This is a genomic window from Pararobbsia alpina, assembly GCF_965118125.1.
GTDB classification, from domain to species: domain Bacteria; phylum Pseudomonadota; class Gammaproteobacteria; order Burkholderiales; family Burkholderiaceae; genus Pararobbsia; species Pararobbsia alpina_A.
Genome location: NZ_OZ221288.1, coordinates 173,014 through 230,390, shown reverse-complemented (window position 1 = coordinate 230,390; position 57,377 = coordinate 173,014). Strand labels below are relative to the sequence as shown.

Annotated in this window: 53 protein-coding genes (2 of these 53 only partly in view); 28 read left to right on the top strand and 25 right to left on the bottom strand. The window is 62.2% G+C overall.

The annotated features are described in order from the left end of the window. On the bottom strand, positions 1-1,424 hold the 5' portion of the coding sequence (locus ACMFWR_RS19515; protein ID WP_413196344.1) for an ATP-binding cassette domain-containing protein. 703 nt of this gene lie to the left of the window's left edge; the window shows 1,424 of its 2,127 coding nt (coding positions 1-1,424); its start codon is at positions 1,422-1,424; the stop codon falls past the left edge of the window. Positions 1,425-1,432: 8 nt separating this feature from the next. Continuing rightward, positions 1,433-2,320 (bottom strand): extracellular solute-binding protein, encoded by an 888-nt coding sequence (locus ACMFWR_RS19510; protein WP_413196343.1) that lies wholly within the window; start codon positions 2,318-2,320, stop codon positions 1,433-1,435. Positions 2,321-2,733: 413 nt separating this feature from the next. Between ACMFWR_RS19510 and ACMFWR_RS19505 the strand changes: the two genes are divergently transcribed. After that, entirely contained in the window at positions 2,734-3,654 is a 921-nt protein-coding gene (locus ACMFWR_RS19505; RefSeq protein ID WP_413196342.1) for a winged helix-turn-helix domain-containing protein, read from the top strand. Positions 3,655-3,858: 204 nt separating this feature from the next. On the opposite strand, the gene ACMFWR_RS19500 is transcribed toward ACMFWR_RS19505, so the two are convergent. From ACMFWR_RS19500 to ACMFWR_RS19490, 3 genes are all read right to left on the bottom strand, one after another. Beyond that, positions 3,859-5,001: a porin gene (locus ACMFWR_RS19500; protein ID WP_413196341.1), complete on the bottom strand. Its 1,143-nt coding sequence runs from the start codon at positions 4,999-5,001 to the stop codon at positions 3,859-3,861. 419 nt (positions 5,002-5,420) lie between these two features. Beyond that, positions 5,421-5,939 carry a hypothetical protein gene (locus tag ACMFWR_RS19495; RefSeq protein WP_413196340.1) on the bottom strand — a complete coding sequence of 173 codons (519 nt, stop codon included), beginning with the start codon at positions 5,937-5,939 and terminating at the stop codon, positions 5,421-5,423. Positions 5,940-5,998: 59 nt separating this feature from the next. Beyond that, positions 5,999-6,625 carry a DUF3331 domain-containing protein gene (locus ACMFWR_RS19490; protein WP_413196339.1) on the bottom strand — a complete coding sequence of 209 codons (627 nt, stop codon included), beginning with the start codon at positions 6,623-6,625 and terminating at the stop codon, positions 5,999-6,001. Between the two features lie 361 nt (positions 6,626-6,986). Between ACMFWR_RS19490 and ACMFWR_RS19485 the strand changes: the two genes are divergently transcribed. From ACMFWR_RS19485 to ACMFWR_RS19475, 3 genes are all read left to right on the top strand, one after another. Next, on the top strand, positions 6,987-8,012 hold the full coding sequence (locus tag ACMFWR_RS19485) for an aldo/keto reductase (RefSeq protein WP_413196338.1): 1,026 nt from the start codon (positions 6,987-6,989) through the stop codon (positions 8,010-8,012). Between the two features lie 165 nt (positions 8,013-8,177). Then, a complete protein-coding gene (locus tag ACMFWR_RS19480; RefSeq protein WP_413196337.1) occupies positions 8,178-8,384 on the top strand; it encodes a hypothetical protein in 207 nt (68 codons plus the stop codon). Between the two features lie 306 nt (positions 8,385-8,690). Beyond that, positions 8,691-9,002, top strand: coding sequence for a hypothetical protein (locus tag ACMFWR_RS19475; RefSeq protein WP_413196336.1), 312 nt, complete (start codon positions 8,691-8,693; stop codon positions 9,000-9,002). A gap of 167 nt (positions 9,003-9,169) precedes the next feature. On the opposite strand, the gene ACMFWR_RS19470 is transcribed toward ACMFWR_RS19475, so the two are convergent. The 4 genes from ACMFWR_RS19470 to ACMFWR_RS19455 form a co-directional block, all read right to left on the bottom strand. Then, a complete protein-coding gene (locus ACMFWR_RS19470; RefSeq protein ID WP_413196335.1) occupies positions 9,170-10,702 on the bottom strand; it encodes an efflux transporter outer membrane subunit in 1,533 nt (510 codons plus the stop codon). 14 nt (positions 10,703-10,716) lie between these two features. After that, positions 10,717-13,920, bottom strand: coding sequence for an efflux RND transporter permease subunit (locus ACMFWR_RS19465; protein ID WP_413196334.1), 3,204 nt, complete (start codon positions 13,918-13,920; stop codon positions 10,717-10,719). Between the two features lie 297 nt (positions 13,921-14,217). Beyond that, the gene (locus ACMFWR_RS19460; protein WP_413196333.1) at positions 14,218-15,393 is read right to left on the bottom strand and encodes an efflux RND transporter periplasmic adaptor subunit; all 1,176 of its coding nucleotides are present in this window, start codon (positions 15,391-15,393) and stop codon (positions 14,218-14,220) included. 48 nt (positions 15,394-15,441) lie between these two features. Next, positions 15,442-16,272 carry an alpha/beta hydrolase gene (locus ACMFWR_RS19455; RefSeq protein ID WP_413196332.1) on the bottom strand — a complete coding sequence of 277 codons (831 nt, stop codon included), beginning with the start codon at positions 16,270-16,272 and terminating at the stop codon, positions 15,442-15,444. A 198-nt stretch (positions 16,273-16,470) separates the two neighbouring features. Between ACMFWR_RS19455 and ACMFWR_RS19450 the strand changes: the two genes are divergently transcribed. After that, a complete protein-coding gene (locus tag ACMFWR_RS19450) occupies positions 16,471-17,484 on the top strand; it encodes a LysR family transcriptional regulator (protein WP_413196331.1) in 1,014 nt (337 codons plus the stop codon). On the opposite strand, the gene ACMFWR_RS19445 is transcribed toward ACMFWR_RS19450, so the two are convergent. Together ACMFWR_RS19445 and ACMFWR_RS19440 are read right to left on the bottom strand one after the other, a co-directional pair. Next, complete coding sequence (locus ACMFWR_RS19445) at positions 17,456-18,370, bottom strand: oxygenase MpaB family protein (RefSeq protein ID WP_413196330.1); 915 nt, start codon at positions 18,368-18,370, stop codon at positions 17,456-17,458. The two genes, ACMFWR_RS19450 and ACMFWR_RS19445, sit on opposite strands and share 29 nt — an antisense overlap. Positions 18,371-18,537: 167 nt before the next feature. Next, a complete protein-coding gene (locus ACMFWR_RS19440) occupies positions 18,538-19,077 on the bottom strand; it encodes a hypothetical protein (RefSeq protein WP_413196329.1) in 540 nt (179 codons plus the stop codon). A 784-nt stretch (positions 19,078-19,861) separates the two neighbouring features. Between ACMFWR_RS19440 and ACMFWR_RS19435 the strand changes: the two genes are divergently transcribed. Next, positions 19,862-21,805: a diguanylate cyclase gene (locus tag ACMFWR_RS19435; protein WP_413196328.1), complete on the top strand. Its 1,944-nt coding sequence runs from the start codon at positions 19,862-19,864 to the stop codon at positions 21,803-21,805. Positions 21,806-21,995: 190 nt separating this feature from the next. On the opposite strand, the gene dbpA is transcribed toward ACMFWR_RS19435, so the two are convergent. Together dbpA and ACMFWR_RS19425 are read right to left on the bottom strand one after the other, a co-directional pair. After that, on the bottom strand, positions 21,996-23,474 hold the full coding sequence (gene dbpA, locus ACMFWR_RS19430; protein WP_413196327.1) for an ATP-dependent RNA helicase DbpA: 1,479 nt from the start codon (positions 23,472-23,474) through the stop codon (positions 21,996-21,998). 12 nt (positions 23,475-23,486) lie between these two features. Beyond that, positions 23,487-23,660: a hypothetical protein gene (locus ACMFWR_RS19425; RefSeq protein ID WP_413196326.1), complete on the bottom strand. Its 174-nt coding sequence runs from the start codon at positions 23,658-23,660 to the stop codon at positions 23,487-23,489. Positions 23,661-23,919: 259 nt separating this feature from the next. On the opposite strand from ACMFWR_RS19425, the gene ACMFWR_RS19420 reads away from it, so the two are divergent. The 7 genes from ACMFWR_RS19420 (at position 23,920) to ACMFWR_RS19390 (ending at position 30,815) form a co-directional block, all read left to right on the top strand. Then, complete coding sequence (locus ACMFWR_RS19420; RefSeq protein ID WP_413196325.1) at positions 23,920-24,510, top strand: hypothetical protein; 591 nt, start codon at positions 23,920-23,922, stop codon at positions 24,508-24,510. A 245-nt stretch (positions 24,511-24,755) separates the two neighbouring features. After that, complete coding sequence (locus ACMFWR_RS19415; RefSeq protein ID WP_413196324.1) at positions 24,756-25,082, top strand: hypothetical protein; 327 nt, start codon at positions 24,756-24,758, stop codon at positions 25,080-25,082. Positions 25,083-25,382: 300 nt separating this feature from the next. Continuing rightward, the gene (locus ACMFWR_RS19410) at positions 25,383-26,531 is read left to right on the top strand and encodes a GNAT family N-acetyltransferase (protein ID WP_413196323.1); all 1,149 of its coding nucleotides are present in this window, start codon (positions 25,383-25,385) and stop codon (positions 26,529-26,531) included. Positions 26,532-26,658: 127 nt separating this feature from the next. Continuing rightward, positions 26,659-27,033, top strand: coding sequence for a hypothetical protein (locus ACMFWR_RS19405; RefSeq protein WP_413196322.1), 375 nt, complete (start codon positions 26,659-26,661; stop codon positions 27,031-27,033). Between the two features lie 128 nt (positions 27,034-27,161). Beyond that, positions 27,162-29,078 (top strand): PQQ-dependent sugar dehydrogenase, encoded by a 1,917-nt coding sequence (locus tag ACMFWR_RS19400; RefSeq protein WP_413196321.1) that lies wholly within the window; start codon positions 27,162-27,164, stop codon positions 29,076-29,078. 133 nt (positions 29,079-29,211) lie between these two features. Next, positions 29,212-29,937 (top strand): carbonic anhydrase, encoded by a 726-nt coding sequence (locus tag ACMFWR_RS19395; RefSeq protein ID WP_413196320.1) that lies wholly within the window; start codon positions 29,212-29,214, stop codon positions 29,935-29,937. After that, positions 29,934-30,815, top strand: coding sequence for a bestrophin family protein (locus tag ACMFWR_RS19390; RefSeq protein ID WP_413196319.1), 882 nt, complete (start codon positions 29,934-29,936; stop codon positions 30,813-30,815). The genes ACMFWR_RS19395 and ACMFWR_RS19390 overlap by 4 nt, the downstream gene beginning before the upstream one ends. Positions 30,816-30,943: 128 nt before the next feature. Here ACMFWR_RS19390 and hemB read toward each other — a convergent pair whose 3' ends face one another. After that, the gene (hemB, locus tag ACMFWR_RS19385) at positions 30,944-31,918 is read right to left on the bottom strand and encodes a porphobilinogen synthase (protein ID WP_413196318.1); all 975 of its coding nucleotides are present in this window, start codon (positions 31,916-31,918) and stop codon (positions 30,944-30,946) included. A gap of 201 nt (positions 31,919-32,119) precedes the next feature. On the opposite strand from hemB, the gene ACMFWR_RS19380 reads away from it, so the two are divergent. Then, on the top strand, positions 32,120-32,383 hold the full coding sequence (locus ACMFWR_RS19380; protein ID WP_413196317.1) for a hypothetical protein: 264 nt from the start codon (positions 32,120-32,122) through the stop codon (positions 32,381-32,383). Positions 32,384-32,465: 82 nt separating this feature from the next. On the opposite strand, the gene ACMFWR_RS19375 is transcribed toward ACMFWR_RS19380, so the two are convergent. After that, on the bottom strand, positions 32,466-33,671 hold the full coding sequence (locus ACMFWR_RS19375; protein ID WP_413196316.1) for a multidrug effflux MFS transporter: 1,206 nt from the start codon (positions 33,669-33,671) through the stop codon (positions 32,466-32,468). Positions 33,672-34,358: 687 nt separating this feature from the next. Here ACMFWR_RS19375 and ACMFWR_RS19370 point away from each other — a divergent pair. From ACMFWR_RS19370 to ppk2, 6 genes are all read left to right on the top strand, one after another. Next, the gene (locus ACMFWR_RS19370; RefSeq protein WP_413196315.1) at positions 34,359-34,700 is read left to right on the top strand and encodes a PadR family transcriptional regulator; all 342 of its coding nucleotides are present in this window, start codon (positions 34,359-34,361) and stop codon (positions 34,698-34,700) included. Continuing rightward, the gene (locus tag ACMFWR_RS19365; RefSeq protein WP_413196314.1) at positions 34,697-36,112 is read left to right on the top strand and encodes a DUF1700 domain-containing protein; all 1,416 of its coding nucleotides are present in this window, start codon (positions 34,697-34,699) and stop codon (positions 36,110-36,112) included. The genes ACMFWR_RS19370 and ACMFWR_RS19365 overlap by 4 nt, the downstream gene beginning before the upstream one ends. 125 nt (positions 36,113-36,237) lie before the next feature. Next, positions 36,238-37,020 carry a BPSS1780 family membrane protein gene (locus ACMFWR_RS19360; RefSeq protein WP_413196313.1) on the top strand — a complete coding sequence of 261 codons (783 nt, stop codon included), beginning with the start codon at positions 36,238-36,240 and terminating at the stop codon, positions 37,018-37,020. Between the two features lie 67 nt (positions 37,021-37,087). Then, positions 37,088-38,032, top strand: coding sequence for a LysR family transcriptional regulator (locus ACMFWR_RS19355; RefSeq protein WP_413196312.1), 945 nt, complete (start codon positions 37,088-37,090; stop codon positions 38,030-38,032). A 287-nt stretch (positions 38,033-38,319) separates the two neighbouring features. Next, positions 38,320-39,300 carry an aldo/keto reductase gene (locus tag ACMFWR_RS19350; RefSeq protein ID WP_413196311.1) on the top strand — a complete coding sequence of 327 codons (981 nt, stop codon included), beginning with the start codon at positions 38,320-38,322 and terminating at the stop codon, positions 39,298-39,300. A gap of 305 nt (positions 39,301-39,605) precedes the next feature. Further along, entirely contained in the window at positions 39,606-40,529 is a 924-nt protein-coding gene (gene ppk2, locus ACMFWR_RS19345) for a polyphosphate kinase 2 (RefSeq protein ID WP_413196310.1), read from the top strand. A 250-nt stretch (positions 40,530-40,779) separates the two neighbouring features. Here ppk2 and ACMFWR_RS19340 read toward each other — a convergent pair whose 3' ends face one another. The 6 genes from ACMFWR_RS19340 to ACMFWR_RS19315 form a co-directional block, all read right to left on the bottom strand. Continuing rightward, positions 40,780-43,023 carry a molybdopterin cofactor-binding domain-containing protein gene (locus ACMFWR_RS19340; protein WP_413197288.1) on the bottom strand — a complete coding sequence of 748 codons (2,244 nt, stop codon included), beginning with the start codon at positions 43,021-43,023 and terminating at the stop codon, positions 40,780-40,782. 128 nt (positions 43,024-43,151) lie between these two features. Next, positions 43,152-43,607: a (2Fe-2S)-binding protein gene (locus tag ACMFWR_RS19335; RefSeq protein WP_413196309.1), complete on the bottom strand. Its 456-nt coding sequence runs from the start codon at positions 43,605-43,607 to the stop codon at positions 43,152-43,154. A gap of 172 nt (positions 43,608-43,779) precedes the next feature. After that, positions 43,780-45,072: an MFS transporter gene (locus tag ACMFWR_RS19330; protein WP_413196308.1), complete on the bottom strand. Its 1,293-nt coding sequence runs from the start codon at positions 45,070-45,072 to the stop codon at positions 43,780-43,782. Further along, on the bottom strand, positions 45,069-45,287 hold the full coding sequence (locus ACMFWR_RS19325) for an RNA-binding S4 domain-containing protein (RefSeq protein ID WP_413196307.1): 219 nt from the start codon (positions 45,285-45,287) through the stop codon (positions 45,069-45,071). The genes ACMFWR_RS19330 and ACMFWR_RS19325 overlap by 4 nt, the downstream gene beginning before the upstream one ends. Positions 45,288-45,436: 149 nt before the next feature. Further along, positions 45,437-46,942 carry a cobyric acid synthase gene (locus ACMFWR_RS19320; RefSeq protein ID WP_413196306.1) on the bottom strand — a complete coding sequence of 502 codons (1,506 nt, stop codon included), beginning with the start codon at positions 46,940-46,942 and terminating at the stop codon, positions 45,437-45,439. 82 nt (positions 46,943-47,024) lie between these two features. After that, the gene (locus tag ACMFWR_RS19315; protein ID WP_413196305.1) at positions 47,025-47,390 is read right to left on the bottom strand and encodes a hypothetical protein; all 366 of its coding nucleotides are present in this window, start codon (positions 47,388-47,390) and stop codon (positions 47,025-47,027) included. A 439-nt stretch (positions 47,391-47,829) separates the two neighbouring features. On the opposite strand from ACMFWR_RS19315, the gene ACMFWR_RS19310 reads away from it, so the two are divergent. The 4 genes from ACMFWR_RS19310 to ACMFWR_RS19295 all read left to right on the top strand — a co-directional run bounded on the left by ACMFWR_RS19310 (position 47,830) and on the right by ACMFWR_RS19295 (position 51,857). Further along, a complete protein-coding gene (locus ACMFWR_RS19310; RefSeq protein ID WP_413196304.1) occupies positions 47,830-48,810 on the top strand; it encodes a CobD/CbiB family cobalamin biosynthesis protein in 981 nt (326 codons plus the stop codon). A 12-nt stretch (positions 48,811-48,822) separates the two neighbouring features. Next, entirely contained in the window at positions 48,823-49,866 is a 1,044-nt protein-coding gene (gene cobD / locus ACMFWR_RS19305; protein ID WP_413196303.1) for a threonine-phosphate decarboxylase CobD, read from the top strand. A gap of 229 nt (positions 49,867-50,095) precedes the next feature. Continuing rightward, positions 50,096-51,484: a TIGR00366 family protein gene (locus tag ACMFWR_RS19300; protein WP_413196302.1), complete on the top strand. Its 1,389-nt coding sequence runs from the start codon at positions 50,096-50,098 to the stop codon at positions 51,482-51,484. A gap of 37 nt (positions 51,485-51,521) precedes the next feature. After that, positions 51,522-51,857, top strand: coding sequence for a nucleotide pyrophosphohydrolase (locus ACMFWR_RS19295; protein WP_413196301.1), 336 nt, complete (start codon positions 51,522-51,524; stop codon positions 51,855-51,857). A 59-nt stretch (positions 51,858-51,916) separates the two neighbouring features. Here the strand turns inward: ACMFWR_RS19295 and ACMFWR_RS19290 are convergent, their stop codons facing one another. After that, complete coding sequence (locus tag ACMFWR_RS19290) at positions 51,917-52,477, bottom strand: cytochrome b (protein ID WP_413196300.1); 561 nt, start codon at positions 52,475-52,477, stop codon at positions 51,917-51,919. A 274-nt stretch (positions 52,478-52,751) separates the two neighbouring features. On the opposite strand from ACMFWR_RS19290, the gene ACMFWR_RS19285 reads away from it, so the two are divergent. Continuing rightward, the gene (locus ACMFWR_RS19285) at positions 52,752-53,396 is read left to right on the top strand and encodes a hypothetical protein (protein ID WP_413196299.1); all 645 of its coding nucleotides are present in this window, start codon (positions 52,752-52,754) and stop codon (positions 53,394-53,396) included. A 454-nt stretch (positions 53,397-53,850) separates the two neighbouring features. After that, on the top strand, positions 53,851-54,324 hold the full coding sequence (locus ACMFWR_RS19280) for a response regulator (protein WP_413196298.1): 474 nt from the start codon (positions 53,851-53,853) through the stop codon (positions 54,322-54,324). Positions 54,325-54,338: 14 nt separating this feature from the next. Here the strand turns inward: ACMFWR_RS19280 and ACMFWR_RS19275 are convergent, their stop codons facing one another. After that, complete coding sequence (locus tag ACMFWR_RS19275) at positions 54,339-54,572, bottom strand: hypothetical protein (protein WP_413196297.1); 234 nt, start codon at positions 54,570-54,572, stop codon at positions 54,339-54,341. Positions 54,573-54,689: 117 nt separating this feature from the next. Further along, positions 54,690-55,169 (bottom strand): lecithin retinol acyltransferase family protein, encoded by a 480-nt coding sequence (locus tag ACMFWR_RS19270; RefSeq protein ID WP_413197287.1) that lies wholly within the window; start codon positions 55,167-55,169, stop codon positions 54,690-54,692. Positions 55,170-55,898: 729 nt separating this feature from the next. Between ACMFWR_RS19270 and ACMFWR_RS19265 the strand changes: the two genes are divergently transcribed. Continuing rightward, entirely contained in the window at positions 55,899-56,186 is a 288-nt protein-coding gene (locus ACMFWR_RS19265; RefSeq protein WP_413196296.1) for a hypothetical protein, read from the top strand. A gap of 147 nt (positions 56,187-56,333) precedes the next feature. Then, positions 56,334-57,101 carry a PP2C family protein-serine/threonine phosphatase gene (locus tag ACMFWR_RS19260; RefSeq protein WP_413196295.1) on the top strand — a complete coding sequence of 256 codons (768 nt, stop codon included), beginning with the start codon at positions 56,334-56,336 and terminating at the stop codon, positions 57,099-57,101. Positions 57,102-57,113: 12 nt separating this feature from the next. Here the strand turns inward: ACMFWR_RS19260 and ACMFWR_RS19255 are convergent, their stop codons facing one another. Then, positions 57,114-57,377, bottom strand: partial view of an oxidoreductase gene (locus ACMFWR_RS19255; RefSeq protein WP_413196294.1) — the 3' portion only. It continues 594 nt past the right edge of the window; only the last 264 of its 858 coding nucleotides appear in the window; its start codon lies beyond the right edge, outside the window; its stop codon occupies positions 57,114-57,116.

Here is a 57,377-nt window from a genome sequence, read left to right as displayed (position 1 = left end):
GTATCGAGCGCGGCAAACGGCTCGTCGAGCAGCAGCAGATGACTCGTTCGAGACAATGCACGCGCCAGCGCGACGCGCTGCTGTTGACCCAGAGATAGTTGCGAAGGCAGGCGATCGAGCAAGGGCATCAATTCAAAGCGGCGGGCCCAGAACGCCGCGCGCTCGGGCGACGCATCGGGCGCAAATAGCAATTGCTCGGCCACGCGCAGATGCGGAAACAACGCGTAGTTCTGAGGCACGTAACCGATCTGTCGTGCTTCGGGCAACAGCGCATCGAGCGAATGACCATCGACGACCACGAGCGACGTCGAACCTTCCTCGCTGACACGACCCGATATCCGGCCTGCCACCCGATCTGCGCTCGCGATATCGCCGGAGTACGAGCGGCCGCGCCAACGGCGGGCGCGCTTTGCCTCGTCAACGTCGCCTTCTCGTCCTTCGAGTCCCGCGATCATGCGCAAGCTCAGTGATTTGCCCGAACCGGACGGACCGAGGATCGCGATACGTCGCGCTTGCGTACGCAACGCGACATCCAGCTCGAAGCCGCGATAACGATGCCGAAGATGGAGATCGAGTGAAGACGTGGCGTGGGAACGCTGTGCGGCGTGATATGAGGCCGCAGCGCTTTCGATGCGACGTGCGGCGTGACCGTCGCTTGCCGCGCGCAAGCGCCGATGACGAAGCCAGCCAACCGCCGCGACGATCACAAGCACCGACAACAGCGTCGGGACAAGGATCGGCAGCATCTGCGCCAGACCCTGACTGCCGAAGCTCACGAACGTAAAGACCGGCAGCGAATACGGGTGATAGGCCACCATCACCGTCGCACCGAACTCGCCCATGGCACGCAGCCATGCGAGCAGCAGCCCCGCGAGGATCGTCGGCCATGCAAGCGGCAACGACACTTTGAAGAAGCGCGCCCAGGCTCGATGCCCCAGTGTGGCGGCGACGTGCTCGAGATCGCGATCGACAGAAACAAACGCCGAGCGCGCCGCGACGATCAGAAACGGCGCGGCGACAAACGTCTCGGCGAGCGTCACACCGGCGAACGAATCGGTCAGCGGCAGGCCAAGCGATACCGCCCAGCCACCGATCAGGCTATAAGGTCCAAGCAGAAACAGCAGCAACACGCCTGCGACCAGCGGTGGCAGCACGAGCGGTAGTTGAACTAGAAATCCGAGGCCCCTGACCCAGGGGCCATCGTGCCGCGCGAGAAAGTAGCCGAGCGGCACACCGCCCAGCCCAATCAATAACGTCGCGAGCGTCGCGCTCGCAAACGACACCTGCGTCGCGTCCCAGAGCGCGTGCTGACGCAGCGCAGTCCAGTCCGCGAGGGCGAGTTGCGGCACCACGGTCACGAGCGGCGCGATCAGATAGATCGCGAGCAACGCGCCGAGCCACCACAACGGTCGCGGCAGGTTCATCGCGGCACTTACTGTGCGGCCACCGGCCGCGCGAGCACGCCTTGCAGATCGGCAGGCACCGCCGACGCATCGCCGCTGATCGTCGGCGTCTTCACCTCGATGCCGGCATCGCGCATGATCTGACGGCCTTCGTCGCTCAGCAGAAACGCCACGAACTTGCGGCCACCTGCTTCGTTCGGCGCATTGTTCAACACCGTGATCGTGTAGCTCGCCTTGATGTTGAAGTCAGACGGCAGGCGCACGGCCGGAATCCGCAGATCCGTCGTCTCTGTCGTATAGAAGAAGCCCGCGTCGAGCTGACCCGCCTGCAGACGGCCCACGAGCGTTTCTTCGGGCATGACCTGCTCAGGGTTCTCCGCGTCGCCGAGCATGCGTTGCGACAAGGTCGGATCGTTATAGAGCTTCTGCGCCTGCTCGAGCAGTTGCATCGTGAACGCGCCCTTCGGATCGAGCTTCGGATCCGTGCGGCCGATGCGGATGCCCTTCTGCGTCAAAGCCTTGTCCCAGCGTTGCGTGAGCAGCGACTGGGCAAACTGGCTTTGGGGGTTATAGCCGATCAGCAACGGCGACTCCGCAAAGCCCGCGTACCAGGTCACCCAGTTGCCATTGTCGGCGCCCATCAGGCTTTTGTTGACCGTCGGGCTCGCGCTGATAAAGACATCCGCGCGGCGCAGCTTGCCGCGGATCTGATTCGCGAGCATGTTCGACCCGCCTGCAAAACCCTGGAACGTCGAGCCGGTGGCTTTTTCGAATGCCGGTCCGACGCGCTGTTCCATCATATGCACGAGCGAGCCCGCGTACATGACATTAACCGTATCCGCCTGCGCCGCGACGGCGCCGAATGCGAATACGCCTGCGATGACGACCGACGCAACGGCGCGCAGCTTCTTGAACATGGTGCGATCCCTGTGAGTGCCTGAGAATGAGGACGTGAACGTCGTAATGCCGTTGAAAAGGTCGTCGTATCCTACGATACATAACCGGGAGCGGCAAGCAAGCATCATGCGCGCCCATCTGTATCCGCGGAGGCAGCCGATACAGCCGCTGCTGCCGCAGCTGCAGACGAGGAAGCGGATGAATTCGTCGAACGAGTCGGTGCGTTCGATTTGGCCGGCGTTGCCGTAGCAGTCGATACAGTCAGCGCGGCGGCCAGGTGAGAGCGTCGTGCAACGCGCCGCAACGCAATCGCCAGCTTGCCGTGGAACTCGTCGCCCGGCCGCTTGCCGAACGGCAGCCATCAGCGATAGCGCTTACACTGGCGCTCCTCAGACCGACCACCGAGGCCCCCGGCTTTCTCTTCTGGCGACTTATGCGCATTCTTTGTATCGTGCCGGCCGGCCATGAAGCCGACTATCTGCACAAAGGCCTGAAAGAGCTCGCCTACGGAGTGGATGTTGTTCACAACCTCGAGGATGGTCTGTTCTATTGCGCCGAGACGGCGTACGACGTCCTGATTGCCGGCACCGACGGCGTCACGCAGTCGAGTGTCGAAAGGCTCGTCGCGGCCTGCGCCGGCGCGGCACTGATTGTCATCACGACCGAAGATTCAAGCACCCTGCGCACGGCCGCACTGCGCGCCGGTGCCGATACGTGCCTCACGCGTCCATGGTCGTTCATGGAGCTCCAGGCGCGCTTGCAGGTGCTCGAACGACGCGGCCGAATTCAGGCGTCCGCGTCGCGTGCAGCTTCACATCCCGCTTCACGTCCTGCTCCACATCCTGCTTCGCGCCTTGGGTTGAGCCCCACGTCGAGCCCTGCCCAGCCCGCGCTCACCCGATCGCCAGGACACGCTGCCCCGACGCAGGCACCGTGCGACGCCTCGCCGACTCACCCCGCCGCGATCCTCGATACGCCGCAGGGAACATCGGGGACCACCATGCCCCGGACACCGGCATCGCGCATCATTGAACCCGTGTCATCGGCCCGACCGCCGCTGCTCGTCGACGCATTCCGCCTCGATCCCGCAAGCCGCAGTCTGGTTGCATCCAACGTCTCGGTGCCGCTATCGCGCCGCGAATACCTCGTACTCGAATGCCTGATGCGCGACCCGAACGCCGCGATCAGCCGCGACCAGTTGCTGGCGTATGCCTGGACGCCGAACGAGCATGCCGATGCGTCGACGGTGAACACCCTGATCTCCCGCCTTCGCGCCAAAGCCAGCACGGTGGGCGTGGCCCTGCCGCTCGAAACGGTCGTCGGCCACGGATATCGCTTCCTCGGACTACGCTAGATCCCTCGCACCACCCGATCCGAAAGTCTGTAGTCCGCGCGCCGTTGATGCGAGCCCCGGCTCGAACACGCGAAAAAAAAGCGCGCATAAAAAAAGCCTCTCGCGGACCTTTCCATCCGCAAGAGGCTTAGCTCTACTCTTGTGTTGCTGCTCCCGTCATACAGCGTGCGCACCACGCACCGTATGACGAGCTTTGTTACACGCTTAGAAGCGGTGACGCAGACCCACGGTTGCCGCGACCTGGTTGTCGGTCGACGACGGCGTCAGCGTGTTGATCGACGCATTGGCGAACGGCGTATCGCCACCGCCGTTTGCGTGCTGGTACACGCCTTCCACGTAGACGTCAGTCCGCTTGCTCAGCGCGTAATCCGTCTGCAGCGAAACTTGCTGCCACTTCGGGCTCTGGTTGCCCAGCGTGCCTTCGTACTTGCCATCGGTGAACGTGTACGCACCTGCCAGGCTCAGAGCCGGCGTCAGCGCATAGCGGCCGTTAACTTCGTAGTTGTCGAGGTGCAGGTTTGCGCCGCCGATTGCGTACGAGTTGCCGTTGATGTTCAGGCTGCCGATGTTGTCCAGTTGCGTGTGCGTGTAGACAAAGCCGACTTGTGCCGGGCCGAACGTGTAGTTCGCGCCTGCACCGTACACGCGCTGACGCTGTGCCGCGAACGCGTTGTCGTTATCCGAAGACAGCAACGCGCCGCTCGTGTTGCCGTCCGCGCCGTTGATCTGCATATAGCCTGCGCCAACGCTCAACGGACCGTTCTTGTACGACGCACCCAGGCTGTACGCCCGGTTGTTCGCGAAGTTGCCCGCCTGGTTGCTGAAGCTGTATTGACCGCCGAATTGCAGACCGTACAGGTTTGCGCTCGTGTACTTGACCGAGTTGCTCGTCGAGAACGATGCACCGAGGTTGTCGTTATCGAACGGGTGAGCAGCCAGGTTGTTACGATCGCCCGCGCCCGTGAACGACAGCGGCGACACGAAGTCGACCATCGAGTCGAACTGGCGACCAAACGTCAGCGTGCCGTATTGCGAGTTCTGCAGACCGACATAAGCCTGACGGCCGAAGATGTCGTTGCCGTACTTGTAGCCGCCGTTGTTGATGTTAAAAGCGCTTTCGAGCTTGAAGATCGCGCGGTTACCGCCGCCGAGGTCTTCCGAGCCTTGCAGGCCGAACACATTGGTCGACAGCGCGCCGCTGCCTTGTTGCCATTGCGAATGACCACCTGCGTTATTTGCGTACACCACACCGGCGTCGATCAAACCGTACAGGGTCACGCTGCTTTGCGCGTGAGCCGAAACGGCGAAGGCGCCCGAGAGGGCCGCAACCAGCAGTGTTTTTTTCATGCTTTATAACTCCAGTCCATTACGGGGTAGGCATCAACGGTGTGCTTATTCGTTGCACTGACCGCATGCCGGCCTCTGCCTTGGCCATGCGGCACGTTGACCCTGGGACCGGAGTGTAGAGGTCACTATTGGTGCAACCGACCCCCACGAGTGAAAGAGCGAATTTCAGTATTTGCAATGGACAAATTCGGGAAAACCCGAATCGGGCGCTTCTACCCTCTGAAGTTGTCAGGAATATGACATTGCACGGGAAAATCGACCGAATTTGCCGATCAATTAAGCAGGGACTGCGTTTTACGGGTAAACGCTGACTCAATTACTTGATTGAGTCGAAGGGTTTTATCGTCGCAAATTCACAACGGCTGTTGTTATCGAGCCACTGGCAAACGTTTTGTCGTGATAAAGGGACGCGATCGAAATTAATGCTTGCGGCAGTAGACGGCCGTCAGGAACGGTCCCGCGTGCTTGTATTCGGCCGGACTGCCGGCATCGGCGAGCGCTTTGGCCACCGTCGCGGTCTCGGCCGTGACGACGACGCCATACAACGCGCCGTCCATCGGGTCGCCTTTGCCGGGCCGGAACATGGTGTCGTCCTGCTGATACCCGAGCACGGCGAACACATGCATATTGAATGCGGTCAGGCCTGCGTCGTGCGTCGGCCAATAGACGTTGAGTCCGTCGTCCTCGACGTGCATCGAGTGATCGGCAATCAGATGGCGATCCTGGAGTGACTGGATATAAGCGTGCGCCTGGTCGGTACACGCGAGCGCGTCGTCAACCGGCACGGCATGCGCCGATAACGGGTGCGACAACATGGCGAGCCAACACAGCGCCGCCACGGCTGTGGCCGTGCGCGAACGCATCATGATGTGCCGAGCGATGCGCGCGGCACCCTTCGTCGTTGCATTGCGCAACGCGAGCAAAGAAAACGGATTCATCCTCCCCCAAGCCTCAATGACGTGATCGGGCGCGCTCGCGCCGTCACGCCATCGACGGCTTATACGAGGAGCGCCTCGTCCGCAGGCTGCGTGCCTGCGAGGTCTTTTTCATGCGCCCCACGCGCACTGCGCTTGCGGGGGCTCTGCTGCTCCGCATCGATCGCATCGTCCTCGGCATCGAGGCCCTGATCGGCGATGGCCGCGGACAGGATCATCGCGTTGGCGTTGATCGGTGTCGGCCGCGTCGGAATCGGGCGATACACGTGATCGCCGCGCTCGATATGCATGCCGCTCACCGCACAGGTGCCCGGATGCTTCGCGATGCCCGCGCGCCAGATCTGATCGTTGTAATGACAGAGTGTCGACTCGCGCCACGAGATCGTGACAGTCCGATCGCTCGGCCTGTCGAGCACTTTAACAAAACGGGTAGACGGCGGAAGTGCGGATTCTACCCGGAGCATGGCCGCCCGTACGGTGCGGTCAGTCGAGGCACTCAGTGCGGCGCGTGCTTCACTCGCCGTCTGGCCGCGATGGTCGCTGACTTCGCGACCGCGGTGATCGTCCTGCACGAGCAGACTCACGTTGCCGATGTCCGCCCCGATGGCCGGGCCGCTCGCAGCGGCCGACGTAATCAGGCATAGACGCGTGAGCATGTGGGACCACGGGTCGCCTTTTCGTCTTTTCATATCGATGCCCCTAGTATCGCGCTGGCGAAGGCCGCTTCGACCTTCTCCGGGTGAGCGCATTATGTCCGCTTCAGCCGCGCTCGACTGCCCCTATGAGCGCAACACACTATTACGGCTAACAAAACAAAAAAGGTCGCTATCAGGGCCTCTTCGGTATTGACGGCGTTACATTTTTAATGTTCTGAAACATTCGCCTGCTGAATCGGGCAATTGGCGCCCATTCGGTTCCACCTCTCCGGCCACGCTTCTGACGCCTGCTCGGGCAGCTTTGTTCGGCAATCGCTACAATCTCCGTCGCCGGCCTTCTGATATACCAGTGCCGGCGCAACCGCAAAGACGCATTCATCCTCAAGGAGCAGTCATGGAATATCGGTATCTGGGCGCATCCGGATTCAAGGTGCCCGTATTGAGCTTCGGAACTGGCACGTTTGGCGGTAAAGGCGAATTCTTCAATGCATGGGGCGCGACCGATGTCGCCGAGGCGCGCCGGATGGTTGATATCTGTCTCGATTCGGGTCTCACGATGTTCGACAGCGCCGACGTCTATTCGGCGACGGCCTCGGAATCGATCCTCGGTGAAGCCATCAAGGGACGCCGCGACAAGATCCTGATCTCGACCAAGGCGACGTTCCGCCTGGGCGACGGCCCGAACGATGTGGGCTCGTCGCGGTTTCATTTGATCAAGACCGTCGACGCGCAGCTCAAGCGGCTCGGCACCGACTACATCGACCTGTTCCAGCTGCACGGGTTCGATGCAAAGACGCCGGTGCTCGAAGTGCTGTCGACGCTCGACGACCTCGTGCGCGCGGGCAAGATCCGCTACACGGGCGTGTCGAATTTCTCGGGCTGGCATCTGCAGAAGTCGCTCGATACGTCGGACCGCTACGGCCTCACGCGCTACGTCGCGCACCAGGCCTACTACTCGCTGGTCGGCCGCGACTATGAATGGGAACTCATGCCCCAGGGTCTCGATCAGGGTGTGGGTGCCGTTGTCTGGAGCCCGCTGGGCTGGGGTCGCCTGACGGGCAAGATCCGCCGCGGTCAACCGCTGCCGGCGACGAGCCGCCTGCACAAGACGGCCGAACAAGGGCCGCCGGTGCCGGACGAGCATCTCTATCGCGTCGTCGATGCACTCGACGAGATCGCCAGGGAAACCGGCAAGACGATTCCGCAGATCGCGTTGAACTGGCTGCTGCAGCGTCCGACCGTGTCGAGCGTGATCATCGGCGCGCGTGACGAGGAACAGCTTCGCCAGAATCTGGGTTCGATCGGCTGGAACCTGACGGCGGAACAAGTGGCCAAGCTCGACAAGGCGAGCGAGGTCACCAAGCCCTATCCGTACTGGCATCAAAGCGGCTTCGGCGAGCGCAATCCGTCGCCGGTCTGACGCGGACAGCGATGCGCATCGCACGATTCGGCGCGATGCAATGAACCGCAAGCCCTGCGACGCCCGAGCGTCGCAGGCGCGCACCGCGATTTTTGTCCACTTGTCCGACGCGCGCGACCCGGGATAAGGTCTCCGGCATTCCGAGGCCTTTCTTCCGACTTCACCATGTCCACGCTCGAGGCGCTGCATTCGATCATTCATGATCAGCAGGCTCCGGAAATCATCCGGAACCATGTCACCGATGTACTTCAGTACGCGCTGCGCAATCGCGGCGGCTACTTCACCGACAAGGAACTGAAGTGGCTTGCCGAATGGGACGACACGCGCATCCCGATCGCGGCCAACAAACTGCTCAATGCTTCGAAGGGTTAGTGGCCTGAACCCTCTGCATCTGCACGAACCGCATTCGTCACCGAATCCGGGGTGTTGAACCGAGCGACCCAGCAGCGTGTTTTCAGCCGTTCCTGTTTGCGACGCACTTTCAACCCGTGCTTTCGCGGCCACCGCGCCGCACCCACTGCCACGCTTAGATGCGTGCCTCAGGCATCAATCCAATCCTTCGTAATCTTTGTCGCGGGTTTGTTACGAGTTCTCTGTCCGCTGCCCACCGGGGTACCGCGTTTGAACCGGTAAGCGCACACGAAGTGCGCGGTCCAACTCAAGACGGAGAACAAGCACATGAAACCCACCCTGCGCCATCTCGTTGCCTGCGCTGCCTTCATCGCCGCAGGCGCTGCATCGATCGCTACCGCCACCGCTGCAGAAGTTGTCATCGTCGCCCCGAACGCACCGCCGGCCGAACGCGTTGAAATCGTGCCCGCCGCGCGCGTCGGCTATGTCTGGGACAAGGGACACTGGCGCTGGGAACACGGCCGTTACGTCTGGATCGGCGGCCACTGGCAAGCCGAACGCGTTGGCATGCACTGGGTACCGGGCCACTGGGACGATCACCATGACCACTGGGTCTGGGTTGAAGGCCACTGGGCTTAAGCCGGCTGACGAAGGGATCGCGCCAGGCCGTCAAACGAAGCGCACCCTGTCGTCATTGCAAGCCTGCTGTCGTTGTTCGACAGCAGGCTTTTTTCATGGGCTTTACAAAGCCACTACATCAAATGCAATCAGGCCCGCTACACATCCTGTGCGACGGGCCTGAACGACTACCAGCCTGAAGCGACCGGCGGCACCGCGGCAGCCGGATCCGGCGTCGCGGGACTCCCTTGCCAGCCACCGCCAAGCGCACGGATCAGGTCGACGCGCGAGACCATCTGCGCGCCGGCGAGCTGTGCCGAAGCACGCTGCGCCTGCAACACCGTACGCTGCGAGTCGATCACGTCGAGGTAAGCCACCGACCCTTCCGTGTACTGCGTTTGCGACAGATGCTCTGCACGTTCCGACGCCGACACCGCCAGATCCTGCTGCTTGATCTGATCGTCGAGCAGTCGCAGATTCGACAGGTTGTCTTCGACTTCCTGGAACGCGACGAGCACTTGCTGGCGATAATTCGCGACCTGCTCTTCATACGTCGCGCGCGCCTTGGCCAGATTGCCGCTGCGTGCGCCGCCGTCGAAGATCGGCACGGTCAACGCCGTACCGGCGAGCGGGCCGAGCAGGAACGCACGGCTCGACCACTTGAACAGATCACCCAGCGTCGCCGATTCGAAGCCGCCGGTTCCCGTCAAATTGAGCGACGGGAAATACGCGGCACGCGCGATACCGATGCGCTCGTTGGCCGCGGCCATCGAACGCTCCGCCGCGGCGATGTCCGGGCGGCGTTCGAGCAGCGACGACGGCAAGCCCGCCGGCACCGTCACGTCAACCGTCTTGAGCGGGCTCGGCGCCATCGAGAACTGCGCCGGTGTCTTGCCGAGCAGCACCGCGAGACTATGCTCGGATGCCGCACGCAGACGCGCCACGCCAACCTGATCGGCCTTCGCACTTGCGAGTTCCGACTTGGCCTGTGCCAGATCAAGCTCGCTGATATCGCCGTCGTCGTAACGATGCTGCACCAGCTTCAGCGCCTGCTCACGCAACGACACGGTCTGCGTGAAGATATCGGCTTCCGAATCGAGTTCGCGCAGCTTGTAGTAGTTCTCAGCCACGTCGGCCTGAACCGCGAGCAGCACCGAACGATAGAGCGCCGCGCTTTGCTGTGCTTCGTCCTTCGACGCATTGGCCGTCGCCGCCACCCGGCCGAACAAGTCAACCTCATACGACACCGATGCCTGTGCGCGCCAGATCGTCTGCTCGGGCACGTTCGTGCCGTCCGGCTCGAGCAGCGAGGCGGCCGATGCCTGCTCACGCGTCGGACCGAAGCCGGCGTCGAGCTTCGGGAAGAAGCCCGAACGCGCGGCTTGCTGCAAGCCGCGCGCTTCCTTCAGGCGTGCAGCAGCCGCTGCAACGTTCTGATTGGCCGCGACGGCCTGCGTTTCGAGGTCGTTGAGCGCCGGATCACCGAACACCGTCCACCACTCGCCGCGCGACAACGCTTCCGACGGCGTCGCCGTCTTCCACGTGCCCGTGTCTTCCGGCGAACCCGGGCCTTGCGTCGGCGTTTCCTTGAACGCGGTCGGCAGGCCGAGATCCGGCGTTTCGTACTTCGGCGTCAGCGAGCAACCGGCCACCGCCAGCAACGCCGCGAGCAGCATCGACGCACCGGTCCATCGTTTCATCTGTAAGTAGCTCATGATCATTTCCTCAGGCCTTCTCAGGCCGCACCGTCGAACGACGCATCGACACCGCGCATATGCGGCTGATGTCCATGCTTATCGACGAGCTGCTCACCGCCCGCGAGCTTACGCAGCACCACGTAGAACACCGGCGTGAGACCCAGGCCGAACAGCGTGACGCCCAGCATCCCGAAGAACACCGCAACGCCCATCGCGTGACGCATTTCCGCACCGGCACCCGACGACAGCACGAGCGGCACCACACCCATGATGAAGGCGATCGACGTCATCAGAATCGGACGCAGACGCAGACGGCTTGCTTCGATAGCGGCTTCGACGATCGTGCGGCCCTGCATTTCGAGTTCGCGGGCGAACTCGACGATCAGAATCGCGTTCTTCGCCGACAGACCCACCAGCACCATCAGACCGATCTGCGTGAAGATGTTGTTGTCACCGCCCGTCAGCCACACACCCGTCAGCGCGCACAGCAAGCTCATCGGCACGATCAGAATCACGGCCAGCGGCAGCGTCAGGCTTTCATACAGCGCAGCCAGCACCAGGAACACGAGCAGCACGCTGATCGGGAACACCCAGAGGCCTGCATTGCCAGCAATCACCTGCTGATACGTGAGGTCCGTCCACTCGAACTTGATACCGCGCGGCAGGACTTCGGCTGCGATCTTCTCGGCCGCTGCCTGAGCCTGGCCCGACGAGTAACCCGGTGCCGGACCGCCGTTGATATCCGCCGCCGTGTAGCCGTTGTAGCGCACGACCATTTCCGGGCCGAACGTCGGCGTGACCTTCACGAGCGACGACAGCGGCACCATTTCACCGGCGCTGTTGCGCGTCTTGAGCAGACCGATATCTTCAGGGTGCGCACGGAACGGTGCGTCTGCCTGTACCCGAACCTGATACACACGACCGAACTTGTTGAAGTCGTTCACGTACAGCGATCCCAGATAGATCTGCATCGTGTCGAACACGTCCGTCACGGGCACACCCAGCTGCTTCGCCTTCACGCGATCGAGATCGACGTTGAGCTGCGGCACATTGACCTGATAGCTCGAGAACGTCGGGCTCAGTTCAGGCGTCTGCGCAGCCTTCTTCACAAACGCTTGCGTCGCGTTGGCCAGCTCCTGATATCCGAGCGCGCCACGGTCTTCGAGCTGCATCTTGAAGCCGCCGAGCGTACCGAGACCCAGCACCGGAGGCGGCGGGAACACCGCAACGAACGCGCCCTTCATGCCTGCGTACTGCTGGTTCAGCGCACCGGCAATCGCACCGGCGGACATCGCCTTGTTGCCCTTGCGCTCCTCAAACGGCTTGAGCGCGATAAACACAATGCCGGCGCTCGACGAATTCGTGAAGCCATTGACCGACAGGCCCGGGAATTCGACCGCGTTTTCCACGCCAGGCTGCTTGAGCGCGATATCGCTCATCTGGCGAATCACTTCTTCCGTGCGGTCGAGCGATGCGCCGTTAGGCAACTGCGCGAAGCTCACGAGGTATTCCTTGTCCTGCGCAGGCACGAAACCGCCCGGCACGACCTTGCTCATCAGCACCGCACCCGCCAGCAGCACGACATAGACACCCATCGCGAGCGCCTTGCGGTTGATCACACCCGCGACGCCATGGCCATACTTCTCAGAGCCGCGATGGAACACATGGTTAAAGCGACGGAAGAAGCCGCCGAACACCTTGTCCATCCCGCGCGTGAGCCAGTCCTTCTTGTCGTGGTGGCCCTTGAGCAGCAGTGCCGACAATGCAGGCGACAGCGTCAGCGAGTTGAACGCCGAAATCACCGTCGAGATCGCGATGGTCATCGCAAACTGCTTGTAGAACTGACCCGTGAGGCCCGACATGAACGCGAGCGGCACGAACACGGCGACCAGCGTCAGCGCGATGGCGACAATCGGCCCGCTCACTTCTCGCATCGCCTGATACGTCGCCTCTCGCGCACTCAAGCCTGCTGCGATGTTCCGCTCGACGTTTTCGACGACCACGATCGCATCGTCCACCACGATCCCGATCGCGAGCACCATCCCGAACAGCGACAACGCGTTGATCGAATATCCAAAGCCCAGCAACAGCGAGAACGTACCGACGATCGACACCGGCACGGCAAGCAGCGGAATGATCGAGGCGCGCCACGTCTGCAGGAAGATGATCACAACGATCACGACCAGCGCGATGGCTTCAAGCAGCGTATGCACGACAGCGTGAATCGACGAACGCACGAACTGCGTCGGGTCGTACACGATGCGGTATTCGACGCCCGGCGGCATGTCCTTCTGCAGCTCGGCCATCGTCTTGCGGACTTCGTCCGAGATGGCGAGCGAGTTCGCACCCGGCGACTGGTTAATCGCCATGGCCACAGCCTGGTGATTGTTCAGCAGCGCGCGCAGACCGTATTCCGACGCGGCCAGCTCGACACGTGCCACATCGCGCAAGTGCGTGACCGAACCGCTCGAATCCGCCTTGAGAACGATGTCACCAAACTCTTCCGGCGTCTGCAGACGACCTTGCGTGTTGACCGACAACTGCAGCGGCACATTCGACGGCATCGGCGATTCGCCGATCACACCGGCTGCAACCTGCACGTTCTGCTCGCGGATCGAGTTGACGACGTCAGTCGCCGTCAGGCCACGCTGCGCGACCTTCTGCGGATCGAGCCACACGCGCATCGAGTAGTCACCCGAGCCCCAGAGCTGGACCTGGCCCACGCCCTGAATCCGTTCGAGGCGGTCCTTGACGTTGATCAGCGCGTAGTTGCGCAGATACGTCATGTCGTACCGGTTGTTCGGCGAGATCAGGTGGACCACCATCGTCAGCGTCGGCGACGCCTTGATGGTCGTCACGCCCAGACGCTGCACGTCGTCCGGCAGACGCGGCAGCGCCTGCGACACGCGGTTCTGCACGAGCTGCTGTGCGAGGTCCGGGTTTGTGCCGAGCTTGAACGTGACGGTCGTCGTCATATTGCCGTCGCTGTTCGCCTGCGACTGCATATAGAGCATGTTCTCGACGCCGTTGATCTGCTCTTCGAGCGGCGACGCCACCGTTTCAGCGATGACCTTCGGGTTCGCGCCCGGATACTGCGCGTGCACGAGCACCGACGGCGGCACCACTTCGGGGTACTCCGAGATCGGCAGATTGAACAGCGAGATCACGCCGCCCAACAATAAAAGTATCGACAGCACGCCGGCAAAGATTGGCCGGTCGATAAAAAACTTGGAGATATTCACAGCATTCCCGCCTGTATGAGCTTGTCCTGCCAGGTTTGTTGATCCGGGAGACGGGATATCCAGGCTGTGGTGGAGCGGCGTTTCTGGTCATCGGCGCTCGCCCATGACCAGGCCATGAACGCGACGCAAACGTTCGCCATGTCGGGCGTTGCGAATCCGCTAACAACGACGCATTCGCGTGCCCTTCACGACTCAACCGGAACTGCAGATAAAACGCCACCCTGCGTCGTGAATCGACGCATTGCACGTACTGCCTGGAAATCACGTCGCCCGAAGGCGATCAGGCCATCCCTGACTTCAGGAGCCTTGCGCCGCGGGTTGCGGCCCCGCTGCCATCTGGACCATGTTCGGCCGCACGGGGTCACCAGGGCGAACACGTTGCAGACCGTTGACGACGATGCGCTCGCCCGGCTTGAGACCCGAAGCGATCACACGCAGGCCATCGTGTAGCGGCCCGAGTTGCACTTCGCGGTACTGGGCCTTGTCCGTCGAGTCGACGACCATGACGTACTTCTTGTCCTGGTCGGTGCCGACCGCGCGGTCGTCGATCATGACGGCCGGGTGCGGCGAGCCGCCACCGACCTCGACGCGAGCAAACAAGCCCGGCAACAGCGCGCCGTCCTTGTTGTCGAAACGCGCACGCACGCGGATCGTGCCGGACGTCGTATCGAGCTGGTTGTCGACCGAGTCGACGACACCGTTGCGCGAATAACCGTCTTCATTGGCCAGACCCAGATGCACGGGCACCGAACCGCCCTTCGCGCTCTGGCTCAGGTACTGAAGATAGGTTTGTTCGTCGACATTGAACGAGGCGTAGATCGGCGAGACGGACACGAGCGTCGTCATGATGGCCGAGTTCGCACCGGCGCTCACGATATTGCCCACGGTCATCTCGGCACGCGAAACACGACCCGCCACCGGTGCAACAACCTTCGTGTAACCGAGGTTGATCTGCGCCTGCTCGAGCGCGGCCTTCGCGGCCTTGAGGTTCGCGATGCCTTCGCGTGCCGCGTTGTCCTTCTGATCGAAGTCACGCTTGGCGATCGCGTTGTCGCCGATCAGGCGTTGCGCACGCGCGAAATCCGTCGTCGCGTAGTTCTCTTGTGCTTCGGCAGCAGCGAGCTGCGCGGCTGCGCGGTCCACTTCCGCCTGATACGGGCGCGGATCGATCGTGAACAGCGGGTCACCCTTCTTCACGAGCGAGCCGTCCTTGAAGTAGACGGCGACGATCGTGCCCGACACGAGCGGACGAATCTCGACCTTGTCGATCGCTTCGAGGCGGCCCGAATAGCCTTGCCAGTCCGTGATCGTCTTGGCGATGACCGGTGCCACATCGACTTCAGCGGCTTGCGGCATTTGCGCCGCATGCGCCTCGGACGACCGGTCAAGGTGGAATGCCGTGATCGTGCCTGCTACCGCGACAGCCAGCGTCGCAGCGACAGAGATCACGATGTGCTTGCTTTTGGGTTTCATAACGAAGCTCCGGAGCGAGTGTTGTTATTGGTTATTTGTTATTTGAAATCAGAGGTTGGCCGCCAGCGCCGTCGGCGAGGCCGCCGAAACCGGTGCAGCAAGCTGCTGCCTGAAAAAGGTACTGAGCTCGTCGAGCACTTCGGGCAGCGACGGCAAGGCCGAGTGCTTCGCGCTCTTGTGGCGGCGAACCTGCGTCGGCACGCCGGCCGAGATCAGGTTGCTCGCATAGCGTTCGGCCTCGATATGTAACAGGTCGTGTTCCGCACTCGCGATAAACGCGGCCGGCAAGCCCGCAAGGCGCGTCGACTCGAGCGGCGCCGCGTACGGATGCAGGCGCTGCGCGGGTTCGGGCAGATACGCGCGGTAGCAGCGCGCGCATTCCGACACGTCCGTATCGGCCTCGCGCAGCTTCCGTTCGTCGGCGATGCGCGTCATGCTCGGATCGAGCAACGGCGCCAGCAGCGCCTGCGCCCGAATCGGCACTTCGCCGCGGTCGCGCGCAATCAGCGTCAGGCTCGCGGCGATATTCGCGCCAGCGTCATGGCCTGCGACGCCGATGCGCTGAGGCGCGCCGCCGTAAGCGCGGGCATTGACGAACGCCCAGCGCGCCGCGCGATACGCGTCTTCAGGCGCGGCGGGGAACGGAAATTCGGGCGCGAGTGAGTACCCGACCGAAACGACGATCGCCGGCGTGCGCAGTGCAAGCTCCGAAGCCGTCATTTCCGCGTCCGCAAGCGAGCCGCTGACAAATCCACCGCCATGGAAATACAACACGACCGGTAGGGATTTGGCGTGCGGCACGGGGCGGTATACACGCAGCGAAATCGGCTGTGCGTGCCCCGCGATGCGAACGTCTTCGACTTTGAGCTGATAAGCCATAGAGGCTGAATCCGATGGACAACCCGTATTGACACGAGTGTGATGTTGCAATGCACTGCATTCTGCCGTCGGCTGAAATATTGATAAATGCCTATAATCCGGCAACACAATTCACTCGCTCTGAACAATCGCGGGTTGTTGCGTGTGCAACGATTCGGCCCATCCGCCGGTCGTGCTGGGTATCAAGGGGCAAAAAATATGGACCGTCTGCAAGCCATGCAGGTATTCACCCGGGTCGTCGAGAGCAACAGTTTCTCGCGGGCCGCCGACACGCTCGACATGCCGCGCGCGTCGGTCTCGACGATCATTCAGAACCTCGAGTCGTTCCTCGGCGTGCGTCTGCTTCAGCGCACGACACGCCGGCTGAACCTCACGCCTGACGGCGCGGCGTACTACGAGCGGTGCGTGCGCATCCTCGCCGACATCGAGGAAACGGAATCGGCCTTCCATGAGGGCAGCAAAACGCCGCGCGGGCGGTTGCGCATCGATATGCCGCCGAGTATCGGCAAGCTGATGCTGCTGCCGGCACTACCGGATTTCCGCGCGCGTTACCCGGATATCGAGCTTGTGATCGGCATGGGCGACAAGCCTGTCGACCTGATCCAGGAAGGGGTCGACTGTGTGCTGCGCGTGGGTACACTTCAGGATTCGAGCCTTGTCGCACGACGTATTGGCGTGTTTCAGGGGGTCACGTGCGCGAGTCCCGGGTATCTCGAGCGTCATGGCGAACCGCATACGCTCGAAGACCTGCAGAACCATATGGCGGTCAACTACTTCTCGAGCCGCACGGGCCGCGTGATCGACATGGACTTTATGGTCAACGAGCAGGCGACCGAGATCAAAGTGCCGAGCACCATTGCGGTCAACGACGCTGAAGCCTATATGTCGTGCGGTGTCGATGGGTACGGGATCATCCAGCCCGCGCGCTTTATGGCGCTGCCGTATTTGCGTTCGGGACAGCTCAAGGAAATCCTGCCGCAATGGAAGCCGCAGCCGATGCCGATCTCGGCGGTGTACCCGCATAACCGGCATTTGTCGTCGAAGGTGCGAGTTTTCGTCGAGTGGGTTGCGGAGATTTTCGAGCGTTGCCCGCTGCTGCAAGGGCAGGATGAGTCGGCGATGCATTGCCTGCCGACGACCGCCCCTGCTGGCGCGGTCCGTTCGCGCCTGCAGATCCCGACCGTTATTGATGCGTCGGAGATGGTGATCTGACGGGATCGGCCTGCACGCGTCGGTGCGCCAGCGCCGACGCGCTGTTTCTGACCGCCCAGCGAATCGGCTTGACGGAGAGGCGCGTGGTTGTGTGAAGCGCCGCGCTGACGGCCGGCCTCAGAGGTTCGCGGCCGAACAACTCGAGCGCCCACGGCGGCAGCAAATCCACCGCCGCGCGCTTGACGAGCCACGTGAACCAGCGCGACGACGTGCCTGGCGAAGGCGCGTCCATCACAATGTCGAACACTTCGAGCGTGCGCGCGTCGCACCGGAGCAAGCCGCGTCGTTCATCGAGGTAGCGTTCGATCGCCGAACGCGAACGCGGCACGTGCGCCGCACCGAGACGTTCGGCAATCAACGCGTATTCATCGAAGTACTGGTCCTGGCGCGCGGGCGACAAATGCGGGTTCTTGTAGCGCAGGTGCGATTGCAGAAAGCTGTGCACTTCGGCGACGTGAACCCACGTCAGCAGTTCAGGATCGGTCGCCGAATACGCCCGCCCATCCTTCGTCTCGCCTTTGACTTCAAGGTGAATCGCTTTGACCCGCTCGATCAGGCGCTCGGCGTCGTAGGTGCTGCCAAACGTCGTGCCGGCGATGAACTGCGCCGTGCGGCGCAGACGGCCGAGCATATCGGCGCGGAAGTTCGAATAGTCGAGAACGCCGGCCAGCGCCAGTGGATCGAGCATCTGAAGCAGCAAGGCGCTCATGCCGCCGATCAGCATCGAGCTGAAATCACCATGCACTTCCCAGCACGCCGCGCCGGGGCCGAATAATCCACGGTCGCCGGGCGGATTGAGAAAATCGAGCTTCAGCGGTGCGCGCGCCGGCATCGAAATGCCCAACACCTGCCCTTCAATCTGCTTGCGCACGTATTCCTTGACCATCTGACGCCCCGATGCCGATTCGTGTCCGCTATTCAGCGGATAAGTAGGAGTGGATTGTCGCACCGGGAGTGGGGAGTCGTCCTGCTTCGATTCTGTACCTCGCGGGTGATGGCTGGCGTCGGCCACGCGGCGAGTACCTTCGTGTCGGAATCGACGCGCGTGTTCCGTTATTGACCGTAGCCGGACGCTTTTGGCAAACCAACACGCATGCAAAAATCTTCGAATTCTGCATTGCTACGGAACTGCGCGTTGCAAAAATCGAAAGTCTGCCCGCCGTAGCTGAACCGCACTCGCTCTCGCAACCGTCGAGTCAGTGCATTGTCGAATCTGAGCGATAAGTCTCTGACAAATCGGTTGGGATTTTCAATCCGCGCGAGCGGAATCACGCATGGATTTTGTCCAGACAATTTCGATCCAAAAACAGTGAGCCTGCCCGGCGAAATCAACAAGGTGCGGCTAGTCCAGTGCACGGTCAAGCTACCTACCATTGCAACGGCGGCTCCTATTCCGAGTCCATACTGAAGTATCTCATCGTGCTGTGCGAGCGTGAGTCCGGAAAAGCGCGACCACCCCAATATCCCATACCAGGATGTCGTCGGAAAAAAATGAATACAGGCAATCAAGGGGACGCACACTACGACAATGGCAACCGCCGCCCAGAACCGGCCAGTCAGACGGTACTCATGTGAATTCATTTCAGTCGGCATGATATCGATCACCCGAAAAATTTATTGATTGCTTCTTAATTGAATTCTCCATCCTTTGCATGATACTCAAAGAAAATCCAACAGAAATTCATTGCTCAGACAAATCCATCTATAGCATTATTGTTTAATCGGCACCTATTTCATCCATAGGTGTTTTCCCGTTGAATGAGAAAATCACATTCGCCGATGGGCAAATGGAAAGGTGAAGCAAGCTTTCCGCGATCTGCGGCATTCCAACGAAGTACCTTGCGTGTAGTCATACCGGTGACGTAGTGGGCGGTGTCTCGTCCCGGATTGCGAATCAGGCTTTGCTTCGACGGCCCTCGGAACTCCCATCAAGAAGGAGCGAACGCCTTCCATCGTAGGAGTCATCCGCCATCGCGAATCGACCCGTGCCTCCCGCAATGACGCTAAGTCGCCGCCCTTTCATTCGGAATATCTGACCGATGACCCGAGTTTGCCGTGACGAGCCCCTCCCGCGTTTAGCTCCACCCCACCCCCGCTAAACACCCGTTTCACAATTGTCTGTTCGTTTTCAAACACTTGTCTGTGGAATTCGCGTTTCCCCGTGATCACGAAAAAAATACGGATATAGGCGTGATCTCGGCATCTATTCCTCGTTTTGACCGACGCTTCCAAGCTTCATCATGCGTTCACTCTCGAACTATCACGGGGTTTTGCGTGCTCGCAGCAGGCTTGCGCGACGGCAGGACCCCAAGAACAACAGCTCATCGACGACGCGTGCAGCCCGCCCAAGCTCACTGGCCGCCGGACAAGGACACCGATGAAAGTGATGCGCACTGAAGCGTGGACATCGAACCTGCCCATCCAAGGAGGGCCGGTCGTTCGCGCATTGCTGATCGCCCTGAGCGTCGGCCTGCTCTGTTATGTGAGCATCGAACTGACGGAGGCCAACGAACGTCTGGCCGTCGTCTGGCCCGCCAACGGCGTGGTGCTGGGCCTGTTGCTCACCGGCCAGAGCCGCTCGTGGTTCCGCACGATTGCCTGGGCCTGGGTCGGCAACATCGTCGCGAACCTCGCCGCCGGCGATCCGCCGATCACGGCGTGCCTGCTTGCACTGACTAATTCCGTTGAAATCGCCATCGCGGCGCTGGGATGCCGTTCGTCGAACGTCGGCCGTCGTCATTTTGGCGAACCCCTGTGGGTGCTGCGTTTTGCGGTGTCGGCGATCGTAGTCGCGCCGGCCATTGCGACGTTTGCCGCGACCACGGTCCTTTATCTCGCCTCAGGCGCGCCGCCCGTGGCCACCTTCGCTCGCTGGTTTCCCGCCGATGCGCTCGGCATCGCGATGTGCGCGCCTGTGACGATGGTGCTGTTCGGTGCGAGCGATATGCGCATCGCCAATCCGGCGCGGCTCCTTCGTATCGTGTTGTCGCTCGCCTTTGTGCTGGCAACGACGACCGCGGTGTTTGCGCAGTCGCACGCACCGCTGCTCTATCTGATTTACCTCGCACTCGGCGTCGCCATCTTCAATGCCGGGTTCTCGGGTGCGGTGATCGGCCTGGGGGCAAGTATGGTGATCGCCATTGCGTTCACCGTGCGCGGCACCGGCCCGTTCATGCTGTTGCACACCAATACGATGGCGGAGCGCATTCAGCAGCTGCAGCTGTTTTTCGGTGCGGCGCTCGCCTTCACGTACCCGCTGTCGTCGCTGCAGATGCAACGGCAACGCCTCGCCGACAAGCTCCGCGTCAGCGAACAGCGCTTCCGCACGCTTGCGGAACATGCCTCGGACGTGATCATTCGGATGGATGCGTCGATGCGGCTCACGTATGTGTCGCCTTCGGTGCGCGAGATCTTCGGTTACGAGCCCGAAGCGCTGATCAAGATGTCGAAGTGGTCGCTCGTGGTGCCGGAAGATGTGCCGCGCGTGCGCAGTGCGTTCGAACGCGTGCGCTTGTCGCTCGGTCGTGAGACGTTCAACTACCGTGTGCAGCGTGTCGATGGCGAAGAGGTTTGGGTCGAAACGATTCTGCGGGCGGTGCGCGTCGAGTCGGAAGACGACGAGACGGGCGAACTCATCGAATTTATCGGCGCCACGCGCGATATCACGGAACGCAAGAAGGTCGAGCAGGCCCTCGAGCAAACCAATGCGCGCCTCAGCGAGCTTGCCCACCGCGATGGCCTGACCGAGTTGTACAACCGCCGGTTCTTCGACGAAGCGCTCGAACGCGAGTACCGTCGTGCTCGCCGCGACAACGCGATGGAGATCTCGCTGCTGATGATCGACGTCGACTACTTCAAGCAGTACAACGACGTGCACGGTCACCAAGCCGGTGACGAATGCCTGAAGAAGGTCGCCGTGGCGATCGGTCGTGCATGCAAGCGCCCGCCCGATACGCCCGCTCGCTACGGTGGTGAAGAATTCGCCGTCATTCTGCCGAACACGTCGTTCGACGGCGCGGCCGTGCTGGCCGAGCGCATGCGCGTGCAGATCAGTGCGTTGTTGCTGAACGAACCGGGCGAGCCGGACCGCCGTGTGACGGTCAGTATCGGTGTTGCGTCGATTTCGCCGTACTACGACACGAAGGACATGCTCGTGCGTAAGGCCGATGAAGCGCTCTATCGCGCCAAGGCGTTTGGTCGCAATCGTGTGTGGCCGGCCGCTGAGGATCTTCGTCCGGCGGACTTCAGGAACACGGAGACCGTTAGCGAAGAAACGATCTCCGTGGCGGAACCCCACAAGGTCGAGACTTCGGCCGCGTGATGAGATGTTTGACGGCGGCGATGCGTGCACCGCACGCCGCCGCCACCGAGCCGGCGGGCTCGTTTCCTAACGCGGCAGCCGTAAATTGATCAGCGCTTCCGCTGCGTACGCGCCGGCACTTTGACCCATCCGGTGCAGGCGCGTTACCGACAACGCGCGAGTCATCTCTTGCAGCGCGATCCTCTGAGAATCAATCCTCGCGTCGCGGCGCATCGGTCAGCAGCCGCACTTTCACACGCTTGCCCTTGATCTTGCCCGACGACAGGCGATTGACGGCATCGCGCGCAATGTCCCGCGCAACGGCCACGTAGGTCGACATGTCGGTCACGTTGATCTTGCCGATCTTCTTGCCGTCGAGCCCCGCTTCACCTGTCATCGCGCCCAGCACGTCGCCGGGCCGGATCTTTTCCTTGCGCCCGCCGAGAATCTGCAGCGTCACCATCGGCGGCTGCAGCGGCGTGTTGCTTGCCGGCGTGAGCTCCGACAACGAATGCCACGTGACCTCGCGGCCTTGCGCTTGCTCGATGTTCGCGACACGACCCATTTCGTCCATGCTCGCGAGGCTCCAGGCCCATCCTTCCTCATCGGCACGACCCGTGCGGCCGATCCGGTGGACATGGACTTCCGGATCCGGCGTCACATCGACGTTGATCACGGCTTCGAGCTGAGCGATATCCAGGCCGCGTGCCGCGACGTCGGTCGCGACCAGCACTGAGCAACTGCGGTTGGCAAACTGGATCAGCACCTGATCCCGATCGCGTTGTTCGAGGTCGCCGTGAAGCGCAAGCGCTTCGAACCCTTCGGCACGCAGCACATCGACCAGGTCGCGGCACTGCTGCTTCGTGTTGCAGAACGCGATCGCACTGACCGGCCGGTAGTGATTCAGCAGCATACCGACCGTGTGAAGGCGATCGTGATCGGCCACTTCGTAGAAGCGCTGCCGAATCTTCGTCTCGGCGTGCGTCTGCTTCAACATGATCTGGCGCGGCGCACGCATGAACTGCTGGCTCAGCTTCGCGATGCCGTCGGGATACGTCGCCGAAAACAGCAGCGTCAGGCGTTCTTTCGGGCACTGGCGCACAACCGTCGCGATTTCGTCGAAGAAGCCCATGTCGAGCATGCGGTCCGCTTCGTCGAGCACCAGCGTGTTCAATCCGGACACGTCCAGCGAACCCCGTTCGAGGTGATCGAGCAGACGGCCCGGCGTGCCGACGACGATATGCGCACCGTGTTCGAGGCTGTTGATCTGCGGGCGCAGCGGCGTGCCACCGCACAGCGACAGGACCTTGATGTTGTCTTCCGCGCGAGCAAGACGGCGGATTTCCTGCGTAACCTGATCGGCGAGTTCGCGCGTCGGGCACAAGACCATCGCCTGGACCGCGAAGCGTTTCGCGTCGAGACGCGACAGCAGCGCGAGCGCAAACGCGGCCGTCTTGCCGCTACCCGTGCGGGCCTGTGCGATCAGATCGTGGCCGGCGAGCGCAAGCGGCAGCGTCTCAGCCTGAATCGGCGTCATGCGCAGGTAGCCGAGCTGCTCGAGGTTGCGCAGCATCGACGCCGACAGCGGCAGTGCGCTGAACGGTGCGTCTTGCGCATTGGCGCGGGCCTGTGCCTGCGCGTCGCGCGGGGTATCGGCGCCGGGGGTCGCGGCAGGATTGGTTTCGGTCATCGACGTCTCTCGTTACTGGCGGGGTTGTTCATAGACGACCGTACCGTCCTTCTTCGTGACCTGCTCGACATAGTTGCGAGCACCGCACATCGGGCAGCGAAATAGCATGCCCTGCCCTTCGTTATGAATCTCGACTTCGGACGGATCCCACTGCGCTCCGCACGACTGGTTTTTACACGTGAACATCGGCTTCTCCAGAACAGGGCGCCATTTTACTTCGGGTCGCGATGGGCACCGAAATCGGTGCGATTAATCTGCATGAGCACCGAGATGAATCTGAACACATACGCTGCTTCTAAGACCTTCAGGATAGGTTTAAGCCAAACAGGAATATTCCGAACGATATAGCTCCTCATAGGCCGTCAGGCTAGCTGTTGCGGGGGAAAGTGCGTCGATAAAATGGCTCATCGCTTTTGTCTCGCTTCGATTGGCCGTAGGAGTCTCCATGGACCTCACCAGCAGTGCAGCAATGTGGGCAGCGTTTAGCGCAATGTTCACTGCGTGGGGCATCGCGTCCGTGTGGGTGCCCGCTCTCTCTCCGATGATCGGATCGATGCTGATCCTGCTCACGGACGATATTCGTGTTCGGCATGACGCCCATCGCACTCCTTCAAGCGAGGTCAAGGCGCTACTCGCGGCTCCGTATGTTGACGGACAGCTTGGCTACGTCGCACTCGCATGGTGTGCAGCGGGACTGTTCGAGATGGGGACGCTAAGGACATGCGTTCCAGACACCAAATATGAAATGTTCGCGGCCTTCCTCTACGTCGGAGCATTTATCGGAGCCATGATCGCCGCCGCAGGTGCAGTACCGGGCACCCTACCGCTCAAAAAACGGGGCAAGTCTCTTCCGAAGTTGCCGCCCCGCTCGCTCGGCGGCCGCCCCTTCCTATGGTCGCTTGGCATCAGCGTCATTGCATGTTTCTTAATGTCGTGCGTCCACACAACACTGGACGCGTCTATCAAGGGAGAAATCACATGTCAGAAGAGTCGTATGGCATTTCAGAAGGCACCTTTCGCTTGGTTTCCTACGTGATCGTCGCTGGGCTTTCGGTCATGTATACGTTAGCGGCAGTCATCTTTCTGATGCCACCTAACTGACTGCTCACCGCTACGACGTCGTCAATCAAAGGAAACCTCTCATGTCTGAAAAAACTCGTATGTGGGTGACAGAACTGATCGTCGCCGTGCTCGCTTCTGCAGGTACGTTGCTTTGGGTCTACTTCAGGTACGGGTGGCCGTTCAAAGCGGGCTAAAAAGATACTTCCCACGGGTACACATATGCAAACACAACCAATCTGGCTCTCATATGACATGGGGATCCCCGGCGACTACGAGGGGCTCTACACGTGGCTCGATCTCCACACCGCAACGGTGTGTGGTCGGTGCTTCGCGTTTCTCAACTACTCGTATGAGAACGACCTCAAGCGCGAACTCGCGGACGAATTGCGTCGCACATTCGAATTGTCGACTCGGGCGACTTTCTACATCGTCTATGCCGACGCTCAAGATCAGAAGGTCAAGGGCACATTCGTCATCGGGCGGCGCCGCTCGACGCCTTGGCATGGGCACGCGGACATCGCCGTACCGGATGACATCGCATCATGAGACTTCGCTGCGCTGAAGCCGTCCCGACATCGCGTTTCCCCTAACTTCCCATCTTTGCGGGGAGGGGCACTCGGACTGATCGACGGATCCGTTCGTGCCCCGCATCAATCAGGGCTGCTTCGCGCGCTCATCGTTCTTTCACCCCCATATCAAACTAATTTCATTTTCCCAACGGAATAACTTCAAACACCGTTTCGTTTATACGGGAGGAATCGGACGCGTTCGCATTTCTCCTGTGGTTTGACCACCGTCCGGATCGTTGAATTCATCCGCTGCTCACTGAAGCGTGACACGACCGATATGATCGACCTTGCTTCGCAGTACGAAATCGTCAGCGACGAGGCGGGTTTCCGCGCCCTCGAAACCGAATGGAATGCACTCTGGGACCGCGCGCAAGGCCGTTATTACCAGGCCTTCACGGTCTGTCAGCTCGCCTGGCAGCACGTCGGCAAGCCTCTCGGCCGACGACTGCGCTGCATTGTCGGACGTCGTGATGGACGCGTCGTCGTGATCTGGCCACTCGTCACCTACCGAAAGTGGCTGTGGAACTATGTGCTGCCGCTGAGCCCCGACGCGGGCGACTACACCAGCGTGCTCGTCGAAGAAGGACCGGGTGCATCGACGCTGGTCGCCGGTGCCTGGGAGGTCGCGCGCCGGCGCTGCGGCGCCGACTTCCTCCAGATGCCCTATCTCCGGGAAACCCAGGATCTGTATCGCATCGCTTCACGCGAACGCCGCACGCTGCTTGCGACCCGCCACGATGCATGGGTCGCGAAGCTACGCAGCGAAGGCGAGTGGGAACCCTTTTGCCAATCGCTCGGCACGCTGTTCCGCAAGAAGCCCGGCACGTTCGCTCGGCGCCTTTCCAAGGAAGGCGACGTACGGGTGCAGATGACCGACCCTTCAGACCGAACGTCAAACACGCGTTTCGTAGACTGGCTGCTCGAGCACAAACGCGAATGGGGTGAGCGTGTCGACAAGATGGAGAGCTGGATCACTTCGCCTCACTATCGCGACTTTCTTGTTGACCTGCTGACCCCGCACGACGGCGAACCGATGGCACGCATGATCGTCGTCACGCTCGATGACGAGCCGGTCGCCGCGCTGATCACCAGCATCGGCAACCCCTGCGCCCACGCGATCATCGGCGCATTTGACGCACGCCATGGCAAGGCCAGCCCAGGATCCATCGCGGTCGAACAAGGTGTTCGATGGTCGTTCGATCATCGATGGGACCTCGATTTCGGCGTCGGATCCGAGCCCTTCAAGTCGTATTGGTGCCGCGGCAAGGCCTCCCAAGTGTGGACGCTGCATCTCATCAATTCACGTTGGGGCCATGCAGCCATACTGCTCAAGCGCACCCTGCGTCAATTCTTTCGGAACACGAACGAACCCGAACTGCAACACACTGACAACAACCCTGATTGCGCAAAGACCTCCCTAACCTAAGAATACGGGTCAAGCTCGCTCGAATTGCGCCGTAAAGCACTCATACGGGCAAGTCCGCCGTTCGGCGAAGCCAACCGACATGCATGCGGGTGGCCTCGCCGTTGGACAACCATCGAGCGTCGGAGGAATGATGACCAAGGGTTTATCCGTAGCACTGAATAGCACGCGCGCACTGGGCGTCTTTTGCGCGCGCATCGTATCGGCAGCCGTTGCGCTGTGCGGCCTCGCACTTGGCGCAGGCGCTGTGTGGTTTATCGTCGATCGCGTCGGTCTCGACACATGGACGAGCAATCCGGTGACCGTCGTTGTCGCCGCGTTTTTCACACTCGCTTATCTCGCCGCCGTCCTGATGGTCCTCGGCATCGCAATCGCAGGCAGCGTTCGCGCCATGAGCGTCGACCTGCGCCGCGGTGGACGCCTTGTTCGGCGTGCGGTGCGCCGCGCGGTGACCACGCCCCGCAGCGAATCGGCCGAATCGGACCGTCCCGTTTCTGCGCTTTAAGTCTGCGCTCATCGCACGCTAGAATCACACGGCAGTCGAACCGGACGAACTGAAACCGCGGCTCGCGCACTCGCGCGCACGGTTTCGTTCCTTCCGTCTCCGTGTGGATTCCTTCGAGCGTGCGATCGATGTCCGTCTCCCCGCTGCCTTCTCTCAAGACGCTGGTGCGAGCGTTCGCCTGCTGCGCGCTCGTCACAGCAAGCTTCGTAGTCACCGCCCCTCCATGCGACGCTCAGGCAACGGCACAGGCCGCACCGCTGACTCCCGCCGGATCCGCGAGCCGCGGCAAGGTCTACTTCTCCCAGCATTGCGCGATCTGCCATGCCGACAAGATTGGCGCCGACGGCTCGCCGATCAACGAGCAAGGACCGGGTCTGGTCGGTGTGCTCGGCCGGCGTTCCGGGAGCCTGTCCGGCTTCTCGTATAGCGATGCGCTCGGCAAGGCCGGCCTGACCTGGGACCCCGCCACGCTCGACCGATTCCTGACGAACCCGGCCGCAGCGGTCCCCGGCACCACGATGCCAGCGTCGATCCGCAGCGCGGGCGACCGGCATGACGTCATTGCCTATCTGGCGACGTTGACGCCCCAACGCGCTGAGCGCGCCTCGGAAACGGCAGTCCCTTCGCAGGCAGGAGCTTCGTCGCAATCCCCAGCGGTCCCGCAGGCAAGAGCATCGTCGCAAGCACCGGGCGCATCACAATCGGCCTCGGTATCGCAAACGGCGAACTCGTCTCAGCCGCCGGCGTCATCACAAGCGCCGTCAACGTCCGATTTCCACGCCAGCGACTGGCAAAACGCGTCGCCGGGTGTCGCGCACCGGATCACCGTGTCGGACTTGCCGGCCCCCTACGCGAGCAAGTCTTCGGGCAACGGCCCCCAAGTCGTCAAGCAACCCGCGTCCGCATCGCTTGCCGTACCGCCCGGTTTCTCTGTCCATCTATTCGTATCGGGGCTGACCAATCCACGCATTCTGCGAGTGGCGCCCAACGGCGACATCTTCGTCGCAGAGACCGCCGAAAATCGGATTCGCATCCTGCGTGCAGCGGACGGGGCCGCGACACCGAGTGCCAACGAGATCTATGCAGACGGTCTCGACCGCCCCTTCGGCATCGCGTTTTATCCGCCGGGCAACCATCCGCAGTGGCTGTACGTGGCCAACAACAACTCGGTGGTCCGCTTCCCCTATCATCCCGGCGACCTCAAGGCGCAGGGTGAAGCCGCGGTCGTCGTACCGCACCTCACCGATAGTCGTGGCGGCCATTCAACCCGTGACGTGGCGTTCTCGCTCGACGGCAAACGCATGTTCATCTCGATCGGATCGGGATCGAACGTCGCCGACGGCATGAGCCGCAAGAGCCCCGAAGCAATCGATCGGTGGGAGGCCGACCACGGTCTTGGTGCGGCATGGGACAGCGAAGAACAACGCGCGACGATCGTCGTCACCGATCCTGAAGGTCATGCACCGCTGCGCAACTTCGCGACCGGGATTCGCAACGGCGTCGGCGTCGCCGTCGATCGCACGACCGGCGAACTCTGGACGTCGACCAACGAACGCGACGGCCTCGGCGACGACATCGTGCCCGACTACATCACGCGCGTCAGCGAAGGCGCGTTCTACGGCTGGCCGTGGTACTACCTCGGCAACCACGAAGATCCGCGGCACGCGAACGAACGACCCGATCTTGCCGGCAAGATCCGCATACCCGATGTGCTGTTGCAGGCCCATTCGGCTTCGCTCGAGATGTGCTTCTACACCGCGACGCAGGGTCCGGCCGCGTTCCCTGCTGAATATCGCGGCGACATCTTCGCGGCGTTCCACGGCTCATGGAATCGGAGCACGCGCACGGGCTATAAGGTGGTGCGAGTCCGCCTGAACCACGGTGTGCCCACGGGCGAGTACGACGACTTCCTGACGGGATTTGTCGCGAGCGATCGCACGGTGTGGGGGCGTCCGGTGGGCGTTGCCGTCGCACATGACGGTGCATTGCTTGTATCGGAAGACGGCAACGGGACGATGTGGCGCGTTTCCTATTCCGCGCATTGAACCTCAAACCTCCATGACACACCGCGACAGATCTCTGGTCGGCGTGCGTCATATTCGCGGCGTACACTCGATCCCGGTTGCCACTAACGCAGAACGACATCTTCGGCGGCATTCAACGGATACGAGGGCTTCTATGTCAGCTACCTACCCGCACAGCGATCATGAGCACGATCACGACCATGAAGGCAGCGCACGCGACCTGATCGCGCTGCTCAATGGCGTCGACGAATTCACACATCACGTCTTCCCCGATAACAAAGCCCTGTTCGAAAGTCTCGCGCATAGCCAGTCGCCACACACGTTGTTCGTCACGTGCGCCGACTCGCGCGTGTCGCCCGAAATGATCACGCAGACACAGCCCGGCGAGCTGTTCGTGTGCCGCAACATCGGCAACATCGTACCCGCCTATGGCGAGATGCTCGGCGGTGTGTCGGCGGTCGTCGAATTCGCTGTGATGGCGCTCAACGTCGAACAGATCGTGATCTGCGGACACACCGACTGCGGCGCCATGAAGGGCCTCGCATCGGGTGCTGCCGCCACGGCCGGCATGCCGACGGTGCAAACCTGGCTGCGCAACGCGGAGGCTGCGCGCGGTGTCGTGCTCGCACGCCACGCCGACCAGGACACCCCGCAGGACGCGCTCGTTCAATCGCTCGTCGAAGAGAACGTGCGACTTCAACTGGTCCATCTGCGCACCCATCCGGCCGTCGCCGCACGGATCGCTGAAGGCCGCCTTGCCCTGCAGGGCTGGGTCTACGACATTGGGCATGGCCGCATCTCCGTGCTCGACGACGAAGGCAGCCGCTTCGAGACTCTCGAACAGGCGCGCGAACGCCTGATGAACAAAGCCCGCTCATGATCGTTCCGGGCCGTCCGCGCATCACGCAGATTGCCCGCTATGTCGGGCGTCCGCTTGCCCTGCTGTTCGTCTGGGACGTGTTCGTCACGGTGGTCTATCTGCTCAAGCCCGGCGGGTTCGCTTTCCCTTCCTTGCCGCTCTCGTTGTTCGGCTCGGCGCTGATCATCTACCTGGGGTTTCGCAACGCAACGGCCTACGCGCGCTGGTGGGAAGCGCGCACGCTCTGGGGCGCGATCGTCAATCACTCACGCAGCCTCGCACGTGAAGCCGATCTGCTGCTCGCGAATACGCTCAAGCCACTTCAGCGCACGCTGACGTTGCGCCAGATCGCCTACGTGCACGCGCTGCGATTGCATCTGCGACGCCAGACCCCATGGGGCGAACTCGCAGGGCACCTGGAGGAAGAAGAAATCGAGCGTTTGCATCGCGTGGCCAACGTGCCCAATGCGATCCTGCTGGGCACGGCCGATCTCATCGGCAAGCATGCGGAACTCGACAGCGTGCGCCTCGCAACGATGGAAACGACCCTGCGCGAGCTGACCAATGCGCAAGGCGGCATGGAGCGCATTCGCAACACGCCGTTTCCGGCGCAGTACGCGAGCTACCCGGTTATCTTCACGCAGATCTTCTGTATCCTGCTGCCGCTCGGACTCGTCGACAGCCTGCGCATCTACACGCCGATTGGTTCTACGGGTGTCGGCTTTCTGTTTCTTGCGCTGTTACAGATCGGCAATGATATGGAGCATCCGTTCGCGAACACGGTCAACGATGTGCCGATGAGTGCGCTCACACGAACGATCGAGATTGATTTACGCGATGGGCTCGGCGAAGAGCACGGGCTCTCGCCGGTCCAGCCTGAGAAAGGCGTGCTTTGGTAGAACGGGGCGCTCCTCGGAGGATCGGGAGCGACGCCGGGGTGTGGGTTTACTTCTGGGGATAGGGGTACTTCGAGCGTACGGGGACTCCGGGCAAGATCCCGGAGTGATCCCCGACGTATGAACGGTACTTAGACGCCCTGCGTCGCGATATCCATCGCGAAGTACGTGAGGATCAGATCCGCACCCGCACGCTTGATTGCGCCGAGCGTTTCACGCACGACCTTGTGCTCGTCGATCGCACCCGCGGCGCCGCCGAACTTGATCATCGCGTACTCACCGCTGACCTGATACGCAGCAAGCGGCAAACGCGACGCTTCGCGGATATCGCGAATGATGTCGAGATACGCGCCGGCCGGTTTGACCATCAGCGCATCGGCGCCCTCTTGCTCGTCGAGCAGCGATTCGCGCACGGCTTCGCGCCGGTTCATCGGGTCCATCTGATAGGTCTTGCGATCGCCCTTGAGCGTGGTGCCGCCCGCCTCACGGAACGGACCATAGAGCGACGACGCGAACTTCGTCGAGTACGCGAGGATACCCGTATCGTTGAACCCGGCCGCGTCGAGCGCGTGGCGGATCGCCTGCACCTGTCCGTCCATCGCGGCCGACGGCGCAATGATGTCAGCACCGGCCTGCGCAGCGATCACCGCCTGGCGCCCGATATTCGCGATCGTTTCGTCGTTATGCACAGTGTCGCCGTGCAGCACGCCGCAGTGGCCGTGGTCGGTGTACTCGCAGAAGCACGTATCCGACATGACGACCATTTCGGGCACCGCTTGCTTGGCGATGCGCGACATACGGGCAACCAGTCCGTCCTCGTTCCATGTGTCGCTGCCGACGTCGTCCTTGTGATGCGAAATCCCGAAGGTCATCACCGCGCGAATGCCAGCACGCGCATAGCGTTCGATCTCGCTCGCGAGCTTCGATTCGGGAATCCGGCTCACGCCAGGCATGCTCTTGATTTCAGCGAAGTCCGTGACGTCTTCTTCCACGAAGATCGGCAGGATAAGGTCCTCGACGCGCAGTTCCGTCTCCTGGAACAGCGTGCGCAGCGAGGGAGATTTTCTGAGGCGACGTGGACGAACGAGGGGAAATCCACCAGACATCGGGTGCTCCAATTCTTACTGATCACAAGGGCATGCCGCGAAATAGGCTTCGAATCCATTGAATTCGCGCGGATTCGCGGCTGCGAGACCGGTCAAGAATAGCAGACCTCGCCGGGTCCATCAGGCGATGCAGGGCGAGCCTCGCCTCTCGGGACCAGAAGTTGCTCTACGTCTTTGGAGTCGAACGGCTAGGAGACGGCAATGGGCGACGCGATTGAAATCAATGATTTTGCGCGTTCGGGCAAGCGCGACGGCTATGACTTTACGGTGGCGGCAAAGGGCCGGAATTTACCGGGCTTCATCACATCCGCCGCCCTGACCCAGATGGTCGCGCAGTTCGAATCGAACGGCACGTCAAAGGCATCGGAGGTCCGCGAGGCGATCTCGAGCATCGTTCATGCTCAACTCGAGGCCTTTCCGGACCTCGAGTCGGTCGAAATCAATTCGTTTGCGGCAACCAATTAGGCGGAGCGAGGCACGCGTTGACTACGTTTGCGAGGTTACCGTGACGGTGCCGGGCAAGCGCCGGGCACCGTAAGACTTGGGCTTACTTGCCGCCCACTGCCGCCGCGAGGCCTTCGCGGCGCAGCGTGAACTGCGCAAAAACAAACGACGTCACGGCACACGCTGCAATGCAGATGACCATCGGCTTCGCGGTGCCGTTGGCGACCAGCCCCGACGCCGCCATCACGGCTGCGCCGACGACGAATTGCATCGCACCCATCAGCGCCGATGCGGTCCCCGCGATCTCGCCATGGTGATCGAGCGACAACACGGCGGCCGTCGGCAGCACAAGGCCCAGAAAGCCGTAGCCGATAAACAGGAACACGATCATCACGAGCAGACTGTCGACGCCGCCGATGAACAGCAACGCGACCGCAACCATCGAAACGGCGAAGCCCGTGACCGCAACGCGAATCACGCGCGGCAGGCCATAGCGCTTGGTCAAATGTGCGGTCAGTTGCGTGACGCCGAAGAACGCCGCGGCATTCAGCGCGAAGCACAGGCTGAACATCGTCGGCGTCAGGCCGTAGTGGTTCACGATCACGAACGACGCGTTCGACAAATAGACGAAGAACGCCGAAAGGCCGAACGAACCTGTCAGCGTCAGACCGACGAAGTACGGATCCATCAGCAGCTTGCCGTACGCGGCGAACGCGCCGCCCCACGTGCTATTGGCCCGATGATGCGGCTCACGCGTCTCGTGCAGTTGCCAGATGGCGAGGACGGATGCAATCGCGGCAGCAACGGTCAGTGCCCAGAACACGCCGCGCCATCCGAACACCGAAATGATCATGCTGCCCGTCAGCGGCGCGAGAATCGGCGACACGCTGACCACGAGCATCAGCATTGAAATCAGCTGCGTCGCTTCGTGCCCCGTGTGCATATCGCGCACGATCGCGCGCGGAATCACCATGCCGGCGCACGCGCCAACCGCCTGCACAACGCGGAACGCGATGAGCCACTCCACGGTCGGCGCGAATGCGCAACCGATGCTGCCCAGCGTGAAGATCGCAAGGCCTGCGTAGATCGGGCGCTTGCGCCCCACCATGTCGGCAAGCGGGCCGTAGGCGAGCTGGCAGATACCGATCGTGATGAAGAACGCGGTCAGGCTCATCTGCACGGCCGATGGCGATGCGTTCAACGAGCCACCGATCGAGGGTAATGCCGGGAGATACATATCGATCGCGAACGGACCGACTGCGGTAATCAGGCCCAGCACGATGGCAAGGCGGAGAAAGCGGCGTGTCATGGTTTATTCAAGAAAACGGGGTGCCATCGCGAACGCGGTCCGCGTACGAAAGGGTGTACGGAGATCAAGCGCAAGGGACAGCAATGTGGGTCAACGCGTCAGTGTAATGCAGGCTTCGATCCAGCTTTCGTTACGAAAAAAGGGAACCGATCGAAATCGGCCCGGCGATCGGACCGCAACCCCATCGCAATCGCCTCGCAAGTCCGATGGCACCGACCTTTCGTCGCACCGTGCAACTTCACACAACGCTATGTATAACTGCGACGAACGGTAGGCCTGAATTTCGACAGATCGATGGCAAAGGTCTCTAAAGCCGCGCGTCAGTTCATTCAAGCGTGACCGTGGTCAGAGGCCGTACCGCGTGCGCCCCTTTGGCCTGAGCCCCGAAGTCACGCACGACAATCGCGACCGACGTATCGCTCAAGCGACACAGACACGGAAAAAAGCCCTGCTCCCCATACGGTCTGTCTCGTCACCTGCACGTGCGCCGGATTATTACATTCATCTTTCATTCAAAGCCATCAACCGCTCCCTTGCACTGCACGGAAACGTGCATTGAACAGTACCTTGCATAAAACAATACCGCCTGCTATTGTTCAGCCCATGTTCGGTCGAGCCCAAATGGCATCCAGCTCCATTGCATAACACAGTACCTTGCAATGCAGACCGCTCAACGGGCAAGCATCAATGAAGACACAGCTTAAAAAGGGAACGCTCGATATGTGTGTGCTGGCCGTGCTTGCGCACGGCGACAGCTACGCCTACGAGCTTGTCTCGACGCTTTCGAAAACGATGGAAATCAGCGAAGGCACGATCTATCCGCTGATGCGGCGGCTGCAAACCGAGGCGTGGGTGTCGACCTACCTGGTCGAATCGAGCTCGGGGCCGCCACGCAAGTACTACTCGCTTACGGCTCTAGGTCGCCAGAGTCTCGAAGCGATGCAAGTCGAATGGCGTGAGTTCGTCAATGAAGTCAACGGCGTGCTGGCGCTGGTCAGCACACAGGGCAAGTCAGGGGATCCGCAATGAAGCAGGACGCTTTTATCCAGAAGCTGCGCCAGGAGCTGAGCAGTCTGCCGAAAGCGGCCGTCGACGAAATCGTCGCCGACTACCGTGAGTACATCGGCGACGCCATCGCCGCGGGCCGCGACGAAGAAGAAGTCGTCGCCGCACTCGGCGACCCGGCCAAGCTGGCGCGCGAACTCAAGGCCCAGGCGAGCTATCGCCAGTGGGAAAGCCACCGTTCGTTCAGCAACCTCGCTCGCGTGATCATGTCGATCGCGGGGCTTGGCCTGCTGAACATGCTGCTGCTGATCCCCTTCATGATCTATCTGTCGCTGCTGACCGCCGGCTATGCGATGTCGATCGGGTTGATTATCGCGGGCCTCGTCGCGGTCGCTACGCTCGGCAGCCATCGCGTGTTCGGCTGGCCCGCGACCGACGCCCTGCCCTTCGATATGCAGATCCTGTCGAACTCGCATGACGCGAGCGACGAAGCATCGGATGCAAAGGAAGCCGCTGACGACGCCAAGGAGGCCGCGCAAGACGCCAAGGAAGCGGCCAACGACGCAGGCGACGAAGCAAGAGACGCAGCAAGCGAAGCGGCCGCCGAGGCCAAGGGCGACGTCGCCATGCTCACAGCGGGGACGGCATCGAAGCAGGCATCGGCAGGCGCAGCGGCCAGTGCTTCGCAACCGGCTTCATCCACGATGTCGGCGGCATCGTCTGCCTCTTCAGCACCTTCGACACCTTCGACACCTTCAGCGTCTTCGGCATCTTCGGCATCCGGGTCCGTCGATTCGAAAGAGCCACCCGTGCTCGCCAACCTCAAGGACATGAAGATCGTCGGCGACTCGTTCCAGTTCAATATGGTCGGGAGCGCACACCTCGCGCTCGTGACGACGGCCGGGTCGGTGACGATTCACACCAATGACAACGGCGGGCTGCGGATCATCGCGTCGAACGACGCCGTGCAGAATCAGCTCACGGTCACGAACGGTCATACAGTCAGCGTAAAGCGCAAGGACATCGTCACGATGTCGCTGCACGACGACGACTCCCGCGTCTCGATGGCCCATGACCCCACACACGGCGGGCGTCTGCTGTGGGATGTGCGATCGGGCGACGACCACGTGTCGTTCATCCAGAACGAACACGGCGAACCGACGCACGTCGCCATTCAGAACGGCACAGGGTCCGTCGTGCTCAACGGCCACGAACTCAAGATCGACGACGGCAACGATCACCTGCGTTTCCGGGTCCGCCCCGGCGCGTCGGTCGCCAGCACCGGACTCGCCTACGGCATCGCCTCGCTGCTCGGCGGCATCGTCGGCCTGCTCTTGTGTGTATGGCTCACTCGCTGGACCTGGCGAAGTCTTGTGCGCTACGCCAAACGCCAGGTCGATGTCATCACCATGCGACTCGAAGGCAACGAGATGTAACGCTTTCACTCGCCCCGAATAACTTCCCTGGATTCGCTGTTTACGGTGCATGTCGACTGCACCGGGGCAGCGCTCACCCCAACGAATGTGTTTGTTGTTGTGCTAACCGCAAACAGGAACGAATCATGAAACTCGAATATCCGGCTCAAGCCCTCAAGCGCAATACGCGTGACTCGGTGCACGATGCCATCGAACGTGACGGACGCACGGTCTCCGCCGGCCGCGTCGTGCACTGGCTTGTTGCAGGCATGCGCGCCGTGCTCGCCCAACCCACGCTCTGGATGTGTGTGTCTGCGCTGTGCGCGTGCTTGCTGATGCTGTTCAAGGCGCTGCCGCTGCTGCGCCCGCTGGTTGCACTCGCCGCGCCGCTGATCGCGGGCGGGCTGATTTATGCGCAGGACCGTATCGCGCAGGGCGAACCTGCATCGATCGGCGAAGTGGTCAGCGCCGTGGGTGCAAAGTCGAACGCGCTGCTGGCCATCGGCCTGATGAGCGGCGCCGTTGTCGCGATCGGCTACGTGGTGATGATCGCGGCGATGAACCTGTCGCTGCTCGCGTCGATCATGACGACGGGCGTGCGCTCGGTGTCGATCAGCTACGGTGGCGATGCGGGGATGCGCGGCGCAATCGAGTCGCTCGTGAGCGCACCGATCTTCACGATTGCGATCGGCGCCGCGTGGTTCGCCCCCGCACTCGTCATGCTTCACGACGTTGCGCCGCTCGAGGCCATGATGGCCAGCCTCAATGGCGCGGCACGCAACTGGGGCGCAGCTGCATTCTTCGTGGTGCTGCTCGTCGGCGCGTGCCTGGTCGCACCGGCACTGCCCCTGTTCGTCAGCGCGCTGATTCTGACGCCTCTGATGCTGTTGTCAATCTACGGCGCATACCGCGACGTGTTTCTGAAGTGAAATGCGGCGGCGAGAGCCGCAACGGTATGAGGGACTAGCGCTACGGGTTCGTCGAATCGGCTGTAACATGCTGGCCCATATGGACCAGACACGCGTACTTTCGATTTTTCTGAGCGTTGCGCGCACGCGCAGCTTCACGCATGCGGCGCAAGCGGTCGGGCTCACGCCTCCGGCCGTGAGCCGCGCGATCGCCCAACTCGAAGCGCATCTCGGCGTGCGACTGGTGAACCGCAGCACACGCAAAGTGAGCCTGACCGACGAAGGCGCACAACTCTTCGAGCTGGCTGATGCCGGTCTGCGCCTGCTCGATGAGGCGATGGACCAGACGCGCTACAGCCGGCAGGAAGTCGCCGGCGTGATCCGGCTGGCCGCCTCGAATTCGTTCGGCAGCCGCCAGCTGATTCCGATGCTGAAGCGATTTCAGGCGCAGTACCCCGACGTGCACTTCGACGTGCTGCTCGAAGATCAGCTGACCGACATGATCACGGCGAAGATCGACGTGGGTTTCCGCTCCGGCAACGAGCCGGCCGAAAGCCTGATCGCACGCCTGCTTGCACCGATTCGCATGGAGATCTGCGCGTCGCCCGACTACCTGCGCGAGCACGGCACGCCGCGCAATATCGATGAGCTGCTGCGTCACCGGTGCACCGGCTATCGGCACCCGGGCACGGGCCGGGTCCTGCCCTGGATGCTGCAGATCGATGGCGAGTTCGTTCATCAGGACGTGCCCGCCGTCGTGACGTTGAACCAGGTCGAGGCCGAGCTGCGTGCGATTCGTGACGGCATCGGCATCGGGCAGATGCCGGACTACATGATCGCCGAAGACATCGCCGCCGGCACGATCGTCACGATCCTCGACGACTACGCGACCGATTCGATGGGCCTCTACATGTATTACGCGCAGCGCAAGCAATTGCCCGTGCGGGTGCGGCGCTTTATCGACTTCGTCATGAGCGAGGTCGAAAGCGGCTGGCTGCAACCTGACGGCGCGAAGGCCGGCGTGTCGGACTGAAAGGACTGAGTCGACTCACCCGTCCGCTCCAGGCTCACTCGTCTCATCCGCCTTGCCTGCATTGCCTGCATTGCCCGCATTGCCTGCATTGCCCGCATCGCGCGACTCGCCGGTCCGACCCGACCGGATGTGGCCGGGCATGTCCGTGCAGATCCGGCATTTGTGAGCACCGCTTCATACTGTGTTTCGCCGGGGATCATTGCGGCCCCGGAACCGCGTGCCGATAATTTTCCGCTTGGCGCTCGCGCGCTACTCCCCTTCCGAGTTCAAACAACAGGAGTTGCCTGATGGAATTCACCAAGCTGGGACGCACTGGCGTCGAAGTCTCGCGGATTTGCCTCGGCTGCATGAGCTACGGTGCCCCGGATCGCGGCACGCATGCGTGGACGCTCGACGAAGACAAGTCGCGCCCGTTCATCAAAAAGGCACTCGATCTCGGCATCAACTTCTTCGACACGGCGAACGTCTATTCGGCCGGCACGAGCGAGGAAATCGTCGGCCGCGCGCTCACGGAGTACGCAAAGCGCGATGAAATCGTGCTGGCGACCAAGGTGCACGGCCGCATGCATGAAGGGCCCAACGGCGCCGGCCTGTCGCGCAAGGCCATCATGTCGGAAATCGACGCCAGCCTGCGCCGCCTCGGCACCGACTACGTCGACCTCTATCAGATCCATCGCTGGGATTACACGACCCCGATCGAAGAAACGATGGAAGCGCTGCACGACCTGGTCAAGGCCGGCAAGGTCCGCTATATCGGCGCGTCGTCGATGTACGCATGGCAGTTCGCCAAGGCGCTGCACGTGGCGGAGCGCCATAACTGGACGCGCTTTGTGACCATGCAGAACTACGTGAACCTGCTCTATCGCGAAGAAGAGCGCGAGATGCTGCCGCTGTGCGAGGCCGAGGGCGTCGGCGTGATTCCGTGGAGCCCGCTCGCTCGCGGCCGCCTGACGCGCGACTGGGATGCACACAGCGCGCGCGCCGAAACCGATGAATTCGGCAAGTCGCTGTACGCGCATACGGCCGATGCGGACCGCCAGGTCGTTGAAGCGGTGGCCGAGGTGGCCAAGCAGCGCGGCATTCCGCGTGCGCAAGTGGCGCTTGCCTGGGTCTTGCAGAAGTCCGCCATCACCGCGCCGATCGTCGGTGCCACCAAAACCGAGCACCTCGACGACGCGGTTGCGGCCTTGTCGGTCAAGCTCACGGCCGACGAGATCGACAAGCTCGAGTCGCGCTACATCCCGCACGCGATCGCGGGTTTCAAGTAAATCGTCTGAGGGATCATCGGACATCGCTAAGGGTGTGGCCCATTTGTTGGGCCGCTTTAATTAGCAGCCTCATGCAACACCCTTGGGCAGCCCCCTTGAACAGCCCCCCTTGAACAGCCCCCCTTAAGCAGCCTCTTTAAGCAGCCCCAGTTAACGCCACCGTCAGGTGGCGTTATCCTTTTGGGGCCTGATGCGTGTCAGGGTAATACTTTTGACACTTCCCGTCGTGATACTGAAACGCTCGGCGCATTGCGCGCACGCAGCCCGGCCAGTCCGGTGCATCCCGCCCCCACAGGAGAAGCCCGATGAGCGAGCAAGACCTTCACCCGAACGAAGACGCGGCCGAAGCCCGGCGCCGCCGCATGGAAGAGGAACTCATCGACAGCTACGATGAAGAGCTCGAGATGGAAATCGACGACCGCGTCCTGAGCGCCGACGCGCTCGACGACGAGTCCCGCATCTTCCGCAAGACGTACTTCAAGGAGCTGTTCCGCCTGCAAGGCGAGCTCGTCAAGCTGCAGGACTGGGTTGTGGCCACCGGCCACCGGATGGTCGTGCTGTTCGAAGGCCGCGATGCGGCCGGCAAGGGCGGTGCGATCAAGCGCATTACCCAGCGCCTGAACCCGCGCGTCTGTCGTGTCGCCGCCCTGCCCGCACCGAACAATCGCGAGCGCACCCAGTGGTACTTCCAGCGCTATTCGGCGCATCTCCCGGCAGCCGGCGAAATCGTGCTGTTCGACCGCAGCTGGTATAACCGCGCGGGCGTCGAACGCGTGATGGGCTTCTGCACGGACGACGAGTACGAAGAGTTCTTCCGCTCAGTGCCCGAGTTCGAAAAGATGCTCGTGCGAAGCGGCATCCAGATCATCAAGTACTGGTTCTCGATTACCGATCAGGAACAGGAAGTCCGTTTCCACAGCCGGATCGAAGACCCGCTCAAGCAGTGGAAGCTGAGCCCGATGGACCTCGAAAGCCGTCGCCGCTGGGAGCTTTACACGCAGGCGAAGGAAGTCATGCTCCAGCGCTCGCATATCCCCGAAGCACCGTGGTGGGTCGTGCAGGCCGTCGACAAGAAGCGCGCGCGTCTCAATTGCATCAACCACTTGCTGACACAGGTGCCGTACCACGAAGTCGAGCACACGCCGATCCATCTGCCGCCGCGCGAGCATCACAAGGACTACCTGCGCCAGCCGGTGCCGGAATCGATGTACGTGCCGGATATTTACTGATATCGCGTGTCGGGCACGGTCGTGCCTGAAGCACAACGGCCTGTGAAGACGCTGACGTCTTCACAGGCCGTTTTTCCATCTGCACGCGCATCTACACGTACATCTACACGTACATCTACACGTACATCTGCACGTACGACAGGTACGTTTCAAACGTAACCAGTTCAGGTGCGCTTTCCCTTCTTTACGGCCGATCCGTGCGCATGCGCCGGCGCTTTGTCACCATGGCGCTCAGTCGACTCGACTCAGGTCACGTTTCGAGCTGACGCCCGACCGGCAACTTGCGCAGGCGCTTGCCCGTCGCCGCAAAAATCGCATTCGACAGTGCTGCAGCCGTTGCCGCAGTCCCCGGCTCGCCGATCCCGCCCGGCGCTTCGGTGCTCGCTACGAGATGCAGCTCGACCGGCGGCGCCTCGTTCATCCGCAGGATCCGGTAGTCGGTGAAGTTCGACTGCTCGACACGACCGTTCTTGAGCGTGATCTCACTGAACAACGCGGCCGAAATGCCGAAGATGATGCCGCCTTCGATCTGCGCTTCGATCGTCTTCGGGTTCACGACGTAGCCGCAATCGACGGCGCACACGGCGCGATCGACCTTGACCTGGCCATCGACGACGGTCACTTCCATGACGATGCTGAAAAAGCTGCCGAACGCATTCATCACCGAAATGCCGCGACCCTGATTGCTCTTGAGCGGCTGGCCCCAATGACCCGCCTTCGCCGCGACGTTCAGCACATTGAGTGCGCGCGGCGACTTCGTGAGCAGGCTGCGCCGGTATTCGACGGGATCGGCCTTGGCCTCATGCGCGAGCTCGTCGACAAAGCTCTCGACGACGAACGTGCTGCGCGTCGGCCCCACGCCGCGCCAGAATGCGGTCGGCACCGAGCGCGGTTCCTGACGCACATAGTCCACCAGCTGATTCGGCAAGTCGTACGGCAGGTTCGACGCGACCTCGACCGCATCCGGGTCGACGCCGTTCTGATAGGCAGGCGGTGCAAAGCGCGCAAGGATCGATGACCCGACGATACGGTGTTTCCACGCGACGGGCTTGTGGTTGGCGTCGAGGCCCGCCGAGATGCGGTCGTAGTAGTACGGCCGATACATATCGTGCTGGACGTCTTCCTCGCGCGTGTAGATCACCTTGACCGGCCCGTTGACCTGCTTGGCGATCTTGACCGCCTGGCCGACGCCGTCGACTTCGAGCCGGCGCCCGAATCCGCCGCCGATCAGGAAGTTGTGCAGGGTGATCTTGTCGGCCGGCAAGCCGGTGACTTGCGCCGCCATATCGACGGCACGTGTCGGCACCTGCGTGCCGACCCAGATCTCGCAGCTATCGGGCTTGACCCAGACCGTGCAGTTCATCGGCTCCATCGTCGCGTGCGCCAGAAACGGCTGTTCGTAGACGACGTCGACCGTTTGCGCGGCTTGCGAGAAGGCCTTGGTGACGTCGCCTTCCTTGCGTGCCACGCCGCCCGAGCGCTGCGATGCGCGGGCCAGATCGGCGACCAGATCCTGGGTCGACACCGTGCCGTGCTCGCCTTCGTGCCATTCGATCTTGAGCGCTGATGCACCGGCCTTGGCGGCCCACGTGTGCACGCCGATCACGGCGACAGCATTGTCGATACGCACGACCTGTTTGACGCCGGGGGTCTTGAGTGCGACGCTGTCATCGACGCTGACGACCGTGCCGCCCAGCACGGGGCTGTTGACGATGGCCGCGTAGACCATGTCGGGCAGACGTACGTCCATGCCGAACTGTGCGCGTCCGTCGACCTTTTCGTGCGAATCAATGCGGTTGGTCGGCTTGCCGACAAGCTTGAAGTCCTTCGGGTCCTTGATCGGGACGTTCGGGGGCACAGGTAGTTTTGCCGCTGCGTCGACAAGATCGCCGTACGCGGCCTTGCGTCCGCTTGCCGCATGGACGACCGCGCCGGCTTCCGCATGGCAGGTCGACGGATCGACGCTCCACTGCTGCGCGGCGGCGGTGATCAACATCACGCGGGCGGTCGCACCGGCCTGACGCAGCGGTTTCCATGCATAGCGAATCGAGGTCGAGCCACCCGTGAGCTGACCGCCGAGCAGCGGATCGCCGTACAGCTTCGCATCGGGCGGCGCATGCTCGATGCGAACGGTATCGAGCGGCACTTCAAGTTCTTCGGCCAGCAGCATCGGGATCGACGTGTACACGCCCTGACCCATTTCGACCTTGGGGATGACAAGCGAGACAACCCCTGCCTTGTCGATGCGCACGAACGCGTTCGGCGCGAGCAGGTCGGCCGACGGCGCGATCTCGCCGTCGCCGGCGATCACGGCATCCGGGTCGGGTGTGCCCGTGGCAGGTGTGGCTGCACTTGCTTGCTCATCGGCCTTGGCCGGCAGGCCAAAACCAATCAGCATGCCCCCACCGGTGGCGAGACCGACGGTCAGGCCGAACTTGAGAAATGCGCGGCGTCCCGAATGAGGCGTATCGCTCGCCAACACTGAACCGTGCATGGGGTTCATCGCCGCCGAAGCGTTGCCGTCAGTGGCCGTTATCGTCGCGTCGTGGGCTACGTCGATCGAAGACGCAGTCGCGCCATCGCGTTCGCCGATGCGGGCATCAAGAAGACCTTGTGACATGCTCAGGCCTCCTTCGCTGCTTGTTTGATCGCCGCGCGGATGCGGTTGTACGTGCCACAGCGACAGATATTGCCCGACATGGCCGCGTCGATATCCGCGTCAGTCGGATGCGGGTTGCTCGCCACAAGCGCCGTCGCCGACATGATCTGCCCCGATTGACAGTACCCGCATTGCACAACGTCGATATCGACCCAGGCCTTTTGTACCTTTTTGCCGGCCGGCGTATCGCCGACGGCTTCGATCGTCGTGATCTTGCGGTTGCCTATTGCAACAACCGGCGTCACGCACGACCGGACGGGCTGCCCGTCGAGATGGACCGTGCAGGCGCCGCATTGCGCAATCCCGCAACCAAACTTCGTCCCCGTCAGGCCCACCACATCGCGCAACACCCAGAGCAGAGGCATTTCCGGGGGTACGTCGACGTCGTGGCTTTGTCCATTGATTGTGAGGGTGGTCATGACCGCTCCGCGCGTTGGTATATGACTTGCAACAAGCCCGCGACGGCAAAGGATTCCGTACCCGGGCCAATTGCAGATCTATATACAGCAAAACGGAAAAAGCGTCCTATGTAGACCGGGCGGCGGACGGTCGAGTGGCAGACCGTCGGGCGGCACACTCACCTCGAAGCGGTCAGCGTGCTGCCTTCCCGCCCTCCGCCGCACTCGGTGACGCCTCCGGTTCCATATGCGACCCGTCGAGCGAGCGAATCTCGCGCAGCGCTGGAAACAGGCGCATCCAGAGCAGCGTGACGACTAACGTGCCGACGCCGCCGATCACGGCGGCAGGCACCACACCAAACCATGCAGCCGTCGTGCCCGATTCGAATTCCCCAAGCTGGTTGGACGTGCCGATAAACAGCATGTTGACCGCGCTGACCCGGCCCAGCATTTCGTCGGGCGTCATGAGTTGCACGAGCGTGGAGCGCACGACCACGCTGACCGAATCGGCCGCGCCCAGCGCAAAGAGTGCCACCAGTGACAACGGCAACCACGACGACAGCGCGAACACGACTGTCGCGCCGCCGAAGACGAACAAGGCGCCGAACAGGATGCGCCCGATAGGCCCTGACAGCGGCCGATGAGCGAGCACGAGCGACATCGTCACCGCGCCGACGGCGGGTGCCGAGCGCAAGACGCCGAGGCCCCACGGTCCCGTGTGCAGGATGTCTTTGGCGTAGATGGGCAGCAAAGCCGTCGCGCCGCCGAGCAGCACCGCAAACAGATCGAGCGAAATCGTGCCCAGCATGACCGGCTGGCGGCGGATGAAATGAATGCCCGAGAACACCGATTTCAGCGTCACCGGTTCGCGCGATGCCGGCCGCGCCACAAGCTTGAGGCTCGCCATGACACAGGCGCCTGCAAAAAACGCGATCCCCACGACCAGGAACGGCAGCGTCGGATTTACCGCGTAGAGCACGCCGCCCAACGCCGGCCCGAGGATCTGCGCAGTCTGGTTCGTTGACGCGGACAACGCCGTGGCACGCTGCAGATGGTCGCGCGAGACGAGCGCAGGCAGGAGCGTCGCACTCGTGGGCGACTCGAAGGCCCGCGCCGCAGCGCCGATCACGACCAGCACGTAGATCATCTCTCGCGTGATCCAGCCGCCGAACACGCCGAATGCAAGCAACAGCGCCGCAAGACTCTCGATGGCCATGCACAGCGCGACGATCTTGCGACGGTCATAGCGATCGGCGATCTGCCCGACAAACAGCGTGAGGCACACCATCGGAAGAAACTGCGCGAGTCCGATCAGGCCAAGATCGAAGGCGCTGCCCGTCAGGTGATAAATCTGCCAGCCGACCGCGACGGCAAGCATCTGAAACGACATCGACGACGCACCGCGTGCAAACAGGAAGCGGACGAACCGCGCGGCAAACTCGGCGGGGATGCCGAACAAGGGACGGGACGCTCGATACTCACTCACTGCGCCTTCACCTCGATGCGAACGTCACCACACATGACGACCTGCCCTGCGCGGATCTTGGCCGTCTTGCGCGTCTCGACCTTGCGATCGACTTTCACGAGGCCTTCAGCGACGAGCATCTTGCCCGCGCCACCGCTGTCGCAGAGGCCGACCAGCTTCAGCAACTGGTTGACTTCGACGTATTCGCCTTCCAGCGTAAATTCGACGTTCGGCATGGATACCCTCACATTTTTTCGGACCGCAAGTGTAGCCGAGCGTCAGGTTGCCCGACGCTCAATGCATTGGACGCGCGAGCCGCACGCTCAACAATGGTTACGTCCGCGGCCTGGCGGCATGGTGGCGTCGCGCGCCCCGCCGCACTCATTTAGCGCATTGCAGCCCAGAGCGCATCGAGATCGACATGCGCCGCTACGGTGTCGGCCAGCGTATCGAGCGAACGGTGCCTGAGCGCGTCGTAGTCGAAGGCCTCGCTCGACGCCAGCCCTGCCCACTCGAGCAGGCTCGCACACGCGGACGGTGTGTCGAACACGCCGTGGACGTACGTCGCAAGAAGCTGTCCATCTTCCGAACACGCGCCTTCGGCCTTGCGCCCCTCCGGCGTATCGAGCCATAGCGCTGGCCGCGCGAGCGCATCGCCGTGCGTCTCGCCCATATGGATCTCATAGCCGCACACATCGGCATTGCCCACGGCCAGTGCGCCGCGTACGTTGACGAGCCGCTTGTCCGGCGTCAGCGTCGTCTCATAGTCGAAATACCCCAGCCCCCGCTGCGTGCGGACATCGCTTTCGATGCCGTCAGGATCATGGAGCACACGTCCTAGCATCTGCATCCCGCCGCAGATGCCGATGATCTTGCCGCCGTAACGCAAATGCCGCTGTAAATAGGGCTCCCAGCCGTTCGCGCGCAGCCACGCGAGATCGCTCTGCACGCTTTTACTGCCCGGCAGAATCACGAGATCCGCGGCGGGCAGCGGCATCCCCGCACTGACGTAGCGGAAATCGACTTGGGGATGGGCACGCAGAACATCGAAGTCGGTATGGTTGCTGATATGCGGGAGCGCGGGCACCACGGTCACCAGCGAGTGCTCGCGCTGCGCAGCCGCATGACGTTCGGCGGGCAACATGTCTTCACTATCGAGCCAAAGACCGTGCACATACGGAACGACGCCAAAAACAGGCTTGCCCGTGCGCTGCTCGATCCAGTCGAGTCCCGGCTTGAGCAATGCAACGTCGCCGCGAAACTTGTTGATCACGAAACCCGCCACGCGGGCGCGCTCGCTTTCGCTCAGGCACTCGAGCGTGCCAAGGATCTGCGCGAACACGCCGCCGCGGTCGATATCCGCCAGCAGAACGACGGGGCAATCAGCGGCCTCGGCGAACCCCATATTGGCGATATCGCCCTTGCGAAGATTCACTTCGGCGGGGCTGCCGGCGCCCTCGACAAACACGGCGTCGTATCCCGTGCGCAAACGCGTGTACGAGTCGAGCACGGCATCCATTGCAGTGCGTTTGAACGCCTGATACGCCATCGCACCGAGATTGCCGTGGACCTTGCCCTGAATGATGACTTGCGAGCCGGTGTCGCTATTGGGCTTGAGCAGTACAGGATTCATGTCCGCATGCGGCGCAATGCCTGCGGCAAAGGCCTGCCACGCCTGCGCACGGCCAATTTCGCCGCCTTCGGGCGTGACCGCACTATTGAGCGACATGTTTTGCGGCTTGAACGGCGCGACGCGAACGCCGGCGCGCGCGGCAAGGCGGCACAGGCTCGCCACAAACGTGCTTTTGCCCGCGTCAGAGCTGGTGCCCTGAATCATGAGCGTGCCGCGTAGCTGTGCGGGGGAAGCCGGAAAGGGATGGGTCGCTGACATGGGCGCGATTATCCCATCGCGCACCGCACTACGTGGGATGTGATGCGGGATCAGACGTCCAGTCTGCCGCCGTCAGCCGCCTTCAGCTGCGGTCACTCGACCCATCGCCAGACGGATCGTCCTCGCCTTCATCGGTGCCGGCGTCACGCGGCCTGCCGCGACCGGCATCGGCTTGGCGCGCAGGGTCGCCGTCGACCGCGTCACTGACGGGATCGTCGACCGAGTACCGGCCGAAGTCCACGAGGTCGGGGTCCGCGCAAAAGGCGCGGATCACATCGCGTGCGTAGTCCTCGATCGCTTCTTCATACTCGGGCGTGCCATCCTCGAAATCGGTGTGGCATCGCTTGCCCTGCGCTTTCCGGATGCACGCGACCGCCTGGCTCAGCGCACGAAGCGCCGCGTACCTGGGATGGCGTGGGTGAATGAAGGGAAAGTCGCTGTCTTTCATCGCCAAGATTTCGGCATATTTCCCGCGAACTTTACCTATATGTCGAAGTTTTCATTTCAGGCATCGCCAATGCGCGAAATGACTGCTGTTTAGTCTGGGGTCTAAACAGAATAAAATCCCTCCGGACCGATTTCACTGCAGCATGTTTAGTTGCCGTCATGAGTGTTCGGCATGCCGTAAACGATTGCGCATCGGAATGATTTGCTCTCGGTGTAAGTTCGCGGGTTCTCGGGTGTGTTGAATTCAACTCATGGCACCATCCCGTCTGCACACCGATGTCGTGGCCGGATTGACCGCTGTCGTCGGGTCACTTCGTTGCGGGATCTGGCGTGCTGACCTCATCTCGCGCAACGATCTCAATGCCTGACGTTTTCGTGATGCCTGTTTTTGTGACCCCTGTTTTTGTGACCTCTTTTCAAGCTCCATACGAGCCTTGTCCATGCTGGATTTCATGACTGTCTTTCCGTCCTGGCAATGGATGCCGCTGCTCGCCGTCGCAGGCGTGGCCGTCGACCATGTGCTCGGCGAGCCGGGGCGCTGGCATCCGCTCGTGGGTTTCGGCCGCTTCGCGGCGCGGATCGAGCGCGCGCTTAATGCCGATGCACACCCGGGTCTCACCCTGCCGCGCCGTGTCTCGCGAGAACGCGGACTGTTCGCGTGGATTGTGTGTGTGTGCGTTCCAGTTGCAGTTTCAGTCGGTGTCATTGCCCTCGTGCCCGCACCGTACAACGCGCTGATACATGTTGCTCTGCTCTGGTTTGCGCTGGGTGCACGCAGCCTGCGCGATCATATTCGCCCGATCGGCGAGGCACTGCGCAACGGCGAAATCGAGCGCGCGCGTTCACTGACTGCCCGCATCGTCACGCGCGACACGTCGGACGCGGATGAAACCGCCCTGGCCCGCGCGGCCGTTGAGTCGGCGCTCGAAAACGGCAATGACGCGATCTTTGGCGCGCTGTTCTGGTTCGCGATCGCAGGAGGTCCGGGTGCGCTGGCGTTTCGCCTCGCCAATACGCTCGACGCCATGTGGGGTTACCGCACGCCACGCTTTCTGCATTTCGGCTGGGCTGCCGCACGCCTGGACGATTGCGCGAACTACGTGCCGGCGCGCCTGACTGCACTCAGCTACGCGGTGTGCAGCCATTTCCCAAGCGCCCTGCACTGCTGGCGCACGCAGGCCGTGCACTGGGACAGCCCCAACGCCGGACCGGTCATGGCAAGCGGTGCGGGCGGGCTTCGCGTGTTGTGCGGCGGCGCGGCGCGCTACCACGGCATTGACGAAGCACGGCCGGTGCTCGGCATGGGCCGCCTGCCCGGCGCTGCTGACGTCGACCGCGCGCTCGGGCTGGTACGTCATGCCTTATGGCTTTGGCTTGCCGTGCTCCTCGGACTGGGCGCTCTTGCGCACGTCATCGCATGAGCGCATGAACCTATGAATCGACCTTCTCTTGCGGCGATCGCCCATGTGCCGCACGGCGGCAATCTGAACGAAGCGATTCGCCGCTACGGCATCGCACGCGAGCACTGGTGCGACCTGTCGACAGGCATCAACCCGCATGGCTACCCGATCCCGGCGATCGACGCTGACGCGTGGCTTCGTCTGCCCGAGGATGACGACGATCTCGAGGCCGTTGCCGCGCACTACTACGGCGCCCGGCGAACTGTTGCCGTCGCAGGTACACAAGCGGCGATCCGTATGCTGCCGCAGTGGCTTGAACCCGGCGCCGTCGCCATTCACGCCTTGACCTATGGCGAATACGCACCCGCGTTCGAGCAGGCAGGCTTTCCGGTCGAACGTTTTGTCGATGCCTCGCTTCCCGACGAGTCGGGTCCCCGCCTGCAAGACGGCGAGTCGTTGCCCGATCACTGGCGATACCTTGTTGTCGTCAATCCGAACAACCCGACCGCACATCGCTTCGAGCTCGCCACGTTACGCCGCTGGCAGCGCGAGTTGTCCGCTCGAGGCGGAGCGCTGATTGTCGACGAGGCCTTCGGCGACGCGACGCCCGACGAAAGCCTCGCGCCTTACGCGCACGAACCCGGTGCCATCGTGCTGCGCTCGGTCGGTAAGTTCTTCGGCCTTGCCGGAGCCCGGGTCGGCTTCGTAATCGCTCCGCCCGGCATGCTCGACCTCGCTGCGCGCCTGCGTGGCCCGTGGACCATTGCCGGACCGGCGCGTGCGGTGGTACGCAGCGCCTTGCTCGATACGCCATGGCACGCGGCAACCCGCACGCTGCTCGCACAAGAAAGTGAGCGGCTCGAACAGCTGCTTGCGTCGAACGGCCTGTGCGCATCCCGAACGCCGCTTTTCGCCTGGGCGCGGACTGCAGAGGCTCAGGCACTGCAAGAGCGCCTTGCAAAGACCGGAGTCTGGGTACGGAGATTCGATCGGATCCCCTGCCTTCGCTTTGGGTTGCCGGCCAGCGAAAGCGGCTGGAAAACCTTGTCTGACGGGCTTCGTGCTGCGCTGGGCTAGAAGCGCAATCGGCACGACGCCATGCGCATTGACGCAACGCGTCACATCGTGCGCACCGCGAAACTTAAAGAAGCTGTAATGTGATTTCCGGCGTCGGACCGGTAAATTTTCATTTACCTTTCAGTATTTCAATTCGACGCCTGGGTCGCCGCCCGCGCTCGCGGGCCGCAAGCATTACTACGATAAGCGGCACGCACGCAGTGCCGCGGTGAAGGAGCATTCGCAGGAAATGGAAGGAACCCCACACTCAAATGCGGCCGCGGGGAACGCGCCGCGTCGTCGAGGTATAGTCGCCACGCTCGTCTACGTGTTTGAACAGGTCATGCCCGACCCGTTCGTTCTCTCGATCGGCCTCACGCTGCTCGTCATCATTCTCGCCAGATTCTTCGGACCGCACGGCGATCTGCCGACTGTTCTGGGCGCGTGGTACGAAGGCATGTTCAAGATCCTCGGCTTCGCGCTGCAGATGATCCTGATTCTTGCGACCGGCTATGCGATTGCCGCCGCCCCCATCGTTCAACGCGGCTTGCGTGCGCTCGCCGCCGGGGTGCAAACGCCTGCACGTGCCGCGCTGCTGATATTCCCGGTCGTTGGCGTCGCCGCGTGGCTCAACTGGGGTCTCGGTCTCGTGGTCGGCGCGCTGCTGTCGCGTGAAATCGCGCGCCGTTCGCGCATCGACTTCGCATGGCTCGTGGCCGGCAGTTATTCGGCCTGGTCCGTCTGCAACAGCGGGCTGTCGAGCTCGATCGCCCTGTCGCAGGCATCGCATGGCAATGCGCTGAACCTCGTCGAAAAAGCGACCGGCCATGTCGTGCCGTTGTCGCAGACGGTGTTTGCCCCGTTTGTCATGATCCCGACAATCCTCGTCGTTGTCGTGATGGGCGTGATCTTCGTGCTCGTGCATCCGAAGAACAACGACGTCGCCCCGTACGTCGAGCGTGACACCGAAGCCCCTGTCGAGCGCGACTCGCATTCGCGCGAATCGGCAGCCAATTCGTTTGCCGCACGCGTCGAACATTCAGTCTTTGGCACGCTGCTGCTGCTCGTGCTCGGCGTGGGCTACCTGTATGTGACGTGGAGCACGAAAGGCTTCGAGCTCGACATCAATACGACGATCCTGATCTTCCTGCTCGTGGGCCTTGCGCTGCAGCGCACGCCGATCGCCTACGCTGGCGCGATTCGCCGTGCCGCCGCGCAAACGGGTCCGATGCTGCTTCAGTATCCGGTCTACGGCGGCATCATGGGGATCATGACGGGCACCGGGCTCGCGTCGGTCATCGCCAAGACGTTCGTCGCGATCGCAACGCCCGTGACGCTCCCGGTCTGGAGCTTCCTGAGCTCGCTGATCATCACGCTGCTGATTCCGAGCGCGGGCGGCCATTGGGCCGTGCAGGGTCCGTTCGTGCTGCCCGCCGCGCTTGCCATCCACGCTGACGTCGCGCGTACAGCAATGGGCGTGGCCATGGCCGAAAACGTGTCGAACATGCTTCAGCCGTTCTGGGCCGTGCCGGTCGTCGCCATCGCTGGCATCCGGATTCAGCGCGTCATGGGCTATACGGCGCTCACGTTCATCGTATCGCTCGTGATCTATCTGTTGGCGCTCTGGCTCATTCCCTGATCCAATACGGGCTTCGTCGACCCATGCCGAGGCCCGTTTGAAACTGATCGATATTTCCGGACTCGCCGCCGCTGCCGCGCAATTCGCGCATGAGCGCGACTGGCACAAATACCACTCGCCCAAGAACCTCGCGATGGCACTGAGTGTCGAGGCGGCCGAGCTCGTTGAAATCTTCCAGTGGTCCACCGAGGAAGAATCGCGCGCCGTCATGCAGAGCGACGAAGCCGATCATGTCCGGCAGGAGCTGGCCGATATCGCGATCTATCTCGTGCAGCTCTGCAACGTCATGAAGATCGACCTGAATGCGGCGGTCGAAGCCAAGATCGAAATGAACGCGCGCAAGTATCCGCGTCCCGACCCTTCGCAAAGCTAGTCTCCGGCACGCGTCGTCAACTACCGGTCGACTACAGGTCGACTACCGGATAACGAAAGCTATCTCCGCGATGGCAACATGCGAAGCAGCAAGCCGTCGCGGTCAATGACCAGATGCTTGATCACTCCGAGCAAGTGAATCCCAATCGTCACGAGCAGCACCCAGTCGAGCGTGATATGGACCTGCTTGAGCACATCGCGTAGCGCCGTGTCCTTGGCGATCAGCATCGGCAACTGCACGAGCCCGAGGTACACCACCGGAATACCGGCTGCGGAGTTGTAGAAATAGCCCGACACCGGCACGGCGATCATCAACAGGTAGAGCAGAAAATGCACCGCATGCGATGCGCCGACCTGCCACATGGGCATCCCGTACGGCAACGGCGGCGCGCGGTGGGTGAGCCTCCACAGCAAGCGCACGATCACGAGAACGAAGACCGTGACGCCGATCCATTTGTGCCACGAGAAATACCGCAATTTAGTCGGCGTAAATCCGGGGATATCGGTCATCACGAATCCGATCCAGAAGCCCGCCGCAATCAGGATGGCGATCAGCCAGTGCAGCGTGATCGCGGGTCCCGTATAGCGATGCGAGGTCGGTCGTGCTCGAAAATCGGTCATGTTCCACCCGTGTCGACGGCAGCGCGCCCACTATAGCGCATTGAATCGAACGCAGAACTGAGACATGCGGTGAAGGGTTTACGCGACCGTCCGCTACAGTGGTCGCGCAGGAAGCGGTGTGATTGCAGCAACAGCGTGAGCGCTCGCCGCATACCTGTCACATGTCTGGACAATGATGCATTGCAGTAAAGTGATCCGACGATACAATGACACATCTGTCAGTATTACTGCATATCGCAGGTCACGTCATACCAACGCGTGTTGGACGGCACGCATGCCCTATCTCATGAGAACTCGAGCCGCACACGTCCATCGATTCCAGACCGTCAATCGGCTTCCGCTGAGGCCGACGATGCTTGGCCAGCGCGTTGTGCGCCCGAGCCTCAAGCGACAGTCACGCCTAGCGGGTCTTCCGTGCGGCCTCGTCACCGCTGCCGCCGCATTCGACGCACTGTCGCCGCGCGCGGCCCCCAGTGTCCGGCGCCGCCAGACACTGGCCACGAATGCGTGTTCGCCATTTGGGAATCACGGCCTGCTGGTCGATCGATTGGGGCATCTCTCGTCCGGCGTGACCTACCCCGTGACATTGCGTTCGTCCGGCGCGCACAAGCGGCCGGCCAATGATCCCCATGACGACGACGTGTCCGCGCTCGAACGTCTGAAGGAAATCGAGCGCCTCGATGCCTATGCGAATGCCCTCGCTCACGCGATCTGCAATGAAGCGGGCTTCCCCATGAATGCATCGGCCGGGCCGTTCGCTGTGATGGACATCATCGAAACCTACGTCGATGCCGTGCGCAAGGCGAAGGGCAAACCGACCTACGCCGACCTCAACCCCGACGACGCCAATTTCGAAGCCCAGCTCGACGACTTCGTCGCCGATATCTTTCGCGCGATGGGTGCCGCCCCTCGCGGCTGACTACGTGCTTCAAACATAACGACATCGCGCAAGCGCGATGTCTTCAAATCGGGGATATCCCCGAGCCTGCCAGCGAGCTTCCCCGCGGACGCCCATCGGCACGCGGCCGCACGTGCGGGGCCCGCTCGTATCAGGGGTTTCCCAGTCTGCTTGCGCGCGCATTCTCTTGTATCGTCATGACGTGCGGTGCAGGTTCACGTGGTCCCCGATGTCGATCGAAGGGCCGTTGAAGCATGACTGAATGGCAAGCGGCTGAGCAGCAAGCCTTACACGCCGACCGATGCCTACGCGCGACGACCCCTTCCCAGGTCATACGTATGTTGGGCGCACGCCGGCAGGTGTGCGCGTCTAAGAGCCGGTCAGAACCGGCCCGGGAACGATGATTGCGATACGCGTCGATGCGCCCGAAAACAGGCGCTCCCGACGACGAGCTGACACGAACCGGATACCTTCGATGCCATTCAACGAAAACGCTCAGCGCTTGGCCCACCCTGCCGGAATGCCTGTGCTTCAGACGGCGTCGCAGCGCCGTGTCCTCGTCGTCGACGACAACACCGAGCTCGGACGCTCGATGGTGACCATTCTTGAAGTCGAAGGATTCAGTGCACGCCACGTCGCCACCGGACTCGACGCGGTGCTGATGACACGCCGCTGGCAACCGCAGGTGATCGTGCTCGACCTGAGCATGCCTCAGGGCAACGGCTGGGAAGTGGCCTCCGTGCTGCGCGACGGACTGGCGCCCGACTGTTTTCTGATCGCGCACTCCGCGCTGCTGCATGAGCCCGCGGACATCGAGCGTTGCCGTCAGGCCGGCTTCGACGCTTGCATGCCCAAGCCTTGCGACATCGACGCACTGCTCTCCATGCTCGAAGATTTTTTCGGCACGGGCTCGATGTTCAGGCCCGCGAACGGAACACTGATTCGCTAAAACTACGCTTCAGACTACAGCTGAATCGCGGGACGCGGCATCGACGGCGGGAACACATTCCAGGTGCCGTCGTCGTGCCGGAAGAAGATGATCGACAACAAACCCGTGGGCCGCAGTGCTTCGACGCGAACAAAACGTTGGTGCTCCGAACGATTGTTTCGAACCTGAATCACGCGGGCCGGCATCGACGGCGTCGGTGCAAGCCACTTGTCGACGATCCAGTGCAGCGATTTTTCGGTAGCGTTCATGATGGTCTCCTACGCGCACAACCCCGTGCTGTTCCCTGTAGTTGTGATAACGGCTATTTTTATGGCCGCTTGAGCATCCACGCGATCGCGTGACGGCCTGGCCTTCCCCGGCGAGCTTCACGCGGCATTGGCCGCGAAGCGCCCGCTTCTCCTCCCGTGTCCCAGGAATGCAGTGACGAGGCTGACGACAAGACGCACCGCCACGCGCGGATGCGCGAGGCACGCCTCGACCTGCTTGCTGCGTGCTTCGCCAAACAGGCACCACACGCAAAAGTGCTCGCAGTTATTCGTCAGAAGTCGATATCGATCCTCGCCGAGGCGAGACCGAGCACGCATGACGGCCTCGTCGCCCGTGTAGGTCGCGAATGGATGGAGCCGTACCCACATCGCATGACCGCGCGCAAAACACTCGAGCGTGACTTCCTCGACCGGTGCGCGCTGCGCCGAATCGGCAAATCCGGCGTAATGCACGACTCGACCATTGCCGACGTAGACGCCGTGATGCTCGTATCCGCGACGTTGGGTGACGAGATGCGTACCGGGAGTCGGTTCGCTGCCAAGGGGGTAGTCGAGTGATGTCGCATCATAGGTCTCCATAACATCAGCGTCGGCGACTCGCGTCGTGCCGTCGGCCGCTACGCCGACGTCGTGAAACACTTCGAAGCACGCCGGCTGATCGGCCTCGGTCACGCTGGCCGTCGACGTTGCGGATACCGGGTGCAGGTTCGTGTTCATGGCGCGTCTCGCTGATTCGCAGTACTGTGGTCTTTCGCTTCGGTGTTTCGATTCGGTGTTTCGATTCGGTCCTTAGCGGTGTGGTCTTGTCGCACGGGCTGCGGTATTGCGTTGAAGCCCTGCTGTACGTCGGTGCCACACTGTTGACGGTCATAACGCATCAACCTTGCCAGCGCCCGGAAACCCCCGCCAAATGGCACTTCCCCTCAAGCGATGAAGGCCGAACCTGCCCAATGTGTTTCAAGTCTGCAAACAGGCTTCAAACGATAGCGTTGGCTGCGGGCCAACACCCATGCGTGCGGCATCACACGCGTGTGTCGCCGCGATGCCCATCGGCAGCCATGCATGTGTTGGGTCTGATCAGCGCCGGACCGATATCGTGTCGGCTGCACACCAACGTTCCGGATGATTCGAGCGCGCGGACCGATTGCGCGGCTGATGTGCGAATGTGCGCAAAGCCACACGGGCCAACGGTTTGGAGAATTCAGGCCTCGAGCGCGACAGCTCGCGACCAAAATGGCATGACACTTGCACCATGAGGGCTACCTTGTTCATTCCCGTCGTCGCTGGACGACTCAACGGAGACCCATCATGGCTTCCATCTCGATCAACGACCTCAGTCTGAATCTCGCTCTCGATCGCAAGGCCATGGCGGCCATCAAGGGTGGCGGTGCCCCGTGGGTATTTGGCTGGATACAGCCCTATATTCCGCCGACACCGTCCGTGCCGACGATGCCCATCGTGAACTTGTATCAGGTCAACAATAGTTTCTATGCTAACCAGATGAACAATCAGTTCCAGACGGTCGACGTCAGCAATACCGGTTCGAACGCCGTGCTGGTGGTGCCGACTACCGCCACCGGCAGCAACGCAGCGTAGGCCCGGCCGACGCCAGGGAATCCACCTGGCTGTGCCGGGATGGAGCGCGCAGCGGCTTGCCGCTCGCGCATCGTGTGCACCATTGAAGCGGGTGTCGCGCCTCGCTGTGCGGGCGGTGCGATGACGCCGACGACATCAGAGGGTGCCGTGAAGTGGACTAGTCAATTCCGATGGACATCGGCCGCGCGCACCGATGTCGGCCTCGTACGCGAGGTTAACGAAGATGCGTGCCTCGACCGCCCCGAGCGAGGCTTGTGGGCCGTGGCGGACGGGATGGGCGGTCATGCCGTGGGTGACGTGGCGAGTCGCCTGGTTGTGAATACGCTCGGCGGCATCGAACCGCGTGGCGATCTCGGTCATTTTGTTGCCGACGCCCGAATACGCTTGCTCGAGGCCAATCATCTGCTTCGCGTCGAAGCTGCGTCGCGCCAGGTGCAACGCATCGGCTGCACGGTGGTTGTGCTGATGGCGTGCGAGCGGCAGTGTGGATTTCTTTGGGCTGGCGACAGCCGCATCTACCGATGTCGGCAGGGTCGTCTGCAACTCCTGACGCGCGATCACAGCCAGGTCGAGCAGATGAAATCGATGGGACAGATCACCGAAGAAGAAGCGTTGCATCACCCCGCCCTGCATCTGATCACGCGCGCGGTCGGTGCGACTGACCGGCTGGATCTCGACGAAGACATGGTCGAGGTGGCCGACGGCGACATCTTCCTGCTTTGCAGCGACGGGCTTAGCAATGAAGTCAGCGCGCGCGAAATGCTCGACACCCTCGCGCGGCTCGACTGCCGCGAAGCCACCGAAACGCTCGTCGATCTCGCGCTCGAGCGGGGTGGTCGCGACAATATATCGGCAGTCGTGGTGCGGGCAGAAGATACGGCCGGTGACAAGACGTTGCTGAATCCGGCGTTGTAGTGCGGTGGCGCCTTAACTTGCGAAGTCAGTCGAAGCCGACAACGCCTTCCACGTTTCCGTCTCCTGCGTCACATACTCGTTTTTCGCGGCGATGGCGGCCAGCGTGTCCGTGCCGAGCGGCAGGCGCAGCGGCGGGTTCGACGCATCGACCAGCGTGACCATCGCTGCAGCAAGCTTCGTCGGGTCACCGGGCTGATTGCCGCTGATCTGCACAGCCTTGCGGCGGACCGTGCCGGACGTTTCGTCGTAGTCGTCGATCACGTCGGGCGCCACAAC

Bases quoted from the DNA above. Each gene is read 5' to 3' on its own strand.
- ACMFWR_RS19510 (WP_413196343.1), bottom strand. From the start codon at position 2,320: ATGTTCAAGAAGCTGCGCGCCGTTGCGTCGGTCGTCATCGCAGGCGTA.
- ACMFWR_RS19505 (WP_413196342.1), top strand. From the start codon at position 2,734: ATGCGCATTCTTTGTATCGTGCCGGCCGGCCATGAAGCCGACTATCTG.
- ACMFWR_RS19500 (WP_413196341.1), bottom strand. From the start codon at position 5,001: ATGAAAAAAACACTGCTGGTTGCGGCCCTCTCGGGCGCCTTCGCCGTT.
- ACMFWR_RS19495 (WP_413196340.1), bottom strand. From the start codon at position 5,939: ATGAATCCGTTTTCTTTGCTCGCGTTGCGCAATGCAACGACGAAGGGT.
- ACMFWR_RS19490 (WP_413196339.1), bottom strand. From the start codon at position 6,625: ATGAAAAGACGAAAAGGCGACCCGTGGTCCCACATGCTCACGCGTCTA.
- ACMFWR_RS19485 (WP_413196338.1), top strand. From the start codon at position 6,987: ATGGAATATCGGTATCTGGGCGCATCCGGATTCAAGGTGCCCGTATTG.
- ACMFWR_RS19480 (WP_413196337.1), top strand. From the start codon at position 8,178: ATGTCCACGCTCGAGGCGCTGCATTCGATCATTCATGATCAGCAGGCT.
- ACMFWR_RS19475 (WP_413196336.1), top strand. From the start codon at position 8,691: ATGAAACCCACCCTGCGCCATCTCGTTGCCTGCGCTGCCTTCATCGCC.
- ACMFWR_RS19470 (WP_413196335.1), bottom strand. From the start codon at position 10,702: ATGATCATGAGCTACTTACAGATGAAACGATGGACCGGTGCGTCGATG.
- ACMFWR_RS19460 (WP_413196333.1), bottom strand. From the start codon at position 15,393: ATGAAACCCAAAAGCAAGCACATCGTGATCTCTGTCGCTGCGACGCTG.
- ACMFWR_RS19455 (WP_413196332.1), bottom strand. From the start codon at position 16,272: ATGGCTTATCAGCTCAAAGTCGAAGACGTTCGCATCGCGGGGCACGCA.
- ACMFWR_RS19450 (WP_413196331.1), top strand. From the start codon at position 16,471: ATGGACCGTCTGCAAGCCATGCAGGTATTCACCCGGGTCGTCGAGAGC.
- ACMFWR_RS19445 (WP_413196330.1), bottom strand. From the start codon at position 18,370: ATGGTCAAGGAATACGTGCGCAAGCAGATTGAAGGGCAGGTGTTGGGC.
- ACMFWR_RS19440 (WP_413196329.1), bottom strand. From the start codon at position 19,077: ATGCCGACTGAAATGAATTCACATGAGTACCGTCTGACTGGCCGGTTC.
- ACMFWR_RS19435 (WP_413196328.1), top strand. From the start codon at position 19,862: ATGAAAGTGATGCGCACTGAAGCGTGGACATCGAACCTGCCCATCCAA.
- dbpA (WP_413196327.1), bottom strand. From the start codon at position 23,474: ATGACCGAAACCAATCCTGCCGCGACCCCCGGCGCCGATACCCCGCGC.
- ACMFWR_RS19425 (WP_413196326.1), bottom strand. From the start codon at position 23,660: ATGTTCACGTGTAAAAACCAGTCGTGCGGAGCGCAGTGGGATCCGTCC.
- ACMFWR_RS19420 (WP_413196325.1), top strand. From the start codon at position 23,920: ATGGACCTCACCAGCAGTGCAGCAATGTGGGCAGCGTTTAGCGCAATG.
- ACMFWR_RS19415 (WP_413196324.1), top strand. From the start codon at position 24,756: ATGCAAACACAACCAATCTGGCTCTCATATGACATGGGGATCCCCGGC.
- ACMFWR_RS19410 (WP_413196323.1), top strand. From the start codon at position 25,383: ATGATCGACCTTGCTTCGCAGTACGAAATCGTCAGCGACGAGGCGGGT.
- ACMFWR_RS19405 (WP_413196322.1), top strand. From the start codon at position 26,659: ATGATGACCAAGGGTTTATCCGTAGCACTGAATAGCACGCGCGCACTG.
- ACMFWR_RS19400 (WP_413196321.1), top strand. From the start codon at position 27,162: ATGTCCGTCTCCCCGCTGCCTTCTCTCAAGACGCTGGTGCGAGCGTTC.
- ACMFWR_RS19395 (WP_413196320.1), top strand. From the start codon at position 29,212: ATGTCAGCTACCTACCCGCACAGCGATCATGAGCACGATCACGACCAT.
- ACMFWR_RS19390 (WP_413196319.1), top strand. From the start codon at position 29,934: ATGATCGTTCCGGGCCGTCCGCGCATCACGCAGATTGCCCGCTATGTC.
- hemB (WP_413196318.1), bottom strand. From the start codon at position 31,918: ATGTCTGGTGGATTTCCCCTCGTTCGTCCACGTCGCCTCAGAAAATCT.
- ACMFWR_RS19380 (WP_413196317.1), top strand. From the start codon at position 32,120: ATGGGCGACGCGATTGAAATCAATGATTTTGCGCGTTCGGGCAAGCGC.
- ACMFWR_RS19375 (WP_413196316.1), bottom strand. From the start codon at position 33,671: ATGACACGCCGCTTTCTCCGCCTTGCCATCGTGCTGGGCCTGATTACC.
- ACMFWR_RS19370 (WP_413196315.1), top strand. From the start codon at position 34,359: ATGAAGACACAGCTTAAAAAGGGAACGCTCGATATGTGTGTGCTGGCC.
- ACMFWR_RS19365 (WP_413196314.1), top strand. From the start codon at position 34,697: ATGAAGCAGGACGCTTTTATCCAGAAGCTGCGCCAGGAGCTGAGCAGT.
- ACMFWR_RS19360 (WP_413196313.1), top strand. From the start codon at position 36,238: ATGAAACTCGAATATCCGGCTCAAGCCCTCAAGCGCAATACGCGTGAC.
- ACMFWR_RS19355 (WP_413196312.1), top strand. From the start codon at position 37,088: ATGCTGGCCCATATGGACCAGACACGCGTACTTTCGATTTTTCTGAGC.
- ACMFWR_RS19350 (WP_413196311.1), top strand. From the start codon at position 38,320: ATGGAATTCACCAAGCTGGGACGCACTGGCGTCGAAGTCTCGCGGATT.
- ppk2 (WP_413196310.1), top strand. From the start codon at position 39,606: ATGAGCGAGCAAGACCTTCACCCGAACGAAGACGCGGCCGAAGCCCGG.
- ACMFWR_RS19340 (WP_413197288.1), bottom strand. From the start codon at position 43,023: ATGCACGGTTCAGTGTTGGCGAGCGATACGCCTCATTCGGGACGCCGC.
- ACMFWR_RS19335 (WP_413196309.1), bottom strand. From the start codon at position 43,607: ATGACCACCCTCACAATCAATGGACAAAGCCACGACGTCGACGTACCC.
- ACMFWR_RS19325 (WP_413196307.1), bottom strand. From the start codon at position 45,287: ATGCCGAACGTCGAATTTACGCTGGAAGGCGAATACGTCGAAGTCAAC.
- ACMFWR_RS19320 (WP_413196306.1), bottom strand. From the start codon at position 46,942: ATGTCAGCGACCCATCCCTTTCCGGCTTCCCCCGCACAGCTACGCGGC.
- ACMFWR_RS19315 (WP_413196305.1), bottom strand. From the start codon at position 47,390: ATGAAAGACAGCGACTTTCCCTTCATTCACCCACGCCATCCCAGGTAC.
- ACMFWR_RS19310 (WP_413196304.1), top strand. From the start codon at position 47,830: ATGCTGGATTTCATGACTGTCTTTCCGTCCTGGCAATGGATGCCGCTG.
- cobD (WP_413196303.1), top strand. From the start codon at position 48,823: ATGAATCGACCTTCTCTTGCGGCGATCGCCCATGTGCCGCACGGCGGC.
- ACMFWR_RS19300 (WP_413196302.1), top strand. From the start codon at position 50,096: ATGGAAGGAACCCCACACTCAAATGCGGCCGCGGGGAACGCGCCGCGT.
- ACMFWR_RS19290 (WP_413196300.1), bottom strand. From the start codon at position 52,477: ATGACCGATTTTCGAGCACGACCGACCTCGCATCGCTATACGGGACCC.
- ACMFWR_RS19285 (WP_413196299.1), top strand. From the start codon at position 52,752: ATGCCCTATCTCATGAGAACTCGAGCCGCACACGTCCATCGATTCCAG.
- ACMFWR_RS19280 (WP_413196298.1), top strand. From the start codon at position 53,851: ATGCCATTCAACGAAAACGCTCAGCGCTTGGCCCACCCTGCCGGAATG.
- ACMFWR_RS19275 (WP_413196297.1), bottom strand. From the start codon at position 54,572: ATGAACGCTACCGAAAAATCGCTGCACTGGATCGTCGACAAGTGGCTT.
- ACMFWR_RS19270 (WP_413197287.1), bottom strand. From the start codon at position 55,169: ATGGAGACCTATGATGCGACATCACTCGACTACCCCCTTGGCAGCGAA.
- ACMFWR_RS19265 (WP_413196296.1), top strand. From the start codon at position 55,899: ATGGCTTCCATCTCGATCAACGACCTCAGTCTGAATCTCGCTCTCGAT.